At 61.1% G+C, this 57671-nt stretch carries 50 protein-coding genes and 1 pseudogene (2 of these 51 running past the window's edge); 22 read left to right on the top strand and 29 right to left on the bottom strand.

All coding sequences use genetic code 11. The annotated features are described in order from the left end of the window. A protein-coding gene (locus E0L37_RS11470; protein ID WP_133491882.1) for a 6-carboxytetrahydropterin synthase crosses the window boundary here: on the top strand, window positions 1-335 show its 3' end. 544 nt of this gene lie to the left of the window's left edge; the window shows 335 of its 879 coding nt (coding positions 545-879); the start codon falls outside the window, past its left edge; the stop codon is at window positions 333-335. A gap of 194 nt (window positions 336-529) precedes the next feature. On the opposite strand, the gene E0L37_RS11465 is transcribed toward E0L37_RS11470, so the two are convergent. Beyond that, a complete protein-coding gene (locus tag E0L37_RS11465) occupies window positions 530-1480 on the bottom strand; it encodes a LysR family transcriptional regulator (RefSeq protein WP_022993737.1) in 951 nt (316 codons plus the stop codon). 179 nt (window positions 1481-1659) lie between these two features. On the opposite strand from E0L37_RS11465, the gene E0L37_RS11460 reads away from it, so the two are divergent. Continuing rightward, window positions 1660-1932, top strand: coding sequence for an Arc family DNA-binding protein (locus E0L37_RS11460; RefSeq protein WP_133491881.1), 273 nt, complete (start codon window positions 1660-1662; stop codon window positions 1930-1932). 135 nt (window positions 1933-2067) lie between these two features. Further along, window positions 2068-3288 carry a diguanylate cyclase gene (locus E0L37_RS11455; RefSeq protein ID WP_133491880.1) on the top strand — a complete coding sequence of 407 codons (1221 nt, stop codon included), beginning with the start codon at window positions 2068-2070 and terminating at the stop codon, window positions 3286-3288. 150 nt (window positions 3289-3438) lie between these two features. Here the strand turns inward: E0L37_RS11455 and E0L37_RS11450 are convergent, their stop codons facing one another. Then, on the bottom strand, window positions 3439-4989 hold the full coding sequence (locus E0L37_RS11450; protein ID WP_133491879.1) for an HD domain-containing phosphohydrolase: 1551 nt from the start codon (window positions 4987-4989) through the stop codon (window positions 3439-3441). 484 nt (window positions 4990-5473) lie between these two features. Here E0L37_RS11450 and thrS point away from each other — a divergent pair, with 484 nt between their 5' ends. The 8 genes and pseudogenes from thrS to E0L37_RS11410 all read left to right on the top strand — a co-directional run bounded on the left by thrS (window position 5474) and on the right by E0L37_RS11410 (window position 14531). Beyond that, a complete protein-coding gene (gene thrS, locus E0L37_RS11445; protein ID WP_133491878.1) occupies window positions 5474-7390 on the top strand; it encodes a threonine--tRNA ligase in 1917 nt (638 codons plus the stop codon). Between the two features lie 99 nt (window positions 7391-7489). After that, the gene (gene hisI, locus E0L37_RS11440) at window positions 7490-7918 is read left to right on the top strand and encodes a phosphoribosyl-AMP cyclohydrolase (protein ID WP_133491877.1); all 429 of its coding nucleotides are present in this window, start codon (window positions 7490-7492) and stop codon (window positions 7916-7918) included. A gap of 3 nt (window positions 7919-7921) precedes the next feature. After that, on the top strand, window positions 7922-9304 hold the full coding sequence (cysS, locus tag E0L37_RS11435; RefSeq protein WP_133491876.1) for a cysteine--tRNA ligase: 1383 nt from the start codon (window positions 7922-7924) through the stop codon (window positions 9302-9304). A 241-nt stretch (window positions 9305-9545) separates the two neighbouring features. Then, a pseudogene (gene yidD, locus E0L37_RS21910) lies at window positions 9546-9758 on the top strand (membrane protein insertion efficiency factor YidD); the annotation flags it as partial. 106 nt (window positions 9759-9864) lie between these two features. Further along, the gene (locus E0L37_RS11425) at window positions 9865-10197 is read left to right on the top strand and encodes a hypothetical protein (protein WP_133491875.1); all 333 of its coding nucleotides are present in this window, start codon (window positions 9865-9867) and stop codon (window positions 10195-10197) included. A gap of 119 nt (window positions 10198-10316) precedes the next feature. Beyond that, window positions 10317-12431 carry a TonB-dependent receptor domain-containing protein gene (locus tag E0L37_RS11420; protein WP_133491874.1) on the top strand — a complete coding sequence of 705 codons (2115 nt, stop codon included), beginning with the start codon at window positions 10317-10319 and terminating at the stop codon, window positions 12429-12431. Window positions 12432-12518: 87 nt separating this feature from the next. Next, on the top strand, window positions 12519-13835 hold the full coding sequence (locus tag E0L37_RS11415) for a hypothetical protein (protein ID WP_133491873.1): 1317 nt from the start codon (window positions 12519-12521) through the stop codon (window positions 13833-13835). 177 nt (window positions 13836-14012) lie between these two features. After that, entirely contained in the window at window positions 14013-14531 is a 519-nt protein-coding gene (locus E0L37_RS11410; RefSeq protein WP_133491872.1) for a porin family protein, read from the top strand. 160 nt (window positions 14532-14691) lie between these two features. Here the strand turns inward: E0L37_RS11410 and folE2 are convergent, their stop codons facing one another. From folE2 to E0L37_RS11395, 3 genes are all read right to left on the bottom strand, one after another. Continuing rightward, window positions 14692-15648, bottom strand: coding sequence for a GTP cyclohydrolase FolE2 (folE2, locus tag E0L37_RS11405; protein WP_133491871.1), 957 nt, complete (start codon window positions 15646-15648; stop codon window positions 14692-14694). A gap of 355 nt (window positions 15649-16003) precedes the next feature. Beyond that, the gene (locus E0L37_RS11400) at window positions 16004-16939 is read right to left on the bottom strand and encodes a tetratricopeptide repeat protein (protein ID WP_133491870.1); all 936 of its coding nucleotides are present in this window, start codon (window positions 16937-16939) and stop codon (window positions 16004-16006) included. A gap of 23 nt (window positions 16940-16962) precedes the next feature. After that, on the bottom strand, window positions 16963-18426 hold the full coding sequence (locus tag E0L37_RS11395; protein WP_133491869.1) for a sodium/proline symporter: 1464 nt from the start codon (window positions 18424-18426) through the stop codon (window positions 16963-16965). Between the two features lie 195 nt (window positions 18427-18621). Here E0L37_RS11395 and E0L37_RS11390 point away from each other — a divergent pair, with 195 nt between their 5' ends. The 5 genes from E0L37_RS11390 to E0L37_RS11370 all read left to right on the top strand — a co-directional run bounded on the left by E0L37_RS11390 (window position 18622) and on the right by E0L37_RS11370 (window position 22335). After that, window positions 18622-19155 (top strand): MarR family winged helix-turn-helix transcriptional regulator, encoded by a 534-nt coding sequence (locus E0L37_RS11390; protein ID WP_133491868.1) that lies wholly within the window; start codon window positions 18622-18624, stop codon window positions 19153-19155. Between the two features lie 4 nt (window positions 19156-19159). Then, window positions 19160-19693 (top strand): diaminobutyrate acetyltransferase, encoded by a 534-nt coding sequence (ectA, locus tag E0L37_RS11385; RefSeq protein ID WP_133491867.1) that lies wholly within the window; start codon window positions 19160-19162, stop codon window positions 19691-19693. A 28-nt stretch (window positions 19694-19721) separates the two neighbouring features. Continuing rightward, on the top strand, window positions 19722-21014 hold the full coding sequence (gene ectB, locus E0L37_RS11380; protein WP_133491866.1) for a diaminobutyrate--2-oxoglutarate transaminase: 1293 nt from the start codon (window positions 19722-19724) through the stop codon (window positions 21012-21014). A 65-nt stretch (window positions 21015-21079) separates the two neighbouring features. Continuing rightward, on the top strand, window positions 21080-21478 hold the full coding sequence (locus tag E0L37_RS11375; RefSeq protein ID WP_133491865.1) for an ectoine synthase: 399 nt from the start codon (window positions 21080-21082) through the stop codon (window positions 21476-21478). Window positions 21479-21684: 206 nt separating this feature from the next. Then, window positions 21685-22335, top strand: coding sequence for a response regulator transcription factor (locus E0L37_RS11370; protein WP_201303697.1), 651 nt, complete (start codon window positions 21685-21687; stop codon window positions 22333-22335). 113 nt (window positions 22336-22448) lie between these two features. On the opposite strand, the gene E0L37_RS11365 is transcribed toward E0L37_RS11370, so the two are convergent. From E0L37_RS11365 to E0L37_RS11310, 12 genes are all read right to left on the bottom strand, one after another. Then, a complete protein-coding gene (locus tag E0L37_RS11365; RefSeq protein ID WP_133491863.1) occupies window positions 22449-25913 on the bottom strand; it encodes a hybrid sensor histidine kinase/response regulator in 3465 nt (1154 codons plus the stop codon). A gap of 109 nt (window positions 25914-26022) precedes the next feature. Next, on the bottom strand, window positions 26023-26244 hold the full coding sequence (locus E0L37_RS11360) for a hypothetical protein (protein ID WP_133491862.1): 222 nt from the start codon (window positions 26242-26244) through the stop codon (window positions 26023-26025). A 27-nt stretch (window positions 26245-26271) separates the two neighbouring features. Next, entirely contained in the window at window positions 26272-26877 is a 606-nt protein-coding gene (locus E0L37_RS11355) for a 3'-5' exonuclease (RefSeq protein WP_133491861.1), read from the bottom strand. 17 nt (window positions 26878-26894) lie between these two features. Then, the gene (locus E0L37_RS11350) at window positions 26895-28709 is read right to left on the bottom strand and encodes a cyclic nucleotide-binding/CBS domain-containing protein (RefSeq protein WP_133491860.1); all 1815 of its coding nucleotides are present in this window, start codon (window positions 28707-28709) and stop codon (window positions 26895-26897) included. 192 nt (window positions 28710-28901) lie between these two features. Further along, window positions 28902-30698, bottom strand: coding sequence for a sodium:solute symporter family protein (locus E0L37_RS11345; protein WP_133491859.1), 1797 nt, complete (start codon window positions 30696-30698; stop codon window positions 28902-28904). 29 nt (window positions 30699-30727) lie between these two features. Next, window positions 30728-30985 carry a DUF4212 domain-containing protein gene (locus tag E0L37_RS11340; protein ID WP_063140318.1) on the bottom strand — a complete coding sequence of 86 codons (258 nt, stop codon included), beginning with the start codon at window positions 30983-30985 and terminating at the stop codon, window positions 30728-30730. A 544-nt stretch (window positions 30986-31529) separates the two neighbouring features. Continuing rightward, a complete protein-coding gene (locus tag E0L37_RS11335) occupies window positions 31530-33866 on the bottom strand; it encodes a CHASE2 domain-containing protein (RefSeq protein ID WP_133491858.1) in 2337 nt (778 codons plus the stop codon). Window positions 33867-33908: 42 nt separating this feature from the next. Then, entirely contained in the window at window positions 33909-34934 is a 1026-nt protein-coding gene (locus E0L37_RS11330; protein ID WP_166643052.1) for a FecR domain-containing protein, read from the bottom strand. 156 nt (window positions 34935-35090) lie between these two features. Continuing rightward, on the bottom strand, window positions 35091-36089 hold the full coding sequence (locus E0L37_RS11325) for a fimbrial protein (protein ID WP_133491856.1): 999 nt from the start codon (window positions 36087-36089) through the stop codon (window positions 35091-35093). After that, window positions 36082-38631, bottom strand: a complete 2550-nt coding sequence (locus E0L37_RS11320) for a fimbria/pilus outer membrane usher protein (protein WP_133491855.1) — start codon at window positions 38629-38631, stop codon at window positions 36082-36084. The genes E0L37_RS11325 and E0L37_RS11320 overlap by 8 nt, the downstream gene beginning before the upstream one ends. A 41-nt stretch (window positions 38632-38672) precedes the next feature. Next, window positions 38673-39416 carry a molecular chaperone gene (locus E0L37_RS11315; protein ID WP_133491854.1) on the bottom strand — a complete coding sequence of 248 codons (744 nt, stop codon included), beginning with the start codon at window positions 39414-39416 and terminating at the stop codon, window positions 38673-38675. A 77-nt stretch (window positions 39417-39493) separates the two neighbouring features. Further along, complete coding sequence (locus E0L37_RS11310; RefSeq protein ID WP_133491853.1) at window positions 39494-40048, bottom strand: fimbrial protein; 555 nt, start codon at window positions 40046-40048, stop codon at window positions 39494-39496. Window positions 40049-40667: 619 nt separating this feature from the next. Between E0L37_RS11310 and E0L37_RS11305 the strand changes: the two genes are divergently transcribed. Beyond that, the gene (locus E0L37_RS11305; RefSeq protein WP_133491852.1) at window positions 40668-41396 is read left to right on the top strand and encodes a response regulator transcription factor; all 729 of its coding nucleotides are present in this window, start codon (window positions 40668-40670) and stop codon (window positions 41394-41396) included. Window positions 41397-41402: 6 nt separating this feature from the next. On the opposite strand, the gene E0L37_RS11300 is transcribed toward E0L37_RS11305, so the two are convergent. Beyond that, the gene (locus tag E0L37_RS11300; RefSeq protein ID WP_133491851.1) at window positions 41403-41750 is read right to left on the bottom strand and encodes a hypothetical protein; all 348 of its coding nucleotides are present in this window, start codon (window positions 41748-41750) and stop codon (window positions 41403-41405) included. 642 nt (window positions 41751-42392) lie between these two features. Between E0L37_RS11300 and E0L37_RS11295 the strand changes: the two genes are divergently transcribed. The 3 genes from E0L37_RS11295 (at window position 42393) to dxs (ending at window position 45742) form a co-directional block, all read left to right on the top strand. Beyond that, window positions 42393-42629, top strand: a complete 237-nt coding sequence (locus E0L37_RS11295; RefSeq protein WP_133491850.1) for an exodeoxyribonuclease VII small subunit — start codon at window positions 42393-42395, stop codon at window positions 42627-42629. Further along, window positions 42619-43521: a polyprenyl synthetase family protein gene (locus E0L37_RS11290; RefSeq protein WP_133491849.1), complete on the top strand. Its 903-nt coding sequence runs from the start codon at window positions 42619-42621 to the stop codon at window positions 43519-43521. Before E0L37_RS11295 ends, E0L37_RS11290 begins: the two co-directional genes overlap by 11 nt. Window positions 43522-43819: 298 nt before the next feature. Next, on the top strand, window positions 43820-45742 hold the full coding sequence (dxs, locus tag E0L37_RS11285; RefSeq protein WP_133491848.1) for a 1-deoxy-D-xylulose-5-phosphate synthase: 1923 nt from the start codon (window positions 43820-43822) through the stop codon (window positions 45740-45742). A gap of 109 nt (window positions 45743-45851) precedes the next feature. Here dxs and E0L37_RS11280 read toward each other — a convergent pair whose 3' ends face one another. The 8 genes from E0L37_RS11280 to E0L37_RS11245 all read right to left on the bottom strand — a co-directional run bounded on the left by E0L37_RS11280 (window position 45852) and on the right by E0L37_RS11245 (window position 51775). Further along, entirely contained in the window at window positions 45852-46328 is a 477-nt protein-coding gene (locus E0L37_RS11280; RefSeq protein ID WP_133491847.1) for a phosphatidylglycerophosphatase A, read from the bottom strand. Window positions 46329-46341: 13 nt separating this feature from the next. Further along, the gene (gene thiL / locus E0L37_RS11275; protein ID WP_133491846.1) at window positions 46342-47256 is read right to left on the bottom strand and encodes a thiamine-phosphate kinase; all 915 of its coding nucleotides are present in this window, start codon (window positions 47254-47256) and stop codon (window positions 46342-46344) included. A 40-nt stretch (window positions 47257-47296) separates the two neighbouring features. Then, window positions 47297-47776: a transcription antitermination factor NusB gene (gene nusB / locus E0L37_RS11270; protein WP_055099755.1), complete on the bottom strand. Its 480-nt coding sequence runs from the start codon at window positions 47774-47776 to the stop codon at window positions 47297-47299. Next, window positions 47776-48246, bottom strand: coding sequence for a 6,7-dimethyl-8-ribityllumazine synthase (gene ribE / locus E0L37_RS11265; protein WP_014993227.1), 471 nt, complete (start codon window positions 48244-48246; stop codon window positions 47776-47778). Before ribE ends, nusB begins: the two co-directional genes overlap by 1 nt. A 133-nt stretch (window positions 48247-48379) precedes the next feature. Further along, window positions 48380-49489, bottom strand: a complete 1110-nt coding sequence (gene ribBA, locus E0L37_RS11260; protein WP_133491845.1) for a bifunctional 3,4-dihydroxy-2-butanone-4-phosphate synthase/GTP cyclohydrolase II — start codon at window positions 49487-49489, stop codon at window positions 48380-48382. 66 nt (window positions 49490-49555) lie between these two features. Further along, window positions 49556-50218 carry a riboflavin synthase gene (locus E0L37_RS11255; protein WP_133491844.1) on the bottom strand — a complete coding sequence of 221 codons (663 nt, stop codon included), beginning with the start codon at window positions 50216-50218 and terminating at the stop codon, window positions 49556-49558. Window positions 50219-50343: 125 nt separating this feature from the next. Beyond that, window positions 50344-50751 (bottom strand): GFA family protein, encoded by a 408-nt coding sequence (locus tag E0L37_RS11250; RefSeq protein ID WP_133491843.1) that lies wholly within the window; start codon window positions 50749-50751, stop codon window positions 50344-50346. A gap of 328 nt (window positions 50752-51079) precedes the next feature. Further along, on the bottom strand, window positions 51080-51775 hold the full coding sequence (locus tag E0L37_RS11245) for an FMN-dependent NADH-azoreductase (RefSeq protein WP_133491842.1): 696 nt from the start codon (window positions 51773-51775) through the stop codon (window positions 51080-51082). 137 nt (window positions 51776-51912) lie between these two features. On the opposite strand from E0L37_RS11245, the gene E0L37_RS11240 reads away from it, so the two are divergent. Next, on the top strand, window positions 51913-52797 hold the full coding sequence (locus E0L37_RS11240) for a LysR substrate-binding domain-containing protein (RefSeq protein WP_133491841.1): 885 nt from the start codon (window positions 51913-51915) through the stop codon (window positions 52795-52797). Window positions 52798-52830: 33 nt separating this feature from the next. Here E0L37_RS11240 and E0L37_RS11235 read toward each other — a convergent pair whose 3' ends face one another. The 3 genes from E0L37_RS11235 to E0L37_RS11220 all read right to left on the bottom strand — a co-directional run bounded on the left by E0L37_RS11235 (window position 52831) and on the right by E0L37_RS11220 (window position 57157). Beyond that, window positions 52831-54558, bottom strand: coding sequence for a hypothetical protein (locus E0L37_RS11235; RefSeq protein WP_133491840.1), 1728 nt, complete (start codon window positions 54556-54558; stop codon window positions 52831-52833). Between the two features lie 109 nt (window positions 54559-54667). Then, window positions 54668-56518: a hypothetical protein gene (locus E0L37_RS11230; protein ID WP_166643051.1), complete on the bottom strand. Its 1851-nt coding sequence runs from the start codon at window positions 56516-56518 to the stop codon at window positions 54668-54670. A gap of 108 nt (window positions 56519-56626) precedes the next feature. Then, window positions 56627-57157, bottom strand: coding sequence for a hypothetical protein (locus E0L37_RS11220; protein ID WP_133491837.1), 531 nt, complete (start codon window positions 57155-57157; stop codon window positions 56627-56629). A gap of 246 nt (window positions 57158-57403) precedes the next feature. Between E0L37_RS11220 and E0L37_RS11215 the strand changes: the two genes are divergently transcribed. Next, window positions 57404-57671, top strand: the 5' portion of a protein-coding gene (locus E0L37_RS11215) for a response regulator transcription factor (RefSeq protein ID WP_133491836.1). 374 nt of this gene lie beyond the right edge of the window; only the first 268 of its 642 coding nucleotides appear in the window; its start codon is at window positions 57404-57406; its stop codon lies beyond the right edge, outside the window.

Genomic DNA, 57671 nt, shown 5'->3' with positions numbered 1-57671 from the left:
GCCGGCGCAGCCGGTACTGGGAGAAACTGTGGGCGGACCGTTGGGAAGACATTTACATTGGTACCCGGGAGGACCTGGAAGGCACCTACTTCGTCGAGGACGTCCCCCACCACCGGTTCCGCTACGACGCGCCTCAGGGCCACTTTGAGCTGGTGATCCCGGAAGATCACTGTTACCTGATCGATACCGACACCACGGTGGAATATCTGGCCGACCACATCGCCCGACAACTGGCCGAGGAAGCCCCCGGCAAACACTTCCGCGTCCGCGCCTTCGAGGGCGTCGGCAAGGGGGCCATCGCCGAAGCCGGGGAGAACAACCTGAAAAGCAGTTGACAGTTGACAGTGAATAGTTGACAGCGAAAGACAAAAACAGGTGATCTTTAGCCTCTGTGGGAAGCTTGCTTGCAAGCGAATATCGTTAAACGCCTGAAGGATCCCCATTCGCTTGCAAGCAAGCTTCCCACAGCGATTCCGGGTCGCCTGTCTTTCACTGTTAACTATTCACTATTAACTGTTAACTGCCCTTTTCACGGGTCCTCCGCCAGTATCCGCTCCGCCTCCTCCTGGATCAGTTTGCGCAGCCAGCGGTGGGCGGCGTTGTGGTGCAGCAGAGGGGACCAGGCCATTTTCAGCTCGAATTCCGGAATGTCGAACGGCGGGGATTTGATCACCAGGCGGGGATTTTGCGCCTGCATGCGCGCCACCCGGGAGGGCAACGTGGCCACCAGATCGTTGTTCATGGCCAGCAGCGCGGGCATCTGATAATGGCGGGTGAAGATGCTGATCTTGCGAGTCCGCCCCATTTGCTGCAACGCATGGTCGATCCAGCCCAGTCCACCCAGTTTTTCCGGGTTCATGCCGAAACCCACGCCAAAACCGGTCTTGGACACCCAGATATGCTGGGCGGACAGGTAGCTGTCCAGATCGAAATGTTTGGCGATCGGGTTATCCCGGTTGAGCAAACAGGAGAAAGCGTCCTTCCACAAAGTGACCTGGTAGAAAGAGCCGGGAATTTCATTGAATCGGTTTACCGCCATATCCACCCGGCCCTGTTCCATATCGGGGTAGCTGACATCCGACGGCGTGAGAAAGTCCAGAACCACATGGGGCGCCTCTTCACGCAGACGTCGCACGATGTGCGGCACCAGAGTGCCCTCGGCGTAATCGCTGGTCATGATACGAAAAACCCGGCGGCTTTCCTCGGGACGGAACACTTCTTCCGGATTGAACAGGGATTCCGCCTGAGCCATCAACTGGCGCACCAGCGGCTGCAGTTCCAGGGCCCGGTCGGTGGCGGTCATGCCCTCGCTGGTGCGGATCAGCAGCGGATCATTGAACATCTGCCGCAGCCGTTTGAGACTGTTGCTCATGGCCGGCTGGGTAATGCCCAGTTGTTCCGCGGCCCGGGTCACGTTTTTTTCCCGCAGCAGCACATCCAGGTACTTCAATAAATTAAGATCGGCGCCGGCGACATTCATGGCAGTGTGCTCTCTCTCCTGACAAAGCGATCATAACAGACGCCGCGACGCCACCCCGCATGCTCTTTCGCACTCGGCCTTGACCCGGGTCAAGGCCGATTAATAGCACCGTGCCATCATCGCGTGAAGTTGAAAAAGTGCGTAAGGTAACCGTTTTCTCGGGGCATATGACAGACACTATGAAGCAGGACGAGACCACGCGGGCCGAGAAGTTCGTGGTTCGTTTCCCTCCCGGCATGCGTGATCGCATCGCCCAGGCCGCCACTCACAGCCACCGAAGCATGAACGCGGAGATCGTGGCGCGGCTGCAACGCAGCATGGTTGAATGGCCCGGGGACCTGCCACGAACTGAAGGCTGTGTTCCCCAGGGGCTGGAGGAAGGGCTGTTGCTGGACTGCTTTCGCCGCCTGCCCGCTGAAAAACGCCAGGCCCTGTTGGCTTTGCTGGTGTAGCGAGCCTTGCTGGTAAAACGGGCTCTGTTGATATTGATATAGTTGCGGGATATCTGGTGCGTCAGGCGCTATGCTGGGAACCTGAATGAATCTTTGGGGATGCTCTTCTCCCCGAACAGACTCTAAGGATCCAAGGTGACCCAAGACCCGCAACGGACGAGTACGCTTCCGTCCGGCAGCGATATACGGCTGCCCTGGCATTTGCGTCTTCCGGCGCCGCTGGAACGCGAATTCGTTGATTATTTCCGCGGCAACGTGGCCCGCATCACGCCCTGGGCCACCATTACCCTGGTCTCCATTCTGGCTCTGGCGGTGATTCTGGAGCTGAGCGTGGAACCGGATCTGGTCGCCCTTACCTGGCGCCCGCGCTTGTTCTGTATCATGCTGGCCAGCGCCACCGCGGTGGTCGCCCATCGCCCCGATTTGCGCCGCTGGCTGCATCCAATGATCATCCTGCTGGCGTTCGCGGTAGCCATCACCGGGATGTGGATGGGCCTGTCCATCGATCACCCGCAAGCCTTCTTGCTGTTCCTGCAAACCCCTCTGGCAATCCTGGTACTCGGCGTGCTGCTGCGCGTGCCGTTCCTGGCTTCCGCCCTGAGCACTTCGCTGATACTGGCCCTCCAGGCCTTGTGCACACTGGCCCCCAATACCCTGCCGCTGTCCCAGGCGTTGACCTTGCTGCTGTTTTCGCTGGCCACCGGCACCATGAGTCTGTTCGGCCAGTATATTTACGAACGCCTGCTGCGCAGCCACTTTCTCTCCGAGCACGTGCTGTATCAACACCGGGCAGAGCTGCATTCAGCCAACCGGGTATTGGAAAGCCAGGCCACCGGGGACGGTCTCACCGGCTGCCTGAACCGGCGCGGCATGGAGTCCCGACTCAATGATGCTCTGCATGGCCGCAGCCGGCACACCATCGACAATGTCACCGTGCTGCTGTTCGACATCGACTTCTTCAAACAATACAACGACACCTACGGCCACCTGGCCGGCGACGAGTGTCTCAAGTCCGTGGCCGGCATCCCCCGTGGCATGGCCCAGGGCGAAGCCGATTTCGTCGCCCGCTACGGCGGTGAGGAATTCCTGGTGGCGCTGGCCAATACCAGCCTCAAGGACGCCCTGGTGTTCGCCGAACGCATGCGCACCCGGATCGAGCAGTTGGGCCTGCCCCACGCTGGCTCGCGGGTCAGCCAGGTGGTGACCATCAGTGTCGGCGTGGCCAGTTCCCTGCCCGGCGAGAAAGACGTGATCGCCCTGATCAAACGCGCCGACGAAGCGCTCTACCAGGCCAAGGGCGCCGGCCGCAACTGCGTGGCGTACATGGATGAGCTGCAGCGGGTGCAGGCGCTGTGAAGAAAGTTGACAGTTGATAGTGGACAGCTGACAGTGAAAACAAGGGGCTGAACTGCTGTGGGAAGCTTGCTTGCAAGCGACTAAGGATCAGACTGTTCCGCGATCTTTTTCTTTTCGCTGTTAACTGTCCACTATCAACTGTCAACTGATTCAGTAGTACCTTCCCACGTCCTCCACATCCCGCTGTTCCGGGTCCAGGGCTTCGAGGGCGTATTGGCGCCAGACGCCGGCGTCGAGGAACAGGCGGTAGAGGTCCGGGTCCAGGTGGTGGTCGTCGCGCATCTGGCGCATGATTTCCAACGCTTCCGATAACTTCAGTGGCGGTTTGTAGGGCCGCTCCCGGGAGGTCAGCGCCTCGAAGATATCGGCGATGGCCATGATCCGCGCCGGGATCGACATTTGTTCGCGGGTCAGGCCACGGGGGAACCCGGTGCCGTCCATGCGTTCGTGGTGACCGCCGGCGTATTCCGGCACCCGCCGCAGCTTGCGCGGAAACGGCAGCGACTCCAGCATCGCCAGGGTCACGTCCATATGCCCGTTAATGACCGCCCGCTCGTCCTCGGTCAGCGTGCCTTTGGGGATACACAGATTGCTTACCTCGTCTTCACTCAACAGCGGCTGTAACCGCCCCTGCGCATCGGTCCAGGTGCGCCCGGCCATCCCCCGGACCCGTTCCTGATCCTCCCGAGCCATGGTTTCACCGCCCAGGTTGACTCGCTGCAACAGCGCCAGATCCGCTTCCAGCTCCGCCAGCGCCCGCTCTCTTTCCACCGCCAGCACCGTGGCCCGTTCCGGCTCCGCCCGTTCGCGCTCGACGAAGTCCGCCACCAATTCCGCCCGCAGCACCGCGAAACGGGCGGCGATCATGTCGATGCGGTCGTGCAGGGCATGCAGCTTGGTGGATTTCTCCAGCACCGAGTCCGGTGTCGCCAGCTTGCCGCAGTCGTGCAGCCAGGCCGCTACTCTCAGCTCGTACCAGCCGTCCTCGTCCAGATCGAAGTCGGCGAAGGTGTCGTGATCCCGGCAGGCGGCCCGGGCCAACAATTCGGTCAGCAACGGGACCCGCTGGCAATGAGCGCTGGTGTGCGGGCTCTTGGCGTCAATGGCCTGGGCGATGACCTTGACGAAGGCGTCCAGCAGCTCCTTCATCTCCGCCACCACCAGCAGATTATTCAAGGCGATGCCGGCGTAGCCGGCCAAGGCCTCCGCCACCACGCGCTGGCGCCGGGAGAACGCCAGCCGGTGCCCCTGGTCGTCACGGGCATTGATCAGCTGCACCACGCCGACCACCTCACCATCATGGTTCGGCAGCGGTACCAGCAGCTGTCCAGACACCGCCGTCACCAGGCCCGGCACCCACAACGTCCGGTCCTGTTCCGACATTCCCTGCTCCCACTCCAACAGCAGGGTTGCGCCTGTTTTCGCGACCTCCACCACCGGGCGTTCGGACCGTGCCAGGGCCACTTCGACCGGGTCCGCCACCTCGATCCCACCTTCGCCTTGACGGATCATGCAGACTAGGCGCTCATCACCATCGTTGCCCCGGTACAGCCAGAGGGCACCGGCTTCCGCGCGGCACAAGGCGCGCGCCTCGGCGACAATGGTTTGCACCAGTGTGGCCAGGTCACTTTGCTCGTTGATGCGCCGCGCCACCCGCAGCAGCGGCATCAACTGATCTCCGATCCTGTGCAGTTGGGGCATGCCGTTTCCTCGTCGTTATTTGCCCAGAGCCTGTTCTTGCTCTTTACGCCGCCGCGCCGGAGTTCCCTATTCACCTGGTAGAAAGTGTCGTCAGGTCGTGATTTCGATTGTGCCGTGTAGTCATTCTACATAAACAAGCGTAATCGGGAGCTGGCGGCAAAATACCCGGAGGGCACAGGGGAGCCCGGCCCTTCGGGTTGCGCTTGAAAAGCCGCCAGAGGACGCTGTAGCCTTTGCCTTTGGCCCCACCAAAGCCTTCAGTCCCCAACGCCCTCAGGCGGCTTTTCCAGCAGCAACGCGGTGGCGTAAAGAGCAAGAACAGGCTCTCAAACCACGTCATAAGGCCGCTGTCATGGCTTGACGCTTGAAGCCATCGCGGCGATTGCCTACCATCCGTCGGTTCCGGGACGCAAACCGGTGCCCCCCGCACCGGGCCTGCCTTCCACATCTGCCTGCTTCATTTGCTTTGGATTCCGTGTCACCCATGAGTGTGAGCTATCGACTGCCCGACGGGGCAACCCTGGAGTTTGATCAACCGGCCTCCGCCCTGGAGATCGCCGGGCGGATCAGCAAGAAACTCGCCAAACAGGCGCTGGCGGTGAAGGCCAACGGCCATCTCACCGACGTCTACCTGCCCCTCACCGACGGCACGGAAGTGGAAATCATCACCCGCGACCACGAGGACGCTCTGGAGCTGATCCGTCACGATGCCGCCCACGTCATGGCCGAAGCCGTGCAGGAGCTGTTTCCGGAAACCCAGGTCACCATCGGGCCGACCATCGAGAACGGCTTTTACTACGACTTCCACCGGGAGACTGCCTTCACCCCGGAGGATCTGGCCGCCATCGAAAAGCGCATGCAGGAGATCGTGCGACGCAATGAAGACATTCGCCGCGAGGTCTGGGACCGGGACGAGGCGATCCGTTTCTTCCTGGATCAGGGCGAGGAATTCAAAGCGGAAATCATCCGCGACCTGCCCGAGGGCGAGGAGGTCTCTCTGTATCGCCAGGGCGAGTTCATCGACCTGTGCCGGGGGCCGCACCTGCCTTCCACCAGCAAGCTCGGCGACGGCTTCAAGCTGATGAAAGTCGCCGGCGCCTACTGGCGCGGCAACGCCGACAACGCCCAGTTGCAGCGGATTTACGGCACCGCCTGGCGTGACAAGAAGGAGCTCAACGTCTACCTCAAGCAGTTGGAGGAGGCGGAAAAGCGCGACCACCGCAAACTGGCCCGGGAAATGGACCTGTTCCATATCCAGCAGGAAGCCGTGGGCAGCATGTTCTGGCACCCGCGCGGCTGGCGCTTGCGCAAGAACCTGGAAAACTACATCCGCGCCAAGATGGAGAAGTACGACTACTCCGAGGTGTCCACTCCACAGATGATGGACCGCGTGCTCTGGGAACAGTCCGGCCACTGGGATAAATACAGCGACGACATGTTCACCGTCTGCACCCATGACCACCGGGAAATGGCAATCAAGCCGATGAACTGCCCCGGCCACGTGCAGATTTTCAATCAGGGCATCAAGAGCTACCGCGACCTGCCGATCCGCATGGGCGAGTTCACCGCGCTGTTCCGTAACGAGGCCCACGGCGCCTTGCACGGTCTGATGCGGGCGCGCTCCTTCAGCCAGGACGACGCCCACATCTTCTGTACCGAGGGCCAGATCAACCAGGAAACCGCCGCCTTCATCACCATGTTGCGCGAGGTTTACCAGGATTTCGGTTTCGACAGCTTCCGTATCAAGTTCTCCGACCGGCCGGACAACCGCGCCGGCTCCGATGAAACCTGGGACCGCGCCGAGGGCGCCCTGCGCGAGGCGGTGGAGTCCCTCGGCCTGGAGTGCGAGCTGAACCCTGGCGAAGGCGCTTTCTACGGCCCGAAATTGGAGTTCGTGCTGCGCGATGCCATTGGCCGTGACTGGCAATGCGGCACCCTGCAGGTGGATTTCGTGCTGCCCGAGCGTCTGGATGCCGAATATGTGGCCGAGGACGGCAGCCGCCAGCGTCCGGTGATGTTGCACCGGGCCGTGCTGGGATCGCTGGAGCGCTTCCTGGGCATTCTGATCGAGTCCACCGCCGGCCATCTGCCCTTATGGATGGCGCCGGTACCGGTGGTGGTGGCCACCATCACCAACGCGGTGGATGACTACGCCGCCGGGGTGGTCGAGCAACTCAAGGCGCGCGGCATTCCCGCGGAGCTGGATACCCGCAACGAGAAGATCGGCTTCAAGGTGCGCGAGCATTCCCGTGCCAAGGTGCCGGTGATCTGGGTAGTCGGCGAGAAGGAAGCGGAGCAGAATCAGGTGGCGGTGCGGCGCCTGGGCTCCCAGGCCACGGATACCCTGGCCCTGGACGAAGCACTGGCGGCGCTGGCCGAGGCGACACGTCAGCCTATTTAAGTAAGTGCAACCACGCTTGCACGCACCATGCAACACGCTCGGCCTCCCGCGTGTCGGCGTGTTGCGTGTTAGCGTGAATGCCCAGCAGCGGAGCTGCTTATGTTCAAAGCCAACGAACAACAGCCGGAAGGTTTCAGCGTCGCCCTCTCCGAAGCGCTGGATAACCTGGCCTTCAACGACCAGGGCCTGGTGCCGGTGATCGCCCAGCAGCACGACAGTGGCGAAGTGCTGATGTTCGCCTGGATGAACCGGGAGGCGATAGAAGAAACCGTCCGCACCGGCCGGGTCTGCTACTACTCCCGTTCCCGCGGCAAGCTATGGCGCAAGGGCGAAAGTTCCGGGCAAGTGCAGTATCTCAAGGAACTGCGGCTGGACTGCGATGGTGACGTGTTGCTGGCCAAAGTGGAGCAGACCGGCCCCGCCTGCCACACCGGCCGCCGCGACTGTTTTTACTGGAAGGTGGACGGCGATCGGGTGGTGATCGACCGGAGCCCGATCATTGATCCCAGCGAATTGTATAAGAACTGAGCCATGCTGAAACTGCACAACACCCTGACCGGCCGCAAGGACGACTTCATTCCGCTGGACCCGAACCGCATCACCCTCTACGTATGCGGCCCCACGGTGTACAACTACGTCCATATTGGCAATGCCCGTCCGGTGGTGGTGTTCGATGTGCTCTACCGGCTGCTGCGGCGGCTCTATCCCCAGGTGGTCTACGCGCGCAACATCACCGATATCGACGACAAGATCATCAAGGCGGCGGCGGACAACGGCGAGGACATCGGTGAACTGACCGCCCGCTTCACCGCCGCCTTCGAGGAGGACATGGCGCGACTCAACGCGCTCACCCCCACCGTGGTGCCCAAGGCCACCGATCACATCGCCGACATGATCACCATGGTCGAAACGCTGATCGCCAAGGGGCATGCCTACGAGGCCGATGGTCATGTGCTGTTCGCGGTGGAATCGATGCCCGACTACGGCAAGCTCTCCGGACGCAACCTGGAAGACATGCTCGCCGGGGCGCGTGTGGAGGTGGCGGACTATAAGCGCCACCCCGGCGATTTCGTGCTGTGGAAACCCTCCGGCGATGACCAGCCCGGTTGGGATTCGCCCTGGGGACGCGGCCGGCCGGGTTGGCACATTGAGTGCTCGGCGATGATCCACAAGCATCTGGGCGACGTCATTGACATCCACGGCGGCGGCCAGGATCTGATTTTCCCGCACCATGAGAACGAGATCGCCCAGGGTTGCTGCGCCCACGGTACCGAGTACGTGCGCTACTGGATGCACAACGGCTACATCAATATCGATGGCGAGAAGATGTCCAAATCCCTGGGCAACTTCCGGCTGGTGCGCGAATTGCTGAAGGAGTACCCCGGCGAAGTGCTGCGTTTCGCCCTGCTCTCCAGCCACTACCGCTCACCGCTGAACTTCTCCGCCGAGGTGCTGGATCAGGCACGCCAGAGCCTGGACGGTCTCTACTACGCGCTGCTTGGCCGCGGCGAACAGGTCGATGCCGTCGACGACTATGTGTTGCCCGAGGATCACCCGGTGCTGCTGGCACTGCGCGACGATCTCAACACCGCCGAGGCGATCAGCGCACTGCACGCGGTGGCGGCACGGCTGAACAAAGCGGCGCTGGCCGACAAGCCCGTGCTGAAAGCCGAATTACTGGCCGGCGCCGAGTTGCTGGGGTTGCTGCGCACCGATCCGGTGGCCTGGTTCCAGAACCACGGCAGCGCCGATGACGGCCTCGCCAACGACGAGATCGACGCCCTGGTGGCGGAACGCACCGCCGCCAAAAAAGCCCGCGATTTCGCCCGCGCCGACCAGATTCGCGACCAGCTCAAGGACGCCGGCATCCAACTGGAGGACACCCGCGAGGGCACTCGCTGGAGCCGGGACTAGGGGTTGACACGCTGACACGCAACACGCTTGCACGCTAACCCCTGGCTCTGAAACCGTGGTGTGTTTCCTGTCCTCTGTCAGGAAACACACCATTCCCCTCCGCCACGGGTTTAGCGTGCAAGCGTGCAAGCGTGTTGCGTGTTGCGTGTTGCGTGTTGCGTTCTGCATGTTGCCGCCAAATGACAGACAAATGTCATCTTCCTCGGGTATGCTGGCCGGATTCTGATTGGGAGTCGCCATCGTGAAACGGGTTTTACTGGCCAGCCTGCGCTTCTACCAGGGCTATCTGAGCCCCTGGCTGGGCAACCAGTGCCGTTTCTATCCCACTTGCTCCGAGTACGCGCGGCAGGCAGTGGAACACCATGGCGCCTTGCGCGGCAGCGCCCTGGCGGCGCGCCGTCTGTGCAAATGCCATCCCTGGCATCCCGGCGGTTTCGACCCGGTACCGGGCACGCCACACCCGCTACATGGCGCCTCCAGGGACGAAGACCCCGAGCACAACAGCATCGACAACGGCCTCGGTGACGCCCCCAACCATGCCCCCAACCATGGAAAGGACCATGCGTCCCTCTGAGTCGCTAAGCGCTGTTCCGCTTCGCTTCCTGCTGCTTGCGCTGCTGATCATCGCCGGCCAGTGGCAGATGGCGTGGCACAGCACCGAGCATTTGCCGACCGCCACGTCCCTGGCCGGCGGCACTCCCGACAATGACGGCACCGCCGTCGCCCCACATTGCCAGCACTGCGCGCCGGTACAGATTGCCGTGCCGCCCGCCACGCTGGTTCAGCATGACTCTCCGGCGGAGCCATTCTGGCGTCCGCTGGCGCAAAACCGAGGCCATACCCAGGCCGGCCTGCGCGCCTACCTTTCCCGCGCCCCACCTCTGTCCGCCTGATCTCCGATTTCGCCGCCGCCTCAAGCGGTTCGGGTTTCGATAGCGCTTTTGTTATGATATAACATTCGCAGCTTGCCAAGGCATGCTCCGCGTGCCTGTTCGATAGAGGAAAAGAGTCCATGAGACGCAAAGCTTTACCCCTGCCGCTGGCCCTGGGGCTGATGGCCGGTGCCACCCTGGCCACACTGCCGGCGACGGCGCAACAGAACGACAACACCGACGACCAAGCGCCCCGGCAACCCTCCCATCAGTTGGATGCGGTCCAGGTGTCCGCCCTGCCTTTTGACGAGGATGCCGCCAGCGGCGCTTCCTCTTTCGGCTTGCTTGAGGACAGCCTGCTGTTCCAGCGCAGCAACGCCACCCTCGGCAATACGCTGGAAGGGTTGCCTGGGGTTCATTCCGACACCTTCGGCGGTGGTTCCAGCCGCCCGGTGATCCGGGGCCAGGGCGCGCCGCGGGTAAGCGTGCTGTCCGATGGCGCCCGTCTGTTCGACGCCTCCGATATTTCCCCGGACCACGCCACCACGGTGGAACCCATGCTCGCCCGCAAGGTGGAAGTCCTGCGCGGCCCCTCCACCCTGCTCTATGGCGGCGGCGCCATCGGCGGCGTGGTCAACGTCCTGGACGACAAGATCCCCACGCGCATGCCGGACCGCCCGGTGGAAGGCTTCATCGCCGCCCGTGGCAATACGGTGGCCAATGAGAAGGCCGGCGCCGCCGGCATTACCGCCCGCGCCGGCGACCACTTCGCCGTGCATGTGGAAGGTTCCCGCCGCCGCGCCGACGACTATGAAGTCAATGGCTTCACCGCACCCGACATCGATGGCACCTACGCCGACAGTGACAACGTCAGTGTCGGCGCTTCCTGGATCGGCGAGCGCGGCTACCTTGGCATGGCGTATTCCTATCGCAGCGATATCTACGGACTGCCCGGCCACAGCCACGAATTCGAGGGCTGCGGCGCCAACGGCGATCAGTTGGAGTGTGACGGGGACGGCCATGACCATGATCACGAGCATGGTGCCCACGAAGCGCCCTTCGTCGATCTGGACGCCCGCCGTATTGATCTGCGCGGGGAATACCGGCAGCCGCTGCCCGGCATTGAGAAGGTCAAGGTGCGTTCCAGCCACACCGACTATCGTCACCATGAAATCGAGGAAGGGGAAGTGGGCACCACTTTCCGTCACAAGGGCTATGAAACCCGGGTGGAGGCGGAGCACGCGCCGATTGGCGGCTGGCACGGCGTGGTCGGCTTCCAGTACGCCGATCACCAGTTCAACACCCAGGGCACCGAAGCCCTGATGCCAAAGACCGACACCGAAACCCTTGGGGTATTCGCGGTGGAGCACTACCGCTTCTCCGAACAATGGCATCTGGAAGTGGGCGCCCGCCACGAGCACCAGCGCCTGGATCCAGTGGAAGATCCGCTCGATCGCCCCTCTTACAGCGATTCCGCCAATTCACTTTCGGCGGCGCTGACCTGGGCCTTCCGGCCGGACTACAACGTGTCGCTGTCCGCCACCCGCGCCCAGCGCATGCCCCATGCCCAGGAGATGTACGCCCGTGGTGTTCACCTGGCCACCAACACCTATGAGTGCGGTCTGGTTTCCAGCAGCTACACCTGTGGCGCACCCGGTGACGATTCCGCCATCCATAAGGAAACCTCGCGCAACATTGGCCTTAACCTGCGCAAGATCCGTGGCGACCTCACCTTTGATATCGGCCTGTTCCACAACCAGGTGGACAACTATATCTACGCCCGCACTCTGGATCAGATCGAGGAGTTCCGCCTGATCAAATATACCCAGGACGATGTGGAGTTCACCGGCGCCGAAGCGGAAATGCGCTATCAGTGGACGCCGCGCTGGTCCACCACGGTGTTCGGCGACATCGTCAAAGCCCAGTTCAGTCACGGCGGCAACGAACTGCCGCGGATTCCGGCCAAGCGCCTGGGCGGCCGCGTCAACACCTATTGGCGGGCGTTCGACGGCGAGTTGGAGTTCTACCGGGTGTTCCCGCAAAACGACATCGCCGGCTACGAAAGCCGTACTCCGGGCTACGACATGCTCAACGCCACCCTCAGCTACACCCTGGAAGGGGCCCAGCGCTACAGCGTTTATCTGCGTGGCAGCAACCTGTTGGGCGAGGAAGTGTGGAATCACACCTCCTTCCTGGCCCGCACAGTGCCGGAGCCGGGCCGCAATCTGACCGTCGGCATGCGCATGGAATTCTGAGACTGGCCGGGCCCCTTGAGGGTCCGGCGCGCCTCATTGCTGAAACGCTATAACGTCATAAAACCGTAACGAATTCAGGAACGATACATGAACAGCTCACATCACTCCGCCCTGCCCCGCCTCGGCGCCTTGACCCTGGCCCTGCTGCTGGCCGCCTGCAATAACGACACCGGCAGCACCACTCTCCCAGGCGGCGACGATCACGACCATGACCACGAGGAAAGCGCTGGCCGCCTGGTATTCACACAAGCCGCCGGCACCAACTCCCGCGTCCACGTCTATGATCTGGAAGAAGGCAGTGCGCTTGCCGACTTCGCCCTGACCTATCCGCCCACCGCGCTGTACGCCAGCCCGGGCAACCGTTACGCGCTGATTATCCAGCGCGATGATGACCAGGTACAGGTCCTCGATAGTGGTATCTACCTGCACGGCGATCACGCTCATGCCGACACCCCGTCACTGACCGGCCAGGAGCTGTTCGGTTCCAGCCCCACCCATTACCGCGTTAATGACGGCCTTGCCGCCCTGTTCTTCGACGGTGACAGCGCCACCAGCCAGAACAGCGGGTTCCAGTTGTTCAACGACACCACTCTGGAAAATACCAGTGTGCTGGCCAGTCAGGAGCTGGCAAACGCCCACCACGGCATCGCCGAGCCGCTCGGCGAATGGGTACTGAGCAGCGATGACAGCGACGGCGATGGCAGTGCCGACGGCATCCGGCTTTTCCAACTGCATGGTGACCATTTCCACGACCAAGGCCTGCTTGGTACCACTTGCCCCGGCTTGCACGGTGGCGCATCCAACACCAGCCACTCGGTGTTTGGCTGCGAAGATGGCGCCCTGGTGGCGGAGCTGCATGGCGATCACTTCCACGATCACAAAGTCAACGCGCCAGAACGTCTGGTGACCATTCTGAGCAACAGCGACCTGACCGACTTCGTCGCGTTTTCCTACCCCGACTACAATCTCTACCGGATTGAGCCCGAGGCCACCGACGCCGAGCTGCTGACCTGGCGCGAAGGCGCCGCCACCGATGCCAAACCACTGGCTTATGGCCTGGATCCTCATGGTGAACATCTGGTGATTGTTGACGACAGCGGTGAACTCCATGTGATCGACACCGCGGACTGGAGTCACCACGGCCACACTTCTTTGCTGGACCAGGTTCCGGCCACCGGCACCTCCGCTCCGGCACTGGCATTCAGCAGTGACGGCCATGAACTGTTCGTTTCCGATCCGGTCGCCGGCGCCATTCTGCGGGTGGAGCTGGAAAGCCTGGAAGTCAGCGAGGTCGTCACCGACCTGGGCTTCGCCCCGCTGGGCCTGGTCTGGACCGGCATCGCCGAAGAGCACGATGATCATGATCATGGCGAGGAAGAAGACGAGCACGAGCACGAGCATTAAGCGGTAAGCGGCGCCGGACGTTTGACGTCCGGCGCCTGTTCGCGAGCAAGCTCGCTTCCCACAGAGAGGCCACGGAGCCGCTGTGGGAGCCCGCCGGGCTGCACCTGGCTTTCTTACGCAGCAAACTTCATTACAATGACAGTACCCTATCGTGGTTGTGATGAAAGGATTGTAGTAATGAAGAAAACATGGCTTCTGGCCGTCTGCCTCGCTCTGCCAATGATCGCCAACGCCAGCGGCTTCGCCGGCCTGGACTTCGTGAGCAGCAAGGTGGAGCCGGATCGCGGCGGCAGCGCCAAACCCTCAGCGTTGCAGTTCAAGCTGGGAACCTGGATCAACCGCACCGAAACCCTGGGCGGTGAAGTACGCATCGGCCTGGGGCTGGACGATGACAGTCTGGGCAATGGCACCAAGGTGGAAATAGACCGCCACTACGGCGCCTATTTTCGCGGCCAGTTCCCCAACTCCATGCCGGTCCGCCCCTATGGCCTGATCGGCGTCACCCGGGTGGAAACCACCCACGACTATCGCGCCGGCGGCTCCAGCAGCAAGAACTACAGCGATCTGTCTCTCGGTCTGGGGGTGGACTTCACCGTCAGCCCCAAGGTTTTTCTGAGTGTGGAGTATCTGCGCGCCGTGGACAGTAGCGGTGACGAGGTGAACAACCTGGCGTTCGGCGTCAACGGCCGGTTCTGAACGACATACCAGGTGACCAAGCACGTCATGCCGGACTTGATCCGGCATCTCCTTCCATCAAGCGGTGTGCCCTCCAGAGGGAGCCCCGGGTCATGCCCGGGGTGACGGCGTGCTGTTCATCCGCGGCTCACGGGCCGCGTTTTTTGTCAGAACGTCAGCGTCACGGAATCGGCAGGTAGCCGCCGTCCACTTCCTTGGTGACAATCGCCACCGCATTGTGGGCGTGCAGACTTTCCAGGTGATTCACCCGCAACCAGAAGTCGCGGTAGCAGGGTTGTGGATCCAACGCATGCTTGAGACGGCGTGCCGCATCCTCACAGAACATCAGATTCTGACCATTCAGCAGCGCGAATTCCTGCTCATCAATACGCTTGACCGCCGTCTGCACCGGCGTTTTCAGCGCCTCTTCGATGGAGTCGATCAGCGCCGTGATCGGGAAGGATTCAGCGGCCTTATCGAGCAGCACCCGCACCTGCGCGATACTGCGCTGACTGTGGGGAGTGGCGCGAATGCCTTCCTCGGTGCCGAGCCACTCGAACACTTCGTCCACATCCACCTTGCCGGACTGAAAGTCCTCGCGGAATTTTTCCTGAATCAACTGACGAGCCAATGCCGCGGAACAGGGGCAGGTGGAAGAGTACGGCACTTCCACGTACATCTCGGTGCAAAGCCCTTCTTCACCCAGTGACGCCTTGATGCTCACGGTGTAGCTCTTCCAGCCGGCGTAGCTGCTCTTGAGCGCCGGGCGGCGCATGGAGTACTCGAAGTCGAACTGCACGAAACCACGGGTGCTGAGCCCCTCATGGGTTTCCAGGAAATTGCCGAGCAGCTGTTCGATGGAAGCCGGGCTCACCGAGTGATCCCCGAAGGTTTCTTCCAGCATTAAATACAGGCGCGACATGTGAATGCCCTTGGCATCCGGATTGGCCAGATTGACGTAGGCCTGAATGGAGGTACTCACCGGGCGTTCGCCGACCCGGGTATCACTGACCCGTGCGGGCAGGTGAATTTCACTCATGCCGACCCAGTCGAGGGTGCCGCCGCTATGGTCGACCATGGAGTTGGATGCCACATCAGGCATCGCCTTGGTGTTATCCGCACCACTTTCGCGCTTCATGGAAATCTCCGATAAGGACGGAACACGGGATGGCGCTAACCGGATGCCGGGACACAGAATGGCGCCCAACGAATCAGCACTGATGGCAATCCGACTGTCATCGTCCAATCATTCAGGGGCGCAGAGTGTAGCAGAAACCTTCAGCCAAATAGACCTATTGCTGTTGTGGAAATAGCCGTGAAAAGCCCTGATTACGGGCCCATGGCCGTACCGGCGCACGGTGAATTACGACACCGATTGGCACCTGAACGGTTATCCCCTTGAAATATAAAGGGAAAAATACAGGCATTATGTTGGCCGAAGCGCCGGCCCACCCCGGCCAACAGTTTTCGCTCATGACACCGACAGCATCGACCTATGGGTCAAGCGGCTCTTCACCGACCACTGCCTGAAACCGGGGCAGATCCCGCAACGGCTGGAACATCTCCTCGGCCCGGGCATGCTGGCGCAGCGCGTCCGATTGATTCACCGCCTGCTCCAGATCACGCAGGGCGTTCTCGATTTCGCCCAGTCCGGCCCAGGCACAGGCGCGCTGGTAGAGCGCATGGGAGTTTTCTTCATCCACCTCCAGCACCCGGTCACACAGACTCAGCGCCCAACGCTGCTCACCCAGCTCCAGCGCGGCGTCCGCCTTCCATGCCAGCGCTTCCGGATCATCCGGGCGCAATTCCAGGATGCGGTCGTACAGCTCGATTTTCTCCTTGTAGCTGGGCTCCTTGGAGGCCTTCAGCCACAGGCTGTGAATTTCGTTGGTGCGCTCGATCTCTTCCTGGTTCTCGGCAATGGTGCGGGATTTCTTGCGCAGCTCCTTCTCCAGATCCGCCAGCCGCGACTCGTATTCCACGGTCAGCCGCGACATCTCCTTCTCAGCATAAACACGGATGTTGTCCTTGAGATCCCGGATCGTGGACCAGCCCACCAGCGCCAGAATCGAGGCAGCACCGGCGATCAGGTAAAAGAAGTAAGTCACCGTATTGGTGGCGTAGCCCATGGCTTTATCCGCCACCTCCAGTTCCCGGTCGGTGACCACTTTGGTCATCTCGTTGCGGTATTCCATCATGTCCTGACGGAGAGAACGCAGTTCACCAAGAATCCAGTTTTCACGGAACTGGGAAATTACCGCCCCCCGTTCAATCTCGCTTTGCGCCTCCGGCCGGGGCGCCTCCCGTGCGTCTTCCGGAGCCTGCGGGGTTTGGGCCTGGACCGCCAGCGACACCATCAGACAACCGATCAACACACCGACTTTTCCGCCAACACGGCCAAGCCGCTGTAGCAGCGCTTTGCGGAACACGATTCACCTCTTCCTCTTGCTGATTACTGCCCCTGGGAACCTTCCAACGGGCGACGTTCACCCAAACCTGTGAGGTGCCCCATGGCGAACACCAGCCAGGCGGCGACCATCGCCGGAAAAACCTCCGACATGGTCGCATTAAGCCCCGCCAGGCGCCAGCCAACCGCCACCACGGTGGCGGCGACGACCATACTCACCGCCACCGGTTCACCGGGACGGCCACCCAATGCATAAACCACCAGCAGACTGCCGAACGAAGCACCGAGAATCCCCCAGGCGAACAACACCAGATCAAACACATTCTCATTGGCGAACAGAGCGATCCCCAGGGATGCCACCACCACCACCAGAGTGATGACACGGGCGGTGCCATAACCGTGCCAACGGCTCGGCATCAGGTCTCGGGACAGACAGGCACTGCAGCTGAGAATCAGTGAATCCACGGTGGAGATGGTGGCCGCGAACAGCCCCGCCAGCACCAGCCCGGTGGCCACATCCGGCAACAGCTCCTGAGCCATTACCGGCAACGCCAGCTCCGCGTCCAGATTGCCGGCGTTCATTACCAGCGACGGGTCAACAACGCCTTGATCCATCAACAGCCGGGCCATCATTCCGACGCCCACCGCCAGCGTGTAAAAGGCAATGAACCAGGCGTAGTAGTAACAACGGGCCCGGCGCACCGAACGGGGATTGTCCACCGCCATGAACCGCACCATGACATGGGGCTGGCCGATCACCGCGGCACCGGCGAACGTCCAGCCCACCAGAAACAGCACCGGCCCTTGCCACCCCAGCGTCAGGCTCGCCTCGGAAAAGAAACGGAAGAAATGATCGGAGACACCATGCAGCCCGGTCCAGGCGGCTTCCCAACCACCGACCATGTACACGGCGGTGCACAACATTACCGTCATGGCCACGATCATCACCACCGACTGCGCCGCATCGGTCCAGATCGAGGCACGCAGCCCGCCGGAAAAGCCGTAAAACAGCACCATCACAGCGCCGATGATCGCGCCGGTACGGGTGTCCCAGTCAAACAGGGCGTGCAACGCCTTGCCACCAGCCTTGAACTGAGCCGCCGCGTAGACACCCAGCAACACCACCGCGATGACCGCCGCCACCGTCTTCAATACCTTGAACTCGACACCGCCCCAATTGGACAGCAACTCCGGAAAGGTCAGGCTATCCCGCTTTTCCGCGGTTTCACGGATACGACGGGCCACCAGGGTTGACGCCATCCAGTCGCCCAGAATCCAGCCCACCATCATGGTGAACGCCGGCAACCCGGTAGCGTAGGTGTAACCGATCACGCCGATGAACATGAAGCCGGAATTGTTGGTGGCAACGGCGGAAAGTCCGGTCAGGGATGGTGCCACGCCCGAGCCGGCGAGCAGGTAATCGGCCTGGCTTCGGGAGCGCACCAGCACCGAAGCAAAGCCGATCAGAAGGAACAACAACATGAAGCCAATGAAGCTCGCCAGAACCATCAGGCGCCTCCCCGAACAGCCAATTACTTTGACATCTAAATATTATATCTCTAAACTAGCCTACCACTTTGAGCCACGGAGGTCCCGGCCTCGCCGCCTGGTTAGCCGAAACCGATCGAAAAAATCCCTTTCAACTCGAAATTGCGTTTTTCTTTTTTCAGTCATATTGATTCGCTATCAAGGCAATACACGGACATGGCCAGACACGACGAAGTGTTGATCGCGTTACGACAGATTATTCGCGCCACCGATTTGTACTCCCGGAAGTTGAGCAAGGTTGCCGGTCTCACCGCGCCTCAGCTGCTGGTATTGCAAGCGATCAAGCCCCATGGGGAATTGACCATGGGCGACATCGCCAATGAGGTATCAGTGAGCCAGGCCACGGTCACCACCATTCTTGACCGCCTGGAGAAACGGGGCCTGATCGAACGCAAACGTGGAGAACAGGACAAACGCCGCGTTTACGCCTCGCTCACCGGCGAGGGCGCCGCCATTCTTGAACGCGCCCCCACCCCTCTTCAGGAGGAGTTCATGGCCCGTTTCGAGCAGCTTCAGGACTGGGAGCAGACGTTGATTCTCAGTTCACTGCAACGGGTCGCCGCAATGATGAACGCGGGCGACATCGACGCGTCACCAGTGCTGGATCTGGGCGCCATCGATCGCGCTCAGCCGGTCACCGAAGAACGCCGGAGCCGCCACCGCCCCCCTTCCCAAACCGACCAGAAGTGACACCATGCCTGCAGACGACACGACCGACAAAAAACACCAGGACGACGACCTGACCCTGCGCAAGCCGGAAAGCCAGGACGGCCCCCGGGTGCATCAGTTGATCGCGGAGTGCAAACCTCTGGATGAGAACTCCGTCTACTGCAACCTGCTGCAATGCACCCATTTCGCCGACACCTCGGTGGCGGCGGAACTGGATGGCGACCTGGTCGGCTTCATCTCCGGCTACCTTCCACCCAAGCAGCAGGACACCCTGTTCGTGTGGCAGGTGGCCGTGCATGAGAAAGCACGGGGCCGGGGTCTTGCCAAACGCATGCTGGCCGCCCTGCTGGAGCGCGACGAAGCCGCGGATGTGCGCCACATCGAAACCACCATCACCCCGGACAACGAAGCGTCCTGGGGGATGTTCCGCAGCTTCGCCTATGAGCGCCGCATGCCCACCGAGGAATTCATCCTGTTCGATTCGCGCCTGCACTTCGCCGGCCAGCATCAGGATGAGCATCTGCTGCGCATCGGCCCGTTCAACCGGGACGACGCCTGAAAACGAATTCAGAGAGGACGACGGAACCATGGATACCGACATTTTTGAAAGCCACGAATCGGAAGTAATGAGCTATGCCCGTAGCTTCCCGGTGGTCTTCGACCAGGCCAAGGGCAGCTACCTGTACGATGAAACCGGCGCGGAATACATCGACTTCCTGGCCGGAGCCGGCACGCTCAATTACGGCCACAACAACCCGGTCCTGAAAGAGAAGCTGCTCGAGTACATCCAGCGCGACGGCATCGTCCATGGCCTGGACATGCACACCGCCGCCAAGCGGGAGTTCATGGACACCTTTTATGAGGTGATTCTCAAGCCCCGCGAAATGGACCACGTGATGCAGTTCACTGGCCCCACCGGCACCAACGCGGTGGAAGCGGCGCTGAAAATCGCCCGCAACATCAAGGGCCGTCATAATATCATCGCGTTCACCAATGGCTTCCACGGTGTCACCCTGGGTGCCCTGGCCGCCACCGGGAACAGCCACCACCGTGGCGTGGCCGGCGTCACTCTGGGCGGCGTCAATCGCATGCCCTACGACGGCTATCTGGGAGATGCTTTCGATACCACCGAGTACCTGGACAAGGTGTTGGGCGACTCCTCCAGTGGCGTGGACTTCCCCGCCGCCGTGATCGTGGAAACGGTGCAGGGCGAAGGCGGCATCAACGCAGCCAGCTTTGAATGGCTGCGTAACCTGGAGAAGGTGTGCCGCAAACATGACATGCTGCTGATCCTGGACGACATCCAGGCCGGCTGCGGCCGTACCGGCAGCTTCTTCAGCTTTGATGAAGTGGGTATCAACCCGGACATCATCACTTTGTCCAAGTCCCTCAGCGGTTATGGCCTGCCGTTCGCCATGGTGTTGCTGAAACCGGAACTGGACCAGTGGAAACCCGGCGAGCACAACGGTACCTTCCGGGGCCACAACCTGGCGTTCGTGACCGCCGCCGCGGCCCTCAATCACTACTGGCGCGACGACAAGTTCGCCCAGGAAGTACGGAAAAAAGCCGATATCATCACCGAACGCTTCCGCGACATCGCCCGCGGCTACGATGATCATTGGTTCTACCTGAACGGGCGCGGCATGATGCAAGGCCTGGTCTGCCGCGACGGCGAGCTGGCCGAGGAAATTACCAAGGCCTGTTTCAAGCGCAAATTGGTAATTGAAACCTCCGGTGCCGACGGCCAGGTGATCAAAACCCTGTGCCCGCTGATCATCAGCGAGGAAGACCTGAACCGCGCCATGGAGATTCTCAAGGACAGCGTGACCGAGGTCATGACCGACCGGGTCAAGCGTGGTGAAGCACATTCCGTAGGCTGATCCCCCTCGTGCTCCCCCGCCCGGGGGAGCGCCTTTCTCCCCTGTCATACTCTGGAGCCACTTTAATGATCGTACGTACTCTGGCGGAAGCCGAGAAAACCGAACGCCGCGTGGTCGCGGAAAATGGTAACTGGCAGTCCGTTCGGCTGTCCCTGAAGGAAGACGGCATGGGCCACTCCTTCAATATCACCACCATCTTCAAGGGCACCAAGACCCACATCAAATACGCCAACCATTGGGAATCGGTGTACGTGATGTCCGGCAAGGGCAAAATCGAGCTGGTCGAGAGCGGTGATGTCTATGAATTGACCCCCGGCACTATTTACCTGCTCGACCAACATGACGAGCACTATCTGTACGGCGGTGAAAATGAGGATATGGTGGTGGCCTGCGCTTTCACTCCGCCGCTGAGCGGCAAGGAAGTCCACGATGAAAACGGCGTTTACCCCGCCGACCTGGACTGACTGCCGACACGCTTGCACGCAACACGCCGCCCGCTTCGCGGGCGCACGCAAAACCCTATAGCGCTTTTCCGCGAAAATCACCTTGCGGATCGTCATTGCCCCCTACGCCATGATCCCCGAGCAGGAGGAGGAGCGTGGGGCGTGCCGGCGTATACGCGCGATACTTATGGGAGTTATACTGCGGCGCGACAGTATCGCAGGCTCCCATAATGAAAATACTGATCGCCGACGACCACCCCCTGTTTCGCGCCGCGTTGCGCCAGGCGGTGGAAAGCAGTTTTGCCGATGCCCGTATTATCGAAGCCGATTCCCTGGCGGCGCTGGAGCGCCTGGGCCAGGACGAAACCGTGTTCGATCTGATCCTGCTGGATCTGCACATGCCGGGCACGCACGGCTTTTCCGGTCTCGTCTATCTGCGTGATATCCATCAACGGGTGCCCCTGGCGGTGATCTCCGCCAACGAAGAGGTCGCCGTGATTCAACGGGCCCTGCACTTTGGCGCCGACGGATTCATTCCCAAATCCGCCTCGGTGGACGCCATGACCGAAGCGCTGGAACGGATCATGAACGGCGAGCGCTGGGTCCCGGAAAAAGCCCGCGGGCCTCGCCCTCCGGATCTCGCCGACTACACCGCCATGCGCGAGCGCATCACCAGCCTGACACCGCAACAATTCCGGGTCATGGGCATGCTGCTGGAAGGCATGCAGAACAAAGTGATCGCTTACGAACTGGATGTGTCGGAAGCCACCGTCAAGGCGCACATGACCGCCATCTTCCGCAAACTCGGCGTTCGCAACCGGACTCAAGCGGTGCTGGCCCTCAAGGATCTGGCCATCGATGCCCCCGGCGATCTCTGACCCGGGCCCGTCACAACACCACCCAGGCATTCGCTGCCAAGGCGGCTTCCCACAGCGGCGTTGTGTCCTCTCTGTGGGAAGCTGCCTTGGCAGCGAATCGGCATGCACCACCGCTATAACGCCCGCAGCACCGCCAGCAAGGCATCCTGATTAACCGGCTTCTGCAGGAACTGCACTCCCATTTCCTCCGCCATGGTACGGATCTCCGGCCGCCGGTCGGCGGTGATCAGAACCGCCGGCACCACATCGTCCCAATAGCAGTCCAGCGCCTCGATCACCTGAAACCCGGTCTCGCCATGATCCAGCTGATAATCCACCACCAGCAGATCCGGCGCTGGCTGGCTCCTTGCCTTCTCCATCGCCTCACCCACCGAACCGGCCACCACCGGCTCGCATCCCAACGCACGAAACAAGGCTTCCAGGCTGGCCAGTAAAGCGGCGTCATTATCGACACAGAACACCCGCATGCCCTGAATGTCCCTCTGCGGTTCCTCGATGATATCCACCGGCGCGGCCGTCGGTGTTTGCGACCGGATGCGGGGCACCGAAACCGTGAATACGGTGCCCTTGTCCGGCCAGGAACGCACCGTCAGCGGATGCTCCAACAGGCGGCAAATACGGTCGGCTATCGCCAGTCCAAGCCCCAGCCCCTTCACCTGCCGGCGGCCCTGCTGCGGCAAGCGCAGAAATTCCCGGAACACCTGGGTCAATTGATCCTCGGGGATACCCGGTCCGGTATCCCAGATTTCGATACGAACCCAGTCGCCATCGCGGCGGCAGCCGAATAACACCTTGCCGCGATCGGTGTAGCGCACCGCATTGGACAACAGATTCTGCAACACCCGCCGCAACAGAGTGGGATCGGTCCGCACCTCCACCTCCGCCGCCACCAGATGCAGGCTGAGCGCCTGATCCCTGGCCAGCACGCCGAATTCCTGTCCAAGCTGCTGCATCAACGGCCGCAGACTCACCGGCGCCGGGTGGGAGGGCATGGTGCCGGTGTCCAACCGACTGATTTCCAGCAAGGCGGAAATAATCTGCTCCGCGGCCTGCAACGAGCTGTCGATATGACCGAGCATTTCGGTTTCGTAGGCGAAATCCTGCTCCTTCCGGCCGAGCCGTTGCCCCAGGGACGACACGAACAATTGCGCCGCGTTAAGCGGCTGCATCAGATCGTGGCCGGCGGCCGCCAGGAACCGGGTCTTGCCTTCATTGGCTTGCTCCAGCCTGGCGTTCAGTTCCGATAACCGGCGGGTGCGTTCGGACACCATCTGTTCCAGGTTCTCGTTGATCTGCCGCAGCGCTATTTCGTCCCGCTTGCGTTCGGTCACGTCCATATAGGTACTGACAAAGCCGCCCCCCTCCATGGGGTTACCGCGCACCTCCACCACCACGCCATTGGGCAGCTCCCGTTCAAAGCGGTGAGCATGGCCTTCACGCAATAGCTGCACTCTTTTGTTGACGTCCTGTTCCAGGTCATCACCATCATAGAAACCGCGCCCGGCGTTATAGCGATAAACCTCTCCGATCGGCCTTCCGAGGCGGATCAGCCCCTCCGGATACTCGAACATCCGCACGTAGGCCTGGTTCCAGGCCACCACGTTAAGATCGCGATCCACCACGCAAATTCCCTGGCTGATAGTCTCGATGGTGGTGCGTAGCAGTTGGTGATTGAACTGGATCAACTGGGACGCTTCATCCATGATCCGCACCATCTCATCATGGCGCACATTCTGTTTGCTCAGCAGAGAACCCATCACGATACGCGCGGTGGACGCCCCCATGGCACCGGCCAGCAACCGCTCCACATAGCGAACCAGATGCAACGGCGCCGGCAGCTGCAGATCCGCTGGCACCTGACGCCGCTCCAGATAATCGAAGAACAAGGTCCGCGCGCGGGGGTGCCCCAACCCTCTCTCACACACTTGCAGCAATTCCGCGGTGGAGATCAGCGGGTGCCCCATCTTCTCCCGCCACCAATCCGTGGGGGTATCGACGAAGCGCGTGGCCTGGGTCTCATCCAGCGCCTCACGGAAAGAACGCCGGGAAAAATAAATATAGGCGGCCAGATTCAGGCTGAGGCTCCAGAACACGCCGTGGGTCAATGGATCCAGCCCTTCAATACCGAACAAGGCATGGGGCCTCAATATACCCAGCCCGATCAGGCCATGAAGGTTGAGCCAGCCCACCGCCGAATCCGGCAGCATCAGTGGCAACAGCAGGCAGTACAGCCAGATCACGAATCCCGCGATCATGCCAACGAAAGCGCCATTGCGGTGCCCCTTGTGCCAATACAGCCCCCCCAGCAGCGCCGGCGCGAACTGGGCCACGGCGGCGAAGGAGATCAACCCCAAGTGCGCCAGCCCCTGAATGCGATCGATGATGGTGTGGAACAGAAACGCCAGGATCAGCAACAGAACGATGCTCAGACGCCGGAGAAAACGCAACTGCCCGCTCAGGTCGGACAGTTCCTCCTTGCCCTGGATCCGGTATTGCACCCAGGCCGGCAGCAGGACTTCGTTGGTCAACATGATCGCCAGAGCAATGGTGGAAACGATCACCATCCCGGTAGCGGCGGCGATGCCCCCAATAAAGGCCACCAGCAACAGCCCGTGATTGCCGGTGGCCATGGGCAACGACAGCATGAACATGTCTTCCTGGGTCCCCGGTGGCAGCATCTGTAAACCCGCCGCCACGATGGGCAACACGAACACCGCGAACAGCAGCAGGTACAACGGTAGCACCCAGCGACTGCTGCGCAGATGACGAAGATCGTTGTTCTCCACCACTCCCACATGGAACTGGCGGGGCAGGCAAATGATCGCCAGCATCGACAACAGTAACGCGGTGACGAATCCCTGGGAAAACAGGGTCGGCTCAAACAGATCACGGATAGCGGCGTCGGCGGTCACCCGGTTCCACAAGTCGAAGGGGCCGCTGTAGATGCCAAACAAGCAAAAGAGCCCGACAATGACAAAGGAGACCAGTTTGATGAAGGACTCAAAACTGACCGCCAGCATCAATCCGGACTGGTGCTCGGTGGCGTCGATGTGGCGGGTGCCGAACAAAAGCGTGAACAACGCCATCAGCGCCGTGACCACCAAAGCGGTATCCAGCGGCGGCGACACGTCCGCCCCCAGCACATGCTCGAACGACAAGGTCACCGCCTTCAGTTGCAAGGCGATGTAGGGCAAGACACCGATAATCGCCACCAACGTGACCAGAACCGCCAACTGACGGGACTTACCGTAACGGGCGGCGAGAAAGTCGGCGATGGAGGTAATGTGGTGCTGCTTACCCACCGACACCAGTTTGTAGACCAGCGCGGCACCGAACAGCACGGTAATGATCGGTCCCAGATAAATAGGCAGGTAGGTCCAGCCACTTTGGGCGGCGTCTCCAACCGCGCCATAAAACGTCCACGAAGTGCAGTATACCCCCAGCGCCAGGCTGTAACTCCAGGGGTTGTTCACCACCCGCAGACCACGCCGCTCGGCCCGGTCTCCCCACCAGGCGATGATAAACAGAATCAGCACATACAGCAGCGCCAGGCCGCCCAACTGCCACAGAGAAACCACCTTGCCTCCGAACCGTGTGCAAGCCCGATACGCTTACACGCAACACGCCGGCACGCTTACACGCCAATCGCGGCTCATGAGCGCAGATACCCTGGCGGAGGGCTCCATCTCACCACAGCATCAAGGCACGCGCGAAGCGAATCACCACCGCCAGCAATAATAACAATACACCCGCGCGCTGCGCCTTGAACTCCGCCACTGACAGCGTCATACCGCGCGCCCAGAAACGGGCCACGCCGCGCCAGTCTCCGGTGCGACGCCAATAGTGCGCGTAGGTACCCAGAACGACCAGCAGCCCCAGAACCAACAATACCGTTTCCAAATACACCATGGTTTACCACTCCTTGCCAGGGCCTGTTCACGCTATTTCCACCAGCCGGGTGTACATCAGCGCGGCCGTGGTGGCATCACCGCGCGCGCTGTGCCGCCCCATTACCGGCACACCCAGATCCGCCGCCACCTGCTCAAAACGCAAATCCGCCACCTGTTCTGGCTGGCGATGACGCAGACGTTTCTGGTACAGGCTGCTCAGCTCGATACGGCGGTTGGGCAGCTCAAAACCGAACAGGGCTTTGGTGTAACGATTCAGAATCGCCATATCGAAGCTCAGACACCAGCCCACCAGCGGCCGGTTATCAATAAAGGCGAGCAGTTGCTCCAGGACCCGGCGAACCTCACCACCCTCACGCAGATCCAGCGGCCGCAACCGGTGAATGCGAATCGACGTGGCATCCAGGGATGCCGGCGCCTGAACGTGCAGATCCAGCGCCGCGCCCGCTTTCACCCGCCCATGACTGATCGGCACCGCCGCCACGGATACCAGTTCGGCACGGCGCACATCCAGTCCGGTGGTCTCACAGTCAATCGCCACCAGCTCATCCGGGTCCGAGGGTAACTCGAACATATGAGAGAAAGGACCATCGCCGTGCCGGTGGCGCTGCCAGATACGCTTCAATGTATGCATGGTTCGGTACTCCTGGTTCAGTACTCAAGATGGAAACGCCGACTCAGGCTCTTCTTGAAGTCATTCACCACATGCAGGGCGTCGCGCAGCATATCCCGCTCCAGGGACGACAAGCCGGCGACGTTGACCTGATTGCCGGAATCCAACGCGGCTCCGGGCTCGGACATGGATCTCATCTGCTGGCGCAGTCGCAACTCGGAAAACACCGACAACGCGCCACCGAGATCATCGGCCATTTCCGCTTCCAAATGACCGGCATCGACCAGGCGCGTCAGCCGGGCCAGGGTGTTGGTTTCCCGTATGCGATAACGCAGGCTCAACGCCCGCACCCCATGAACCAGCGGGAAAACACCGCGCTTCTTGATATCCAGGGTCCGGTCGCGGGTCTTGAGAGTACCGAACAAGGTCAAAGGCGTGGCGAAATGCAGAATCGGACGGGCAAATTGGGACAGCAGAATTTCGTCGTGACTGCAGTGCTCGAATAACAGGTCCCGCAGTCGTTCCACCAAACGCACCTGCCCCGCCACCGGATGAGCATCGGCCAGAATCGCCAATCGCATCATTGCGGCGTCATCGCCCTGCCCCACCCAGCGCCGAATACGCCGGCGCCAATCCGCCAAGGTGCCGACCCATTCCGGATTCGACACCATGATGCCACCAGGACAACGGGGGTACCCCAGACGCACCAGTGTGTCGGTGAAGGCGCGGGACAGCTCGCGCAGTTCCGGCCAGTTCAGCTCTTCTTCCAGAATCAGACCGTTATCCTGATCGGTCTTCAGTATCTGTTCACCGCGACCCTCACTGCCAAATACCATCAGGCAGCACTGCGTCGCCCGCGTCTGGGGCACCAGGAATTCAAAGGCACGGGCGATGATGCGGCCATTGAGCGCCGCCATCAGTTCCATGGCGAAGCGCATGCGCACGCCCTGTGCCATCAGCGCCCGTACCAGCTCCGGCAAACGAGCGCTGGCCAAGACCAGGGCATCCATGTCCTCCGCCCGTTCCACTTCCAGCCCCACCACGTAGGAGCGGCTGGAAAAGAAACTAAGCACATCCGGTAGCTCCACCACGCCCAGGGCGCGCCCCTGTGCCATCACCACCACCCGGGTCACCTGGTGTCGGGTCATGCGTACCAGAGCGGCGAACAGAAACTCATCCAGATCAACGGTTACCAGAGAAAACGAGGCCAACCCCAACACCGGACTTCGCGGCGTCAGTTCCTCTTCCACCAAGCCACGCAGCAAGTCGGTTTTGGTGATCACTCCGACCCGACCATGGGCTTCCAGCAGCAAGCTGTCCACGCCATGCCGGGTCAGCTCCGTGGCCGCATCACCGATGGTGCCGTCCGCGGGCAACAGCACCGGCTCCCGCATGCACTCACTGACCCGCGCCAACATGAAACCGGCCAGAGTGACACCACCTTCCCGCCGCTCCGCGAGTAACTGGCTTTTCGCCGCCAATCTTGCCTGAAAGTAGTCCGCGAACTCAGGTTCCTCATTGCACAAGGACTGAAACAGCTCCGCCGGAATCAAATAGCAAAGCGCTTCTTCCTCCACCTTGAACCGATAACGGCTGGTGCCATTGAAGACGGTAATGGCGCCAAACAGATCATCATCGGTATAGACCGCGATCCGGGCGGACGCTTCCGGAGCATGGGGATCCAGCTCCACCACCACGCCTTTGTGAACCACATAGACATAATCGGTGGCGTCACCGGCGTCGAGAATCACGGTGCCCGCGGCCAGGAAGGTCATTTCCACCGCCTGGCCCAAACGTTCACGGCCATGTTCACCCAACAGGGAGAACGGCAACTGCTCGAAATTCAGATCCACCTTGCCCCTGTCCTCCCGGAATCCCATTCCTTCATCGAACAAGACTGCCGGATAAACCATCGGATAAGCCAACCCTGGGATGGGCTTATCCGATGATCTTTTCCTGATAGCCGGCCCCTGTGCCCTTTTCCTATGAGAAAGGGGCAAGGCGCATCGCACCTCGCCCCCATTTATCTACTCCTGGTCCAGTGATCAGTGTTGTACCGCCGCGCCGGCGCCACGGGGCACCCGGATGTCCTCGACAATATGCTGGATATGTTCCGGCGGCGCCTGGGTAACCCGGGAAACCGCGAAAGCCACCACGAAGTTAAGAATCATACCGACAGTACCAATCCCCTCGGGGGAGACACCAAACAGCCAATTATCGGCGGTGTTCAGCTCCGGCGAGATGAACTTGAAGTAGACGATATAGCCGAAGGTGAAGGCCAGCCCCACCAGCATGCCGGCAATCGCCCCTTCCTTGTTCATGCGGCGGTAGAAGATGCCCATCAGAATGACCGGGAAGAAACTCGCCGCCGCCAACCCGAAGGCAAAGGCCACCACCTGGGCCACGAAACCCGGTGGATTAATGCCAAAGTACCCGGCGATGATGATGGCGACGATGGCCGCGAGGCGCGCCGCCAGCAGTTCCTGTTTCTCGCTGATCCCGGGCACCAGGGTTTTCTTCAAAAGGTCATGGGAAATAGCCGACGAGATCACCAGCAGCAACCCCGCCGCCGTCGACAAGGCCGCCGCTACGCCCCCCGCCGCCACCAGGGCAATCACCCAGGCCGGCAAATTACCGATTTCCGGGTTGGCCAGAACGATAATGTCACGGTCAATATAAACCTCGGAGGCGTTATCCGTGGGGGTATTGGTCAGCACACGCTCCCCTTGCGGACCAGCGGCCTCCTCGCGGGAGCCAGAGAAAACCGGCTTACCCTCGAACGGCGCGCCCGCGGCCATCTGCACACGGCCGTCGTTGTTCTTGTCCATCCAGCCGATCAAACCGGAGTTTTCCCAGTTGTAGAACCAGCCGGGCAACGCCTTGTACTCGGTGCCGTTTACGGTTTCGATCAGATTGGTACGAGCGAAGGCCCCCACCGCCGGCGCCGAGGTGTACAACAGAGCGATGAAGAACAGGGCCCAGCCGGCACTGATGCGGGCATCACGCACACGTGGCACGGTGAAGAAACGCACGATAACGTGAGGCAGACCGGCGGTCCCGCACATCAATGCGGCGGTGATAAAGAACACATCAATAGTGGATTTGGTACCGTCGGTATAGGCACCGAAACCAAGGTCCTGAACCACCTGATCGAGACGCTCCAGGAGATAGACTCCGGTATCATTACCGGAAGCATCCAACACGGTGGCGCCGAAACCGGTTTGTGGCAAAACGTGCCCCGTCATCATGATCGACAAGAACACCGCTGGTACCAGGAACGCGAAAATCAGAACGCAGTATTGCGCGACCTGGGTGTAGGTAATGCCTTTCATGCCACCCAGCACGGCATAGCAGAAGACGATGGCCATGCCGATGACCACGCCGATGTTCACGTCCACTTCCAGGAAGCGGGCGAACACGATACCAACGCCGCGCATCTGCCCGGCCACGTAGGTAAACGATACGAATATCACACAGATCACCGCCACCGTTCTCGCCACATTGGAGTAGTAACGGTCGCCGATGAAATCCGGCACGGTAAACTTGCCGAACTTGCGCAGGTAGGGCGCCAGGAGCATCGCCAGGAGCACATAGCCGCCAGTCCAGCCCATCAGGTATACGGAAGCATCATAGCCGGCGTAGGCGATAATCCCCGCCATGGAAATAAAAGACGCCGCCGACATCCAGTCCGCCGCCGTGGCGGCACCATTGGCCACCGGAGAGACACCGCCACCAGCCACGTAGAACTCCTTGGTGGAGCCGGCCCGCGACCAGATGGCAATGCCGATATAGAGCGCGAACGACGCGCCCACGAAAATATAGGTTAGAAGCTGGACATCCATACTCTTATCCTCATTGTTATCGAGCTGGTTTACTGCTCGTCCACGTCGAATTTCTTATCCAGTTTGTTCATGGAGTGGGCATACATGACGATCAGTATCAGGAACACATAGATCGATCCTTGTTGCGCAAACCAGAAGCCGAGTTTGAAGCCGAAAAACTGGATGGCATTCAGTTGATCCACGAGCAGGATGCCGAAGCCGTAGGAAACGACAAACCAGACAACGAGATAGGAGAAGATCAATCTCAGGTTGGCGGCCCAATAGTCGCGGGCGTTTTTTTCTCTCATTAGTTAACCCCTTTCCCAGTGACGATTCCCAGTGACGATGACGGCACTGACAGCGACCCCGTCTCGACATACGCGCCCGGTTTTCACCGGACAGGCGCGGACGGTCCGCATCTAAGAGCCTGTTCATGATCTCTACGCCACCGCGTTGCTGCTGGAAAAGCCGCCAGAGGGCGTTGGGGACTGCAGGCTCTGGTGGGCCAAAGTCAAAGGCCACAGCGTCCTCTGGCGGCTTTTCCAGCGCAACCCGAAGGGCCGGGTCCACTTTCTTTAGGTGGAGAGTGCCGCCAGACCGCGATTACGCTTGTTTATGTAGAACGACTACACCGCACAATCGAAATCACGCCCTGACGACACTTTCCACCAGGGGAGAAGGGAACTCCGGCGCGGTGGCGTAGAGATCATGAACAGGCTCTAAGATAAGAGACTAAACAAAGCCGGATGGCGCGACAGTATGACTTTAGTCGAAGGGCGGGGCCGGCGGCGCCAGGGCCTGTTCACACCATTTGCACCGCGCCTGTCGCGGTGCAAATGATGTGAACAGGCCCTAGTCGCCGGCGTCCGAGTAGGCGGGAAAATTCAAGGTAAACGTGGAGCCTTGCCGCACCACGCTCCGGCATTGGATCTCACCATTGTGCTTGTCCATCACCGTCTTCACGAAGGCCAGTCCCAACCCCAGACCGGTGGCCATGTTATCGGCATCGAAGCGGCGATAGCTTTCAAACAGGTAGGGAATGTCGTGGCTGGCGATACCGATCCCCTGGTCGCTGACCTGACAAATCACTCTGTCGCCGCTTTGCAAAACCGACAACGTCACCACGCTTCGGGGCGGGCTGTATTTGATCGCGTTCTCAAGCAGATTGAACACCGCCCGTACCAGGAACCCCTGATCACCCCAAATCGGCCCGCCATCATCGTCAAGGTTATCGCTTTCCAACTGGATACCTTTGGCCTGAGCCAAGGGCCAGGCCCGATCCAGCGCATCCATGGCGATATTGGCCAGCAGCACCTCCCGGAAATCCAAGGCACCGAATTCCACCTTGGCCAATTGCATGAAGTCCTCGATCATGTCCAGGGCGGATCGTACCTGTCGCTCCAGACGTGCATGAAATTCCCGCTCTGGCAACGCCGCGGTACCGTTCTGCATATCAAGCAGGGCCAGCATGCTGGCCTGCGGTGCCTTCATATCATGGGACAGGAACCGCAACATGTGAGCCCGTTGCTCCGCCGCGCGGCGTTCGCCGGTCATATCCACCAGACTGATCAGCCAACCCGCGTCCAGGGTAATCGCCGTCCACAGCGGCGCCACTTCCATACGATAGTGATTCCCCCAGCGATCAAAAAAGGCCTGGCCGTGCCAGTGACGCACATCGGCGAAACGCCCGCCCTCGGAGAGGAACACCGGCACTGCATCCGCCGGCACCACCGTCAGCAACGCATCCCGCAACTTCCAACTCTCCACCCCCGCGGGATTTCCCACCAGCCAGCGGGCTTTTCGATTGGCGGCCTTCACCTTGGCCTCGCCATCCACCAGAAACGTCACCACTGGCAGAGAGTCCAGCATGTCGGTGACGAACCGGCGAGAAGCACGCAGCTGTTGCACACCGGCTTCCAGGGCCATGACCCGGCGATGCAGCGTACTGCCCCAATGCATGCGGGAAGCACTGCCCGCCTCCGGCACCATGTTCGGCTCACTGCTCAGCGACTCGATCTCACTGCTGAACCAACGCAGGATCACACTCTGACTGCGCCATTGCCATAGCAGATAGAACAATACCAGTCCGGTTAAGGATGCCGCCGGAGGCCACCAGACTCCCAACCGCAAAGCCAGAGCACATGCCACCATGGTCAGTGTCGCCATCAACGCCATCAGGACGTGGACATAACGCAAGCGCGACACCAGCAAGGCGATCATCAAGGCCAGCACCGGCACCATGGACAGCAATATCCTCGTGGCTTTATCCAGCTCGGTAATAACATAGCCGTCCATCAGGCCATTGAGCAGATTAGCCTGGATCTCCACCCCGGCCATGGTGCCCATGCGGCCCGATACCGGTACCGCATAGCGATCTCCCAGACCGGCGGCGGTGGCGCCAACCAGCACGACCCTGTCTTTAAGCAGCTCGTCCGGAACCTCGCCGAGCAACACACTGCTGTAGGACACTCGCGGAAACGCCCCGGGCGTCCCCCGAAACGGCACCCGGACCAGATGATCCCGGTGCCAGGAAGGAGTGTTGTGTGTCGACTGGGTTTCCTCGCCCGGCATCGCCATTCCCGTGGCCAACCCCTTGCTCGCCAGGGAATCGAACAGCGCCCAGGTAAGATGCGGTACCACCTGATCAATAACGCCCTCGCACAGATACAGGCGCCGCACCTTGCCATCCATATCCGCTTCCACATTAATGTGTCCGATGCCGGCGGCATTGTCAGCGATGTCAGGCAAAGGCGGATAAACAACGGGGGGCGCCCCCGGCGTCGACATCGGAGCCCGCGCCAGGGGCACATAGACATTACCGGCACGGGCCATGGCGGCGCCCAGGCGCTGGTCCGCCTTGCCGTCACCTTCCGCTTCCAGAAAAAGGATATCCATCATCACGGCCTGGGCACCGGCCTCATGCAAGCGGTCCAACAGTGCCGCGTGCACCAGCCGGCTCCAGGGCCAGCGCCCGATCTCACGAAGGCTGCGGTCGTCCACGGCGACAATGAGAATATCGTCGTTCACCGGCCGATCCGACCAGGCAATCATATGGTCATAGACCGACGCATTGAGCTGTACGAAGTCACGGCTCGCCATCCAGCCGGTGGCGGCCAGAGCGATCAGTAACAGCACGCCCCACTGGAAAAACAGGCGGCGAAATAATGCTTCGCTGGTCAATATGGGCATCAGGACAGCTTGCTGGCTAGGAGAGTCGAAAAGCAAGGGGGCCTAGCGGTGGGCACCCACCCCGCGCAGGAAAAACACATGATGGGCTTCGCGCCCTTCAATGCCATTGGCATCGACCGCCGACAAGCGGACATGGTACGCCCCCGCGGGCACATCCTCGACTTTAAACTCACCATCATCCGATACCGCTTCACGTACCAGTTCGATGAAATCACTGTCCCTGGACATTTGCAGCCGATACAGGACGGCTCCCGGTAACGATTCAACCCGGGCGTGCAGAACCCCGCCCGCGCCACGCCAGTCGGGCAGCAAGGTGGGCGCGGGCAACAACGCGACACGCATCAACCGGCCATCGCTGTCCAGGCGCCCGCCCTCACCTTCACGCACCTGCTGCTGAGCGTGGCCATCGTGACTGATCGCCACCGCTCCGCGCAGCACGCTGGTGGTGGCGGCACCGGTCTGTTCCCGTACACGAAAATGGGTACCACGCACGCCGATAATACCCACCGGGGTTTCCACCTGATAGTGCTCTTCGCCGGGACGCGAGGTGACTTTGGACTCCACCGCGCCGCTCTCCAGGCGGACGCGGACAATACCCCGATCATGCTCCTTGGCGAATCGAACCCGGCTGCTGGATGGCAAAACCACCTGGGAACCGTCTTCCAGGCGCAAGGATACAAAGGCGAAAGGACCAGTCACCACGGCTTGGGTTGTATCCAGTCGCATGCCCGTCAACAGCTGTTGACGCTCACCATCCACGCCCTCGGCCCAGACCTCACCTTCCAAGTGAAGCACATCGATACTTAGAGGGCTGTTCTCCTCCAGTATCAACTTGGTATCGGGTTGCAAACGGTAAGGGTCGGACAGGTGATTGAGGTCACGAACACGGCGCCAGGCCCGAGCGTCCCCCAGATAGTCTTCGGCGATATTCCAAAGCGTATCGCCGGGACGCACGATATGGTATCCCGGCGATGATGGGGACTGTGGATTGGCCGGCGGCGGCGCGGCCATCGCGGTGCCGGCGAGCAGCAGCCCGCCAAGCAGACCGCCGATCACGCCTTGTGTCATGGCCACGATCCGTGGCGGCCACCCTCCGGGCCGTCGCCGAAGCGATGCTGAAAATTGCTTCCGGCAATTTTTTGTCACGCCTTGCATGGTCCACCCTATTCAGCAGGCCCTGTCCTCGGGCCGAGTCGGCGCGTTCCCTCGCTGTTGGCGTTGGAGTCAGTTGTATTCGATGGTAAATGTGGCGATCGCCCGGGTTTCACCGCCGTTGACGATGGGCGCGGTCTGGTAATAACGGGCCTTCAGCGGCAGTTGGAATTGATGGTCCCCAGGCGTCACCGTACCCAGTTCGACACGATCGCCATTGGCGATGGGCGTGGAGGTGCGGTTATCGAGCAATTGAATGCCCACGCCACTGGCGGCCTCGGAACCCTCATCAATCTTGATGACACCAGCCGCGCCACTGGGATCCGGGCTGTACCCGAAAGACAGCTTCACCGTGTCCTGGCCATTGCTGGGGCCGACACAGGACAAGCCCACCTGGAATTCCTTCTCCGTATTGGTACTGCCAACGCCGGAAAAAACGGAACGGGACACCGTGCCAAAGTCCACGGCGATATTGCGGGACCCCATATCCACCTCGCAGGCGGAAGAGACGATGGTGATCGCGCTGGCGTCCAGGTACGAGGTGAGGATCGGAGTCCCTGAGCCAGACCCATCCGCGTAGTAAGTTGTGTACTGGCCGGGAGCCAGCGTGCCTGACCCGGTTTGATTAGCGATCTTGATAATTTCTACGCGAAAATACCCTTCGGACAACCTGCCCCTTGAGCTGTTAAGACGCAAATCATGCGGATATACCACGGTCTGGCTAAGGCCTGCGATGCGCCGTGAAAGACGAATCCCGATACCATCCACCTGGGTCGTATAGATATTCGGATCATAGCTGCTGGGATTACCAATCAAGGTCCGCCCACGCATATATCCGCCCCCTCCATAACAGCGCACCGCATCTTCTCTGGCGCCAATGGGGAACTCTTGCATCGCCAGAACCGTACCGACCGGCACATTCGGTGTAATCGTCACCTGCCCCATTCGCATATTGATATTCTGGACACTGGTTTCGACATAACAGGCCGCTCTGGCCGAAATGGACACCATCGACAATACCAGGACCACAATCGGGGCAACGAACCAATTAGGTATGGACACTTTATTCACAACGGGCCTCCAGATGATGGTAGGCGCGGGCCGCGCTTGCGTCCTCGTCGGACTCCGGCACGCGATAGTCGATGTCGCAGCTCTGGTTCGCTTCCTCGCCCCACTTGACGCTCAGACGGCCGCTCTCTTTTTCCGTGCGCAGATAGACCCGGCCGCTCTGGCCCACCAGACCCACTGGCTGGCCAGCCTCGTCGTACACCTCGGCGCCGAACGGAACCGGTTCACCATCCACTCTTTTGGCCTTGATCAGCAGCGCCTGACCACTGACGGTATCAAAGGTGAGCTTGGCCACGGCACCCGCATAGGGCGCCACCTGCTGACTGCTGGTCTTCAGTTCCACTTCGGTGGACATATCGTTCGGATCCAGCGTCACCGAATTCAGCCGGTAAGGCGAAACATAGGGCACCACCGCGTAACCCCGCTTGTCGATGCGCACGCCTGACATGTTGGTCACGCGCGCCCCGGCGGCGGCCGGCGCTTCCACCAACACCATGGTTTCACCGCGCTGAGGGGTCAGCGTTACACCGCCGCCATGCGCCACCATGCTGCCGCTGACGCCGGCCCCCATCTGAGTAAAGTTGTCGTTATGACTGTAAGAGGCCCGCAGCGTGGCATAGGGCGCCCGGTATTCACCGCTGAGTTCACCGGTGGCGCCACTCTGATCCTGGTGGCTGACCGCCACGTTATAGGTCATGTTGCCGTCCACGCCGGCACTGCCGGAGACACCCAGACGGCTGCTTTCGTAGGCACTGTCACGCATGGTCCCGGAGCCGATCAGACTGGCGTTGCCGGCCACGTTATCCAGCGGCACCGAGAAGTTGAAGTTGTACTGGGTATCGTCACGACCAAACTCATCCTCGGTCTTCAGCGCCGAGAAGCCGTAATGGAAAGGCCCATAGTTGTTGTTGTAACCCACCTGGTACTGCGTGGTTTCCCCTTCGCTTTTCCAGTAATCACGAACGGAACCGGTGAAGTACATCGCCCCAAAACCGGCGCCCAGAGTCTGGTTCACGGTGAGCTGGAACTCACTGCGCTGACGACGCACCGCGTCGAAACCCAACTGACGGTCTTCGTAGTCATGGGCGATGATGGCATCGCGCAATCCCAGATAGCCGGAGGTGGAATAGCGATAGGCCGCCACCGTCACATTGGTGCCGGTATCGGGCATGAATTTGCTGTAACCCAGTTTGTAGCTCTGGCCATTGCGATCGCCATAGCGATCGAAGCCGGTACGGGCGTGGGTGACATCGGCGGAGAAGGCGCCAACGGGCGTCCCCACCGCGACACCGGCCAGATAAGCCTGGTAGTCATCACTGAAGGTGGCGCCGGTGTAACCGGTCAGCCAGTTGGTCAGGCCCTTCTGGTAGGTGGCCTGCATCAGCCAGGGATCATCATCCAGGCTGGTTTCACGTACCTTGCCGGCGGTGACGCTGTATCGGGAGATGCCCGGCCGCAACATCTGCGGCACGGAGGCGAAGGGCAGACTGAAGCGGCGGATACGGCCGTCCGCTTCGGTAACGGTAACCTCCAGGTCACCGCCGTAGCCGGTGGGGTACAAGTCATCAATGACGAATGGCCCCGGCGGCACCGTGGCCTGGTAAATCACCTGGCCGTTCTGGCGCACTTCCACCAACGCGTTGCTTTCCGCCACGCCGCGGACGGTGGGCGCATAGCCGCGCAGCGAATCCGGCAACATGCGATCATCGGACGCCAGCCGGGCGCCGCGGAACCCCATGGAATCGAACAGATTGCCTTCGGTGTAGGCGTCCCCCACCGTCACCATGCCGCGGATCGACGGAATCGGCCGGCGCAGATAGGTGGCGGTGCTCTGCCAGTCAGTGCCCTCCCCGTCACGGCGAGACACATTGGAGTCGTGCCGCAATTGCCAGGCGCCAATATTGATGCCGCTATTGAGCATCAGGTAGGCATTGTCGTAGGTACGATCATTACCGCCGTAATGGCTCTCGGTGCGCAGCGCGTTGAAGTTGTAGCTCAGGAAACCGGCATTGATGCCCGGATCCCAGAACGCCGGATCCACATAGCCACGCGCACTGCGACGCATATTGGCTTGCGGGATACTGATCTCCAGACGCATGTTGCTGCTGTCAAAGCGAGCCAGGGCACCGGGCAGCCAACCTTCCAGCGAGCGACATTCATCTCCCAGTGTTTCATCCACCCCGTCAATGGTGCTGACGTCCACGCCATAGCCGGACAGCATGCTCAAGGTAAAACAGGTGTGCGCGTTGATCTCGCCGGGAGCGGCCCGAAACGCCAGTTCATTACGACCTTTCCAGGAGCCGTTGACGTAGACGTCCAGATAGTAATCACCCGCCAGAGTCGGGTTGCCCTGGGCATAACGGGAAACGTCCATATCCTTGGCGGCACCGCGAAGGAAATCGCTATTAAAGGAAGCCGCCGCCACCTGGGGCTCGGATTGAGCCAACACAACCGGCGTCCACGCCATCAGCGCCAATCCGCCCAGCAGTTGGGTACCGGCACTCAGACTGGTCTTCCGGCGTGAGACAACGCGCTTTTGATTCATGAGACACCCCGCGTCCATGGTTTTTTGTTAAGGCGTTTTTACTAACGACCCACCGGCATATCCCGCGCCACCCGACCGCCAAAATCATTGATGGTGGTCATACGCACCTGGCCAATCGTGGCGGGCGCGTTAGCGGGCAAGGGGAACTCCAGACTGCCGCCGGGGGCGATCATGCCCTGGTCCACGGGCACCGGTACCAGCGCACTTTCTCCACGGAGAATTTCCAGGCGGCTGACGGTGACGTGGTAAGGCGTGGGGTTTTTCGCTTTGAGTACCGCTCGCCCCCCGGAACGGGACAGGTACCACTGCAGTTTTTCCGGAGCGTCGTTGGCTTTACCGCTCAACCCCTTGGGCCGGTAAAACAACTTGATGCGCGAGCGAACCGCCAACTGCAGGAAATTCTGGGGAATCCCCTCTTCGGCCTTCGGCGCCGGCGGAATGTCGAGCACATTCAGCCAATACACGGACTCACGGTCTTCCGGCGGCGTCTTGCCACCGGTAAAGGAAATTCGAAGAACCTGACCACTGCCGGCTTCCACGCGGGAAATCGGCGGCAGCACGATGAAAGGCACATCGCTTTGTTCGGGAGCGGCGTCGGCGTCACCGGCGTCGATCCATACTTGCACCAGAGCCGGGTTTTCGCCGTCGTTGGTCAACTGCACCGAGACCTCGCGGTCACCACCAGGGTAGACCACCCGGGTCCCGCCGATCACCACGGCGGCCTGCGCGGCAACGCCCGTGACCAGCAATGCGAATGACAACAGACAAAGAGAAAAGCGCTTCATAGCCACCACCCGAAACCTGGAAAGACAGACGATAAGGAGTCCGGGGCCGGCAAGCCGGCCCGCGGAAGCCATGAGGATTACTGATAGATAATGGTGTACTGAACGCTGGTGGAGACGTCGCCAGCGCCGGCGGCGGCGGTAGCGTAGTACTCGGCGTAGTAGTTCAGATCAGCGCTGTCACCGTCGTTGGCAACCGTTACCCACTGGGAGTTGGTTTGCGCACCGTTGGCACCCGCGGCCAGCACCGGCAAGAAGCCGTTGTTCTCACCCAACAGTTGGATTTGAACATTGGTGGCGCCATTGCTGGCGGCGTCGATCTGGTTGTTCAGACGACCGGTGTTGTAATCCACGGTGGGACCCGGTTCGAAATAGGTCGCCACTTGCCCGGCGGAGCAGTTGGACAGGTTGATGGCGAAAGGCGTACGGCCCGCGACTTCACCGGCGGCGGCCAGCGTCTGAGCGGACACGGTCGGCAGAGTCACGGTGAAATCGGTGCCACCCGGGGTGGTGATATCACAGGTCTGGTCGGTGATTTTGCCGTTGAAGGTAATGGTGCCGTCCGCGGCGAGAGCGGAACCCGCACCAGCCAAACCGAAAACGGCCAGAGCAATAGCGGTTTTATTCATTTTCATAACAGATGCATCCCATCCTGATAACGTGTTTTGGGACCGGCACGCCTGTTCGGGAGCCGTTCCGCGGCCTTGCGGCCTACCGCCCTGGCACCTTGCCCACTGGGCCCGGTATCAGATGCCGCCAAGAAATGCGATTATGTGACGTGATCGGTAGACTGCGGGGGAGGAGAATGGAGGGGAGCCAACAAACAAACAACAGTCCGAAACCATTGTTCATATTCCGTTGACAGTTATTTTATATTTTCCACCAAAAGTACGACCAAATAACCAATACCTTTAATTTATTTAATACTTTCACATTAGACAAATTGTCTTCATTTATTTAAATAAGCACGAAATGCGTTAACAATTTTTGCCTTATCGTGGATGACTTTGCCGGTTCACCGCCCTAACATTCCGCCCGGGATCAGGCGCCCTGAACACGCCTGATCCCGCCCTGCCGCAAAGCGCGACAAAAGGGCGAGGATGCAAAACATTAATAAAAATAGCTCTTTGATTTCCCGATACCGCCCGAACCGGATAACAATTCGTACAGGCGTGCCGGAATTTCAGCCGCACCATCAGGAAACTATGACTTCGTAGAACAATGCACCGTGTCACTTGAGAGGGAACGGGGACCATGCATATCGCCATACTGGATGACGAGCCTGCCGTACTGGCCCAGGTCAGTCAGGCCCTGACTGGCCCATGGGGACGACATAAAGTCACACTGAAGATTTCCACCTTCTCCACTTGCAAGGAATTGATCCAGGCGACCAAACGCCACACCTTCGATCTGGCCATTCTCGATTGGGAATTGCCGGACGGCAGCGGGGTGGAAGTACTGACCTGGTTCACTTCCTACCTGGAATCGCCCCCTCCGGTGATCATGCTCACCGTGCGCAATAGTGAACAGGATGTGGTCGAGGCCCTGACCAGCGGTGCTGAGGATTTCATTAACAAGCCCTTCCGGGCGCGGGAACTGAAGGCCCGGGCCATCGCCGTGCTCCGCCGCCGCAATGGCCCCTTGAGTGTGGAAAAAGGGAGAGAGGAAGACCCCAGCCACGGCAACATCGTGTTTGACGTGAATCGTCAGACCCTGCATCGCGACGGCCAATCGGTCAAGCTGACGCATCAGGAATACCGGCTGGCCTTCCTGCTGTTCAGCAATCTTGGCCGCCCATTGGCCCGGGCGTATTTATACGAGTATGTCTGGGGTAAAGACGAACAATTCTCGTCACGCACTCTGGATGTACATATTTACCGTGTCCGCCGCAAGCTGGGACTGACCCCGGACCACGGCTGGCAGCTCAATGCCGTTTACGGCTACGGTTACCGCCTGCAAGAGGCCGACCCCTCCGCCGGTTAGGAATGATTACTCCCGGGACAGAGGCAAGCCACTACCCTGCCACTCCGAGTACACCAGCACCGCCCCTCCCGTCGCCAACGCCTTCTCGAAGGCGTCCCGTACCGCCGGCCGGGCCCGCGGCAGTTGGCTTTCGATGAGTACGCCGTCCCGGGCAATGAGCACCTCGACCCACCCGTGTTCCCTGGCCACCCGTTCCATACGCGGGTAATCATGGTATCCGCACAAATAATATTGGCGGGAGAACACCATCAGCGGCTGCCAGGCCCCCAACCCGCCCTCTTCCGTCTCGTCACCAACAGCGAGGGCACAACCAATGAACACATGGATCTCGTAAGTGGAATTGGCGCCCGCCATTGCTCATCCCCCCTCTTATTATTGTTTATTGTCGGCCGGGCCGACTTTCCTATCGAAAGGGAACGGCGGCGGGAAGTAAATATCAGGAAATAAGGGGACAGATAAAAAATCGCCGCACCGATTCGCTGCCAAGGCAGCTTCCCACAGCGGCTCCGCGGTTCCCGCTGTGGGAAGCTGCCTTGGCAGCGAATCGGTGCATGGAGACAAGAGCCCCCGCCGGTACCGCAAGCGAGACGCCATAGGGAAAGGAGATCAGAGGAAGAAGCGGCTTGCGGTGGCCAGCGGGCATTTCACTATAGGCGCCCCGCCGAAACCCCGGAAGCCCCCTGTTAGACCTATTTGGAATCAATGGCGCCTGTTCATTCCCGCCCCCGGGCCAAGCCCCGTGAAACCCACATAACCATTTGAATACAAAGAAGAATACAATAGTCGCCAAAGCATGGGAACGGTTGGAGGGGCACCCGCTTACACGCAACACGCGGGCACGCTAAAGGACCGTTGCCCGGGCAACGTTGGAAATCGCTCCAGGCGATTTTCTCCAAAGCGTGCCGGCGTGTTGCGTGTGGGCTTGCCAGGCTCGGCGCCACCGATTGACCCGGCCTGACGCCTCCGTTAACGTTGCGCCGCCCACGGAGGAAAACGATGGCCAAGCAAGTCCCGCAATTGGAAGAATCCCTGGATAACCTGGAAGCCCTGGTGGAGCGTATGGAATCCGGCGACATGACGCTGGAGGAATCCCTGCGCGCTTTCGAGGAAGGGGTAAAACTCACCCGCCAGTGCCAACAGGCACTGTCCCGGGCCGAGCAGAAAGTACAGATCCTCCTGGAACAGGACCCGGACGCCGAACCGGCCCCTTTCGAGGCTCCCGATGGCCAGTGACAATCTGGGCCTGGGGCCTTTCGCCGACGGCGCCCGTATTCGCCTGGAACAGGCGCTACGCCACTATTTACCAGACCCCGCCCGCAGCGATGCGCCGCGCCTTGCCGAGGCCATGCGTTACGCCGTCCTGGCCGGCGGTAAACGGATCCGTCCGCTGCTGGTGTACGCCGCCTGCCAATTAAGTGGTGGCACGCCGGCACAAGCCGACGCCCCGGCCACGGCGGTGGAGTTGATCCACGCGTATTCCCTGGTACACGATGATCTGCCGGCGATGGACAATGACGACTTGCGCCGTGGCCAGCCCACCTGCCACCGCGCCTTCGACGAGGCCACCGCGATCCTGGCCGGCGACACCCTTCTGACAATGGCATTCGAGTTGCTTGGTGACGCCGGCGACTATCCGGCCGCCACCCGGGTCGGGATGGTCCGCGCCCTGGCCGGAGCCGCCGGAGCCGCCGGCATGGCGGCGGGGCAAATGCAGGACATGGAGGCCGAGGGCCGACTGCAACAGGTCGCCGCCCTGGAACGCATGCATTACCTGAAGACCGGCCGCCTGATCACCGCCAGCCTGCATCTGGGTTATCTGGCGGCGAACCGTCCGGATCCGGCCCTGGAACAAGCGTTATTGGGCTTCGGTGATGCCATCGGTCTGGCATTTCAGATTCAGGACGACATCCTTGATGTCACCGTGGATACCGCGCAATTGGGCAAACCCAGCGGTTCGGATGAAAAACAGGGTAAAAGCACCTTCCCCGCCCTGATCGGCCTGGAGGCCAGCCGTGAACGGGCCCAAACCCTGTGCCAGCAGGCCCGCGGGCACTTGCAGGGTCATGGTGAAGCGGCCCGCCCGTTACTGGATCTGGCCGACTATATTGTCCGCCGTGGTCACTGACCACCGCCCCCTGAAAAATGTCATGCCGGACTCGATCCGGCATCGCCTTCCACGAAGCCACTCCCCTTGCGGCGGGAGATCCCGGGTCACACAACGGTGCTTAGAGCACCGTTTGGACGCCCCGAAAGGGGAGTTCAGTGGTCTTAAGCCATGAATCTCTCTACCCCGGGATGGCGGGGTGTTTTCATCGGTCACTGACGGGGCCCCAACAACCCCGCTATAATGATGTTTTTCCGCACCGGCCTGGCGTCCACCGTCCGCCGGTAGCGGAACATCGCAGCTCCGTTCAGAGGCAGGTATGCCAAAGACCTTTACCGACATCCCGCTCACCCGCCCGGCCACGCCGCTGCTGGACAGTATCAACGCGCCGGCGGATTTACGGCGGCTGGCGCCACACCGGCTCGAGCAATTGGTGGACGAACTGCGGGCCTACCTGCTGTTCGCGGTGGGCCGCAGCGGCGGCCACTTCGGCGCCGGTCTCGGCGTGGTGGAGCTGACCGTGGCACTGCACTATCTGTTTGATACGCCCCATGATCGCCTGGTCTGGGATGTCGGCCATCAGTGCTATCCGCACAAGATCCTCACCGGCCGCCGCGAGGCGCTGACCTCCATTCGCCAGCAACACGGGCTGTCCGGCTTTCCCAAACGAAGCGAATCCCCCTATGACACCTTCGGCGTGGGCCACTCGTCCACCTCGGTCAGCGCGGCGCTGGGCATGGCCCTGGGCGCCCGTCAGGGCGATAAGGAACGGCGCACCGTGGCGGTGATCGGCGATGGCGCCATGACCGCCGGTCAGGCCTTTGAAGCCCTCAGCCACGCGGCCCACACGCGCGCCAATCTGCTGGTCATCCTCAACGACAACACCATGTCCATCGGCCACAACGTGGGCGGTCTGGCCAACTATTTCGCACGCATCTGGGCCTCCAAAACCTATATCGCGCTGCGCGAAGGCGGCAAGAAGGTGCTGTCGGCGATGCCGGCGGCCTGGGATTTCGTGCGTCGCACGGAAGAGAGCATGAAGAACATGGTGAGCCCGGACATGCTGTTCGAGGCCATCGGTTTCAACTACATCGGCCCCATCGATGGTCACGACCTGGACGAGCTCACCGCCACCCTGGAAAACATGCGCGACCTGGAAGGGCCCCAACTTCTGCACGTCTACACCACCAAGGGCAAGGGGTTCGCACCGGCGGAAGCGGATCCGGTGGGCTACCACGCACTCAACAAGATCGAGCCCAAAGCCAAGGTGGAAGTGGCCAAGCCGGCCAAACCCAAGGGGCCGAAATATCAGGACGTGTTCGGGCAATGGCTGTGCGACATGGCGGAGCGCGATCCACGCGTGGTCGGCATCACTCCAGCCATGTGCGAAGGCTCCGGCATGGTGGCGTTCCGCGACCGCTTCCCGGATCGCTACCACGACGTGGCGATCTGTGAGCAGCACGCGGTCACGCTGGGCGCCGGTCTCGCCTGTGAAGGTCAGAAGCCGGTGGTGGCGATCTATTCCACCTTCCTGCAACGGGGCTACGACCAGTTGATCCACGATGTCGCCCTGCAGGAGCTGGATGTGACCTTCGGCCTGGATCGCGCCGGCATCGTCGGTGAGGATGGCGCCACCCACGGCGGCGTTTTCGATCTGGCCTACCTGCGCACCGTGCCCAACATGGTGATCGCCGCCCCCAGCGATGAAAATGAGTGCCGGCAACTGCTCTATACCGCCTGGCTGCACCAGGGGCCGGCGGCGGTCCGTTATCCCCGTGGCACCGGCCCCGGCGCCGCCATCGAGAACACCATGACGCCGCTGCCTCTGGGCAAAAGCCGCGTACTGCGGGAAGGCAAGGGCCCGGTGGCGATTCTGTCCTTCGGCGCCCTCGGCGAAGCGGCCCGGGAAGCCGGCGAGACCCTGGACGCCACCGTTCTCGACATGCGCTGGGTCAAACCACTGGACCGCGACGCGATCCTCGCAGCCGCCGCCAGCCATACCCTGCTGGTCACGGTGGAAGATCATCAGCGTATGGGCGGCGCCGGTTCGGCGGTTAACGAACTGCTGATGGACGAAGGCGTAGTGATGCCGGTGCTGAATCTGGCGTTACCGGACGAATTCGTCCACCACGGCAAACGGGAAGCGTTGCTGGCCGACCATGGCCTGGATGCCGCCGGTGTCGAGCGCCGGATTCGGGACCGCTTGCAGCGGCTGGGCGCGGTTCTGACCCATCGGGCGTAAAGCGCGCCATTATTCGCTGGCAAGCCAGCTTCCCACAGAGAGGGCTACAGAGGCGCTGTGGGAAGCTGGCTTGCCAGCGAATGGCCAGACGCGGGCTGTTATACAACAGTCACGGCGACGGGAAACGCCGCCGCCATACGACACGAAACAACCATAGCACCGCCAGCGCCATGCCCCCGGCGATCAGATCATCGGCGACAATGCCCCAGCCTCCGGGCAAGACGTGATCCACCCAACCCACCGGCCATATCTTGAGCACGTCGAAGAAACGGAAGCAGGCCAAACCAAGCAGCCCCCAAAGCGGATGCCGGGGCACCACCGACAGCGCCAGCAGTAGCCCCCCCAGTTCGTCCCAAACGATGGCGGGCGCGTCCTCGACGCCGATCACGTCGGCCGCGAAACCACACAGAGGAATCCCCACCACCACCACGCCCCCCAGAACCATGGCATAGAGCCGCCGGGAACAGGCCGCCAAAGGCCACCAGAACAGCATGAACAATACACAGCCCATGGTTCCCGGCGCCCAGGGGGATAGCCCAGTCCCCATGCCAATGGCCAGCAAAAACAGGATGGAAGACGGCGTCACGGACCCGACCCCGCTACTCGAAGTGACGCCAGCCAACGGACTCCGCGTCGCTCACCCGCCCGTCGGGATAATGCAATCGCACTCCCGGGGTATCGGTGATCCGGCCAATGGCGCGGGCCCCTTGCGGGACGGCAATACCGGCCGGCCAGGTAAACAACAGCCCATAATCATCGCCGCCGGACAGCTGCAGCACCCAGCGGTCCTCCGCGTCCAGCGCCGCCAGCTCATCGTTCACCGGCAAATCCGCCAGCACCAGCTCCGCCCCCAGGTCGCCGCTGGCGCTCAGAATATGCCCGAGATCCTGCAGCAGGCCGTCGGACACATCGAGCGCGGCGCCGGCACGGCCGGACAGGGCCATGCCCCACTCCAGCGCGGGCCACGGACGGGCAAAATGCCGCGCGCTTTGTGAATCGCGCACACCGGCCCGCCAGTGACGCAGCCCCATCCCACCCAGCCCGGGCACGCCGGTCACCGCCAGGGTTTGCCCCGGCCGCGCCCCATCCCGACGCAATGCCCGCCCCGGCAATACCGAGCCGGTGGCTTGAATAGCGATATTCAAAGGCCCCCGGGTCACGTCGCCGCCCACCAGAGAGATGCCGGCCTGATCGGCCAGTTCGAACAGGCCGGCGCTGAAATCGCGCAACCAGTCGGGATCGGCTTCCGGCAAGGTCAGGGACAATAGAAACCAGCGGGGGGTGGCGCCCATGGCGGCAAGATCCGACAGGTTCACCGCCAGGCAGCGGTAGCCGATATCGGCGGCGGGCATATCCTCGGGAAAATGGCGGCCGGCGATACTGGTGTCCAACGTCATCACCAGTTGCTCACCGGCCGGCGGCGTCACCAGGGCGGCGTCATCGCCGGGGCCGAGGACCACGTCCTCGCCCTGGCGATGATGAAAGTAACGGCGGATGAGGGCGAACTCGTCCATGCCAGCTCCTGTTCATGAACGAAAGGTCGGGAAAGGTCCGTCAGGAAGGCGGCTGATCGTCGGGCGCGGCACCACCGGGCCGGGTTTCCGCCGCGCGTGCACGGCGGGCCAGCTTGTCCAGCACGCCATTGACGTACTTGAAGGAATCATCGGCACCGAACACCTTGGCCAGTTCGATACCTTCGTTGATCACTACCCGATAAGGCACGTCCAGACGCTCTCGCAGCTCGAAGGCGCCAATCCGCAGGATCACCTTCTCCACCTGGGACAACTCTTCCACCCGGCGATCCAGAAAGGGCCGCAGCGATTCATCCAGGTCCGAGACCCGGGCGGGCACGCCGTGGAGCAGGTCATGAAAATAGCTTCGATCGACCTTGCTCATGTCGTTCTGGGCCAGAAACTGAGCCTCGATATCACTCAGCGTGGTCCCCGCCAGTTGCCATTGATACAACGCCTGCAAGGCGTAACGCCGGGCTTTGCGGCGGGCGGCGGGGGTGGAAGACGAAGCGGGAGTGGTCATTAAAGGGCCTTGAACAGAGAAACCATTTCCAGAGCGGACAGCGCGGCTTCCGCGCCTTTGTTGCCCGCCTTGGTACCACTGCGCTCGATGGCCTGTTCGATGCTGTCCACGGTAAGGACGCCGAACGCCACCGGCACACCGGTGCTGTTTTGTACCGCGGCGATGCCTTTGGCGGCTTCACCGGCGACGTACTCGAAATGCGCGGTACCACCGCGAATCACCGCGCCGAGAGCGATGACCGCGTCGTAATCCCGCTTTTCCAGCACTTTCTTCACCGCCACCGGCAACTCCCAGGCCCCCGGCACGCGAATGATTTCAATATCAGCGCGTTCCACGCCGTGCCGCACCAGCGTGTCCACGGCGCCGGCCAGCAGCGCTTCCACCACGAAGCTGTTGAAACGCGCCACCACCAGGGCGTACCGGCCGCCCACATTACTCAAAGTGCCTTCAAAGGTTTTGATGTCTTGCATGATCCTATCCTGCTAACCCACCGCACCAGGCAACGCCAGTGCTTAAGGTGGTGTCTACTGATGGCCGGACGCTGGACGCCCGACGCCGGACGCTTTTGGGATTCAGCGTCTCGCGTCCGGCGTCCGGCGTCTATTATTCCGCGTCCACATATTCCACGATCTCCAGGCCGAAGCCGGACAGCGCATTGAACTTCATTGGCGAGCTGAGCAGGCGCATTTTGCGCACGCCCAAGGCGGTGAGGATCTGCGAACCGGTGCCGATGTTGCGGTAGGCCCGGGACTGCCCCTTCGGCTGCGTGGCGGTGCCGTCAAAAAAGGCCTCGATCCGATTCAGGGTCGGTGCCGCCGACTCGTCGTCCTGACCGAGAATGATCACCACCCCACACTCGACCCGGGACACCGCCTCCAACACCCGGTGCATGTTCCAGCCGGTACGGCCGTCGATCTTGGCGCTCATCAGGTCCCGCAGCGGGTCCACCTGATGCACCCTGACCGTCACTTCCCGGTCCTCGGTGATCTCACCTTTTACCAGCGCCACGTGCACATGGCCGTCCACGGTGTCACGGAACGCCACCAGGCGGAAGTCACCGTACCAGGTCGCCAGCGGGTGCTCACTCACCTGCTCCACGGTCTGTTCATTGAGGGCGCGGTACTGGATCAGGTCGGCGATGGTGCCGATCTTGAGGCCGTGTTCCTGGGCAAACGTCTCCAGGTCCGGGCGCCTGGCCATGGAGCCGTCTTCGTTCATCACCTCGCAGATCACACCCGCCGGTTCGCACCCCGCCATCATCGCCAGATCACAGGAGGCCTCGGTGTGACCAGCCCGGCGCAACACGCCGCCGGGCTCGGCCATCAGCGGGAAAATATGCCCGGGCTGGACAATATCGGACGCCTTGGCATCACGGGCGGCGGCGGCCTGCACGGTGCGCGCCCGGTCAGCGGCGGAAATACCGGTGGTGACGCCCTCACGCGCCTCGATGGAAACGGTGAACTTGGTGCCAAAACCACTGCCGTTGGCGCGCACCATCAGCGGCAGATCAAGTTGCTCGCAGCGCTCCTTCGACATGGGCATGCATATCAGCCCGCGCCCGTATTTGGCCATGAAGTTGATCGCCTCGGCGGTCACGTGCTCGGCCGCCATCACCAGGTCGCCTTCGTTTTCCCGGTCTTCATCGTCCATCAGGATCACCATCCGGCCCTGACGAATATCCTCGATCAGTTCTTCAACGCTATTGAGCTGCATAAAAATTCGCCTTCAAGCTGGCACGCAACACGCTAACAAGCAAAGTACGTGCGGAGCATGCCAGTATTACTTCACAAAGCCGTGTTCGGCCAGCATCGCCATGGTGATGCCGGCGGAGCCGGGCTCCGCCGCCCGTTCGCCGAGCAGCAACCGCTCCAGGTAACGGGCAATGATATCAACTTCCAGATTCACTGGCGTGCCCGCTTTCCAGTCCTGAATGGTGGTCACGTCCTGGGTGTGGGGAATGATGTTGAGAGAGAACACCCGGCCATCCACCTCATTCACGGTGAGGCTGATGCCATCCACGGTGATCGAGCCTTTCTTGGCAATATAACGGGCCAGCTCCGCCGGCGCTTCGATGTCGATACGTACGGACCGGGCATCGGGGGTCAGGGATACCACTTTACCCAGGCCGTCCACATGACCGCTGACCAAATGGCCACCCATGCGCGTGGACGGCGTCATCGCCTTCTCCAGATTGACCCGGCTGCCCGCCTTGAGCTGTTTCAGCGAAGTCAGCGCCAGGGTTTCACCGGAGACGTCGGCGGCAAAGGTGTCGCCGCCAGCCAGTTCGGTCACGGTCAGACACACGCCATTGACGGCGATGGAGTCGCCCAGCCGCACATCGGCGAAATCCAGGTTGGCGCTCTGGATGCGCAGGGTCACGTCACCGTTGCTGGGAATCAGGGCGTCGATATGGCCCTGGGCCTCGATAATGCCTGTAAACATGGTGGTACCTCTGAATGATCCGGGCGGACAGGGACGGACCGCCGCGAAGGCGTAGAGCCCCTAAACAGGCTCTCAGGCGCGGCAAATGATAAACGTCCAGGGGGCTGGAGCCAAATCCGGCGCGTTCAGGGCCGTCCGGGGTAGCCCTCGGGATAGCAGGGCAAATCATCATTGATCGACCACCAATCGGCCTTGGAGGCGGTGAAAGCGTGCCAGGCCGGGCGCACGTCCAAAGGCTCGTTGATCAGACCGGCACGGATCCGCACCACCTCCGGCAGATCGGCCCGGCGGCTGAACAGCGGCGAACCACAGTGACCGCAGAACACCCGCTCCTTGCCCGGTGTGGACTCGAAGCCCTTGAGCAAGTCCTCACCGGCATCCAGGTGGAAAGCATCGGTGGGGACCGGAATATTGGTGGCGAAGGGCGTGCCCTGGGCATGCCGGCATTGGGAGCAATGACAGACCTGCACCGGCGCCAGTTCGCCTTCGATCCGGAACCGGACACCGCCGCATAAACATTGTCCTGTGTACATTACCGCTCCTCTCCCGGTGATCGCCCCTGATGCTGCTCATCATACCGCCCTCGCCAGAGCTGACCACGGTCCATACACCACCGCGGCCTCACCAATTTTGACGGCTCCGACATTTGAACGCTGAACCCATAACCGTGGCCAGTTTATTGGTTTGGAGATAGGAATTCGCGCTGCATTCGCGAGCATGCCCGCTTCCCACGGAAAAAGCCACGAAGCCGCCGTGGGAAGCTGGCTTGCCAACGAATGAGCGTGTGGCGTGTCGGCGGCCTGTTACACAACGGTGGGATCGCACTAATCCACGGACCACGCCCCGGTCTGTTCCCATTGATCAGGCGCAAGCCGGCACCGGTTCCCGGCTTTGCTGTAGCTCATCCACCAGGCTTTCCACCCGGGACAACGCATCGGCGATGGACGCTTCCAGGCGCTCGCCGCCCTCCTCCTGGTGCTCAATGGCGATCTCGTGGAAACGTTCGATGCCAATGAATTCCAGCGCGGTGCGAATGCTCGCTTCCAGATGATTCACATGTGCCAGCGGTCCACCGGGATTCATGCCGAACCCGCCCCGCGAGGACAGAATCACCGTATGGCGGGGCAGGTCGGCAAGCAGCGGCGTGAACGGGTCTTCCGGATTGGACGGGTCAAAATCCACGGTACGCCCGACCCGCACAATATTGTCGATCCAGGCCTTGAAGGCGGCGGGATAGCTGAAGTTATACATGGGCACCCCCAGCACCAGAATGTCCGCATCCAGTACTTCCTGAACCAGGGCATCGCTTTCCGCCAGCACCTCCCTCATCCAGGGTTGATGACGCTCCGGGGCGGTAAACGCGGCCTGGATCCACTCCACCGTGGTCAGTGCCGGCGGGCGGGCGCCAATATCCCGGCGCACCACCGTGTCCCCAGGCCGTCGGCGGCGCCACTGAGTGACAAAATGATCGGTGAGACGGCGGGTATGGGAGCCGTGCTCGTCGGTTCCCGCACGGCCGGGACGAGGGCTGGCATCGATATGCAATAACGTAGTCATGGCTCTGCTCCTTGATGAATGAGACCAGTTCAATCATTGTTGACTCGAAACCCATGAAATCAGAGGCACGAAAGAGCGACAAACGACGTTTTTTTGTCGCTTCCGGAAAATAAAATTCATCCATTGAGGCATCACTGATGAGCGCCCGGCACCTACCCCCTCTGTCCGCCCTGCGCGCCTTCGAAGCGACGGCACGCCTGCGCAGCGCCAAAAAAGCCGCCGAGGAGCTGTCGGTAACGCCCACGGCGATCAGCCATCAGTTGCGGCAGTTGGAAGAACACCTGGGCGTCCCTCTGTTCATACGCCGCCCACGGCAACTGACTCTCACCGCCCAGGGGCAGGCGCTGCGAGCGGTATGCACCGACGCCTTCGACGCCATCGATGACGTGGCGTCACGACTGAGACAGACACCCCAGCGACAAAGCGTCACCCTGTCCACCATTCCGTCGGTGGCGGCGCGCTGGCTGCTGCCCAATGTCTGTTATCTGAGAGAAGAACAACCCGACCTGAATCTGAGCCTTCAAGTGACTTATGACGTACTGCCACTGGACGGCATCGCCGCCGACATGGCAATCCGCTATGGCGATGGCCGATGGCCCGGACTGGAGTCGGAAAAGCTGTTTGATAATGTCTTCGTGCCCGCCTGCAGTCCGGTGCTGAACATCCGCGACCATGACGACCTGCGCCATCACACCCTGCTGCACTACCAGCCCTCCACCAACTCCGGAGCGCTACTGGGCTGGCCCGCCTGGCAAAAACGGGCCCGGGTCGAGGGTCTGGATATTGATGCCGGTCTGGCGCTCTCGGACGACACCCACATCGTCAGCGCGGCCCTGGACGGTCAGGGTATAGCGCTGATGAGCCGGGAGTTGATTCGGGATGAATTGCGCAGCGGCCGCCTGGTGCAACCGTTTGGACCGGAACTGCTGGCGCAGCCATTCCACCTGGTCTATCCAAAGGAACGGCTACGGGAGCAGGGTATCGCCGCGGTGCGGGACTGGGTGATGGGACTGGTCAGATGACCACCGGATAAGAGCGAATCGCGGCCCCCGGCACTACCTCGGTAACAGACGAATACGATAATCGTGACTGACGGAGGACGGCTGGGTTCCCGTTGCGCGTTCGTAATCCGGATGAACTCTCAGATAGTACAATCCGGTTTCCCCCGCGACGATATCATGACGAATCCCCTCGCAGTTTCGGGCTCCCGGGCTCGATGCCACCGTTTCATAGCCCTGCCCACTGACCTTCGCCAACAGTATTTCCATGCCCCATGCCGGCGGCAACACCTCATCGCCACAGAGGAAATTATCCACCACCAGGGTTTTGTCCCCCACGCCGACATAAAAGAAGTAGTGCGAGAAGCTGTTTTCCGTGGCATATGCCGAGTGTGTCAACGGCGGTGTACTGCCGCCATCACGGATTCCCGCTCTGCCATGGTGAGGCACACGATCCGGGGCAATCACCATCGGTTGCTGCGGGTGCCCGTCTCCCAGGCGCTCCACATAAACACGTACTTGACGCGCTTCGCCCCCGGTTCGGATGCGAAAATACATCCGACTGCCTTGTCTTCTGGCCGAGGTCGCCACCGAGCAATTGCCGTGGTTTTGACACTGCTCATAAAGACTGGCATTGCCATTACCGGCGGAAACGCTCTCCAGATAGACAGGCGCATCATTCGGAACGGGATCGGACTGCTGCACGACAACCCGATAACTGGCGTCCGTCGGCGCATCCAGATAGAGCCCGGCTTGCCCATACTCGCCGCCGACCATCAACGACTGCCCGTCGCCACCAAGACACAGGCGCCGGTTATGCTCCGAATGACTTCCGTCCGGCCCCGGCGAGCAACTGGGCGCGTACCCTGCCAACAGGCTCTGAACACCGCCCAAATAAGGCGGAAACGCCTCCCCCGAGGCGTGCGGGTATTGCCCCGACAGATGTCCCTGGAGATGGGTCAGAAGCGCGCTCTCGTCATTATGCTCCGCTATTAGTTCGGCATAGCCCGTCCACATGGTCCGCCAGAACGCGCGGGCCTCTTCATTCTCGGCGCCACCGGCGGCAAAGCCTTCCCGCGCCGCCGCCAGCCCTTCCATTCCCCCCTGTGCCATTGCCGACAGAATCATCGGCAAAAGGCCGATTTCCTGATAGTAGGCCACATCCAGCGTCTCGCCGACGATAAACCCTTTCAGCATGTCCAGTGCCCCCGGCGGCATGCGCAGCCCCGTCAGCGCGTGGTATTCCAACAGGGTGCTTTGCAGCGCCGCCGGATAATCGTCATCGTGCTCCGCCAAAGCCGCTTGCAAGCGCGCGCTGATCAAATCCGTGAGCGGATTAATGTTGCCCTTGCCGTCCGCCACGTTCACCACCGCTCTCAGCGTTATCGGCTCCGAACTGAACTGGCCGTTACGCTCGTCGAACCAATAGCCTTGAACTTTCAGCAATGCCGGGCCGCTCAGCCCGGTCGCCGCAAACGCATAGCGGCCTTGGTCGTCCACCGTGGTTTCCAGAACTCGCGCACCTTCATCCACGGCCCCCAGAATCAATGGCACCAGCGTTACCTTGGATCCCGCCTGAAAAGGCCCTTTTTGCACCACTCCCGCCAACGGCCCACCCTCCGGCGGGGACGGCTCTTCCGGGGGATTGTCCTGCTCGGGATCTTCCAACGGAGGCTCGTCATGATCCGGTAAAGCGCCTGACGAAGCCGGCCCGCTGGATGATGAACCGCCACAAGCGACCAATAACATCAACACTGGCAACATGGCCCAAATACGCAATGTCATTATTTTCCCCTCCCAGGACCGCCCGCGGCTTGCCCCACTCACCCGGGTATTGGGAGCATGGAGCAAGAACCAGCAGGCGTATCCGGCTTGTTATACCAAGGTGGTTGAATTAGAAGCCCGTGACCGGACGCTGCTCGCCGGTGGGGTCGTCAATGACTTTGCGCAAGGAACCCTGCTCACGGGTGTTGGCGTAATACACCTCGGTGGTGTCGTCATCCCGCTGTACCTGAATCAGGCGGTGCGGGCCAGGGGCCAGACCGTACATGGAAGCGGAATAGCAAACGCCGGCTTCACACTGGCCGTTATGCTGGCCCAGCACCACATATCCCGCCTTGGGATCGGCGGCGCTGACGGCGGCGATTTCCCTGTCATTGGTTTCCAGAAACACCTCGCTCAGCTCTGTCATATTGCTGATGGCGTCGCCGTTACCGCTGAGAGAAGCACCGATCCAGCGGGCGTCCTCGATCACCACGGCATCACTGCCGTCAATCTTTCTGGCCACCGCGTCATCACGACCGGTGATGTGCGCACGGGTATAGAAGATCCAACCGTCGCGGCTGCCAAGCACCTCGCTCTGGATACTGCCGCTCCAGTCCGCCTCGGTGGTATCCAGCACTTTTCGATCACCGCCCTGGCTGTTCCAGCTCACCACGCCATTGCCAGCCGAAGCCACCACCCGCCCTTCATCAGCAATGATAAAACCAAGCTCCCAGCCAAGCGGTTGTTCCTGTTCGGACAACACGGACCAACCCTCGCCTTCCACCCGGTAGATATCTTGTGGGGTCATACCGAAAAGTTCAGCGATACCGAAATACAGCACGCCGCCCTCCCGGGCCAGATGCCGTTCCTGAGGCACTACCGCCCCTCCGGCAATGCCCTCGGGGAAAACCAGAGGTTCATTGCTTTCATCCAGAACCTGAACCAATTTTTCAAATGGCTGAGTGGCGTCGTAACGCCATAAAGTGCCGCCTTCGGAAAGACAAGGGCGCCCGGCAATACCCGTATCAATAACCGTATCAATGATCAGATATTGGGAGCCATCGTTCAGCGGACCACCCAGCGGAACCGCTCTTTTTGCTTCCCTGCCGCCTGGCAGCAGGTTTGTATTGGAAATACTGTTACCGCCTTCGGGGTACATATGATCCATGGCCAGCCGATAGCCCCCATCACATTGAGTGCCGCCATAGTCACTGAGAACAAGATAGGTCTGTCTGTTCAGTGAATCATTTGCACCAAAGGCATCAATATCAACAACATGATGGACCGTTCCTCCGCCACTTGACCCTGGCGCATCGCCAGGCCCAAAGGTCATCCGCACGCGCTTTTCATTACCTGGCAAGCCATACACCACCGCCGCATCGCCCGAGTCCGAGTAATTCTGGCGAAGCAGGGTGCCGGCGCCGGTCACCGCCGCGCCGAGATAGGTTTCCGACGACACCCGAACCGGATCGGGTGCCCCCACCTCCGTGCCCACCCGGGCAAAGCCCTCGGAGGTTTCGCTGCCGTTCATGCGGTTATGCAGAAACAGCACGTCCGCCACACGGTAATCGCTGACGCTACCATCGCTCGCATCAATGTTGGCTTCATGGAGCGGCACATAGTGGCTTCGCCCCATATCATCACCCTGCGCGGAATCCCGGGTATCCAGCGGCAGCGCTGTCGGCATCTCGGGGTTGGCCGGATCCAGGGCGTAAAGCACCGAACGATACATGGTTTGGCCAGTGCCCGGGCTCTCTCCGGTCTCGTAAGAGTGGCTGAAGTACAATAGATCCTGATTGTCGGCATCACCGGTCAGGCCGGACAGTGTTCCGGCCCCACCATCAGAGCCATCACCGGGATCATCACCTCCTGAAACATTCCCGCCACCAGCCGAACCGCCACCTCCGCCGCCACAGGCGGCAATGGCAATACCCAGCGCCAATACGGCCGCACCCTTCCATACTTTTCCGTCATTATTCATAGCTTTATTCCTTATACTCCCCTGTTGATATGAACCCGGCCTTTTTCCATCGGACGATTTCCAGTTTTCTCGTGGCGACCGCCCCAGGCGGGACTACCGAAACGCCTCTCACTCCTGCTCATCCCCCGGCCGTAGACGCACATCAAAGAACAGATCCAGCGTCAGCGAATCGCCGCCGGAGGCGTCTTTGCCGATGCCTTCCAAACGCTCCAGGGAGCCCTGGTAGCGCCCTTTGAGCACTACCGTGTCCTCTCCACTTTTCAGATGCTCAAGAGTGAGCTTTCCGCCGCCTTGATTGCTATACACCGGAAAAAGACTGTTTTCGGGAAAGTAGGACACTTCCGGAGTGCCAATAAGGCGGCCGTTCATCGCGGTGAAGGAAAGCGCCACGGATTCCGCTATCGCGAACTTTTCCTCCGCATGGCCCTGCACCTGGTACACCACCACCCCGGGCGCAACATTTGAAAAGCGGGCAGTGGATGTTTGACCGTCACGCAATACATGCCAGGAGCGGGACTCTCCGCCCAGTTCTCCCTCCAGAGTATCAGCGCCCGCCGACTCAGCTTTCGCCGTGAGAAATACGACCAAGACCGCGCCCTGAATCGTACACATCAACAGATCAGTCCCTTTCTGTTTCATCAAACCTCTCCCTTAATGCCACTCTCACCACAAGAGGAAGGGACGGTGCCAAGGACGTCCTGCCCTTCATGGTCATCGGTCATGGCAGCATAGAGAGACACCGCCGCAAGCCCAATCCCACAAACGGGTACCCTCAAAGGGGGGATGGGCGGGCAACGGGGCCGCCGATACGGTTCCCGATCGATGTGAATGAATGGAGTGCGATGTGGTATATGTGTTCGGGTAACCGGGGAGAGGGGAAAACCAATGAAAACGGCGCTCATTGTTGAAGATCACCGGGAAAGCAGGGAATGGCTCACGGAGCTGCTTCGGCAGGCATTCCCCGGTATATCCGTGGTAACGGCGGATACGCTATCCAATGCCAGCGCGAAGGCCAGCAAGGAGAATTTCAACCTGGCCGTGGTTGATATCAGCCTGCCCGACGGTAGCGGCGTGGATCTGGTAACCGAGTTGCAGGCCACGGCACCGGACACCTATATCGTCATGGCAACGATCTATGATGACGACAATCATC

It is taken from the genome of Alcanivorax sp. 24 (assembly GCF_004360225.1).
GTDB classification, from domain to species: Bacteria; Pseudomonadota; Gammaproteobacteria; order Pseudomonadales; family Alcanivoracaceae; genus Alloalcanivorax; species Alloalcanivorax xiamenensis.
Note: the sequence above shows the minus strand (reverse complement) of the source record. Positions and strands in the feature narration are given on the sequence as shown.

Coding starts and splice junctions, on each gene's coding strand:
- E0L37_RS11355 (WP_133491861.1), bottom strand. CDS start 26,877: ATGCATACATTGAAGCGTATCTGGCAGCGCCACCGGCACGGCGATGGT.
- E0L37_RS11450 (WP_133491879.1), bottom strand. CDS start 4,989: ATGCCCCAACTGCACAGGATCGGAGATCAGTTGATGCCGCTGCTGCGG.
- E0L37_RS11305 (WP_133491852.1), top strand. CDS start 40,668: ATGCATATCGCCATACTGGATGACGAGCCTGCCGTACTGGCCCAGGTC.
- E0L37_RS11330 (WP_166643052.1), bottom strand. CDS start 34,934: ATGACACAAGGCGTGATCGGCGGTCTGCTTGGCGGGCTGCTGCTCGCC.
- E0L37_RS11300 (WP_133491851.1), bottom strand. CDS start 41,750: ATGGCGGGCGCCAATTCCACTTACGAGATCCATGTGTTCATTGGTTGT.
- E0L37_RS11460 (WP_133491881.1), top strand. CDS start 1,660: ATGAAGCAGGACGAGACCACGCGGGCCGAGAAGTTCGTGGTTCGTTTC.
- folE2 (WP_133491871.1), bottom strand. CDS start 15,648: ATGAAGCGCGAAAGTGGTGCGGATAACACCAAGGCGATGCCTGATGTG.
- E0L37_RS11340 (WP_063140318.1), bottom strand. CDS start 30,985: ATGAGAGAAAAAAACGCCCGCGACTATTGGGCCGCCAACCTGAGATTG.
- ribBA (WP_133491845.1), bottom strand. CDS start 49,489: ATGCAGCTCAATAGCGTTGAAGAACTGATCGAGGATATTCGTCAGGGC.
- E0L37_RS11235 (WP_133491840.1), bottom strand. CDS start 54,558: ATGACATTGCGTATTTGGGCCATGTTGCCAGTGTTGATGTTATTGGTC.
- E0L37_RS11220 (WP_133491837.1), bottom strand. CDS start 57,157: ATGAAACAGAAAGGGACTGATCTGTTGATGTGTACGATTCAGGGCGCG.
- E0L37_RS11255 (WP_133491844.1), bottom strand. CDS start 50,218: ATGTTTACAGGCATTATCGAGGCCCAGGGCCATATCGACGCCCTGATT.
- E0L37_RS11290 (WP_133491849.1), top strand. CDS start 42,619: ATGGCCAGTGACAATCTGGGCCTGGGGCCTTTCGCCGACGGCGCCCGT.
- E0L37_RS11465 (WP_022993737.1), bottom strand. CDS start 1,480: ATGAATGTCGCCGGCGCCGATCTTAATTTATTGAAGTACCTGGATGTG.
- thrS (WP_133491878.1), top strand. CDS start 5,474: ATGAGTGTGAGCTATCGACTGCCCGACGGGGCAACCCTGGAGTTTGAT.
- E0L37_RS11245 (WP_133491842.1), bottom strand. CDS start 51,775: ATGACTACGTTATTGCATATCGATGCCAGCCCTCGTCCCGGCCGTGCG.
- E0L37_RS11395 (WP_133491869.1), bottom strand. CDS start 18,426: ATGGTTCTGGCGAGCTTCATTGGCTTCATGTTGTTGTTCCTTCTGATC.
- E0L37_RS11390 (WP_133491868.1), top strand. CDS start 18,622: ATGGCCAGACACGACGAAGTGTTGATCGCGTTACGACAGATTATTCGC.
- E0L37_RS11360 (WP_133491862.1), bottom strand. CDS start 26,244: ATGGTGTATTTGGAAACGGTATTGTTGGTTCTGGGGCTGCTGGTCGTT.
- E0L37_RS11335 (WP_133491858.1), bottom strand. CDS start 33,866: ATGCCCATATTGACCAGCGAAGCATTATTTCGCCGCCTGTTTTTCCAG.
- ectB (WP_133491866.1), top strand. CDS start 19,722: ATGGATACCGACATTTTTGAAAGCCACGAATCGGAAGTAATGAGCTAT.
- E0L37_RS11250 (WP_133491843.1), bottom strand. CDS start 50,751: ATGTACACAGGACAATGTTTATGCGGCGGTGTCCGGTTCCGGATCGAA.
- ribE (WP_014993227.1), bottom strand. CDS start 48,246: ATGCAAGACATCAAAACCTTTGAAGGCACTTTGAGTAATGTGGGCGGC.
- E0L37_RS11410 (WP_133491872.1), top strand. CDS start 14,013: ATGAAGAAAACATGGCTTCTGGCCGTCTGCCTCGCTCTGCCAATGATC.
- E0L37_RS11230 (WP_166643051.1), bottom strand. CDS start 56,518: ATGAATAATGACGGAAAAGTATGGAAGGGTGCGGCCGTATTGGCGCTG.
- thiL (WP_133491846.1), bottom strand. CDS start 47,256: ATGGACGAGTTCGCCCTCATCCGCCGTTACTTTCATCATCGCCAGGGC.
- E0L37_RS11240 (WP_133491841.1), top strand. CDS start 51,913: ATGAGCGCCCGGCACCTACCCCCTCTGTCCGCCCTGCGCGCCTTCGAA.
- cysS (WP_133491876.1), top strand. CDS start 7,922: ATGCTGAAACTGCACAACACCCTGACCGGCCGCAAGGACGACTTCATT.
- ectA (WP_133491867.1), top strand. CDS start 19,160: ATGCCTGCAGACGACACGACCGACAAAAAACACCAGGACGACGACCTG.
- dxs (WP_133491848.1), top strand. CDS start 43,820: ATGCCAAAGACCTTTACCGACATCCCGCTCACCCGCCCGGCCACGCCG.
- E0L37_RS11310 (WP_133491853.1), bottom strand. CDS start 40,048: ATGAAAATGAATAAAACCGCTATTGCTCTGGCCGTTTTCGGTTTGGCT.
- E0L37_RS11375 (WP_133491865.1), top strand. CDS start 21,080: ATGATCGTACGTACTCTGGCGGAAGCCGAGAAAACCGAACGCCGCGTG.
- E0L37_RS11315 (WP_133491854.1), bottom strand. CDS start 39,416: ATGAAGCGCTTTTCTCTTTGTCTGTTGTCATTCGCATTGCTGGTCACG.
- nusB (WP_055099755.1), bottom strand. CDS start 47,776: ATGACCACTCCCGCTTCGTCTTCCACCCCCGCCGCCCGCCGCAAAGCC.
- E0L37_RS11415 (WP_133491873.1), top strand. CDS start 12,519: ATGAACAGCTCACATCACTCCGCCCTGCCCCGCCTCGGCGCCTTGACC.
- E0L37_RS11320 (WP_133491855.1), bottom strand. CDS start 38,631: ATGAATCAAAAGCGCGTTGTCTCACGCCGGAAGACCAGTCTGAGTGCC.
- E0L37_RS11295 (WP_133491850.1), top strand. CDS start 42,393: ATGGCCAAGCAAGTCCCGCAATTGGAAGAATCCCTGGATAACCTGGAA.
- hisI (WP_133491877.1), top strand. CDS start 7,490: ATGTTCAAAGCCAACGAACAACAGCCGGAAGGTTTCAGCGTCGCCCTC.
- E0L37_RS11420 (WP_133491874.1), top strand. CDS start 10,317: ATGAGACGCAAAGCTTTACCCCTGCCGCTGGCCCTGGGGCTGATGGCC.
- E0L37_RS11345 (WP_133491859.1), bottom strand. CDS start 30,698: ATGGATGTCCAGCTTCTAACCTATATTTTCGTGGGCGCGTCGTTCGCG.
- E0L37_RS11425 (WP_133491875.1), top strand. CDS start 9,865: ATGCGTCCCTCTGAGTCGCTAAGCGCTGTTCCGCTTCGCTTCCTGCTG.